The sequence below is a fragment of the Acidovorax sp. sic0104 genome (assembly GCF_019219095.1).
Taxonomy (GTDB): domain Bacteria; phylum Pseudomonadota; class Gammaproteobacteria; order Burkholderiales; family Burkholderiaceae_C; genus Acidovorax.
Genome location: NZ_JAHUWH010000011.1, coordinates 1 through 56,259, shown reverse-complemented (window position 1 = coordinate 56,259; position 56,259 = coordinate 1). Strand labels below are relative to the sequence as shown.

The 56,259-nt window shown below is 68.0% G+C and carries 48 protein-coding genes (1 of these 48 only partly in view); 13 read left to right on the top strand and 35 right to left on the bottom strand.

Annotation, left to right across the window (positions count from 1 at the left end; all coding sequences use genetic code 11):
- On the bottom strand, positions 1-1,367 hold the 5' portion of the coding sequence (locus KW835_RS17750) for a sensor domain-containing diguanylate cyclase (protein ID WP_255593627.1). It extends 10 nt beyond the left edge of the window; only the first 1,367 of its 1,377 coding nucleotides appear in the window; the start codon lies at positions 1,365-1,367; its stop codon lies off the left edge, out of view.
- 286 nt (positions 1,368-1,653) lie between these two features.
- Complete coding sequence (locus KW835_RS17745; protein WP_255593626.1) at positions 1,654-2,121, bottom strand: hypothetical protein; 468 nt, start codon at positions 2,119-2,121, stop codon at positions 1,654-1,656.
- 358 nt (positions 2,122-2,479) lie between these two features.
- On the opposite strand from KW835_RS17745, the gene KW835_RS17740 reads away from it, so the two are divergent.
- Entirely contained in the window at positions 2,480-2,938 is a 459-nt protein-coding gene (locus KW835_RS17740; protein WP_218384852.1) for a hypothetical protein, read from the top strand.
- Between the two features lie 9 nt (positions 2,939-2,947).
- Here KW835_RS17740 and KW835_RS17735 read toward each other — a convergent pair whose 3' ends face one another.
- A complete protein-coding gene (locus KW835_RS17735; RefSeq protein ID WP_255593625.1) occupies positions 2,948-3,823 on the bottom strand; it encodes a YiiX/YebB-like N1pC/P60 family cysteine hydrolase in 876 nt (291 codons plus the stop codon).
- Between the two features lie 27 nt (positions 3,824-3,850).
- Complete coding sequence (gene tgt, locus KW835_RS17730; protein ID WP_218384851.1) at positions 3,851-5,023, bottom strand: tRNA guanosine(34) transglycosylase Tgt; 1,173 nt, start codon at positions 5,021-5,023, stop codon at positions 3,851-3,853.
- Positions 5,024-5,174: 151 nt separating this feature from the next.
- Here tgt and KW835_RS17725 point away from each other — a divergent pair, with 151 nt between their 5' ends.
- Complete coding sequence (locus KW835_RS17725; protein ID WP_218384849.1) at positions 5,175-5,654, top strand: universal stress protein; 480 nt, start codon at positions 5,175-5,177, stop codon at positions 5,652-5,654.
- Positions 5,655-5,754: 100 nt separating this feature from the next.
- On the opposite strand, the gene KW835_RS17720 is transcribed toward KW835_RS17725, so the two are convergent.
- The 3 genes from KW835_RS17720 to KW835_RS17710 all read right to left on the bottom strand — a co-directional run bounded on the left by KW835_RS17720 (position 5,755) and on the right by KW835_RS17710 (position 10,267).
- On the bottom strand, positions 5,755-6,141 hold the full coding sequence (locus KW835_RS17720; RefSeq protein ID WP_056420206.1) for a hypothetical protein: 387 nt from the start codon (positions 6,139-6,141) through the stop codon (positions 5,755-5,757).
- A gap of 395 nt (positions 6,142-6,536) precedes the next feature.
- A complete protein-coding gene (locus KW835_RS17715) occupies positions 6,537-7,841 on the bottom strand; it encodes a phospholipase A (protein ID WP_218384848.1) in 1,305 nt (434 codons plus the stop codon).
- A gap of 350 nt (positions 7,842-8,191) precedes the next feature.
- Positions 8,192-10,267, bottom strand: coding sequence for an ATP-dependent helicase (locus KW835_RS17710; RefSeq protein WP_218384846.1), 2,076 nt, complete (start codon positions 10,265-10,267; stop codon positions 8,192-8,194).
- A 361-nt stretch (positions 10,268-10,628) separates the two neighbouring features.
- Between KW835_RS17710 and KW835_RS17705 the strand changes: the two genes are divergently transcribed.
- A complete protein-coding gene (locus tag KW835_RS17705; protein WP_218385051.1) occupies positions 10,629-11,822 on the top strand; it encodes an ABC transporter substrate-binding protein in 1,194 nt (397 codons plus the stop codon).
- A gap of 220 nt (positions 11,823-12,042) precedes the next feature.
- Positions 12,043-12,996: an AEC family transporter gene (locus KW835_RS17700; protein WP_218384843.1), complete on the top strand. Its 954-nt coding sequence runs from the start codon at positions 12,043-12,045 to the stop codon at positions 12,994-12,996.
- Positions 12,997-13,113: 117 nt separating this feature from the next.
- Here the strand turns inward: KW835_RS17700 and KW835_RS17695 are convergent, their stop codons facing one another.
- The 7 genes from KW835_RS17695 to KW835_RS17665 form a co-directional block, all read right to left on the bottom strand.
- The gene (locus KW835_RS17695) at positions 13,114-13,395 is read right to left on the bottom strand and encodes a cupin domain-containing protein (protein WP_218384841.1); all 282 of its coding nucleotides are present in this window, start codon (positions 13,393-13,395) and stop codon (positions 13,114-13,116) included.
- An 88-nt stretch (positions 13,396-13,483) separates the two neighbouring features.
- On the bottom strand, positions 13,484-14,374 hold the full coding sequence (locus KW835_RS17690; RefSeq protein ID WP_218384833.1) for a nucleotidyl transferase AbiEii/AbiGii toxin family protein: 891 nt from the start codon (positions 14,372-14,374) through the stop codon (positions 13,484-13,486).
- Positions 14,355-15,395, bottom strand: a complete 1,041-nt coding sequence (locus tag KW835_RS17685) for a type IV toxin-antitoxin system AbiEi family antitoxin (RefSeq protein ID WP_218384832.1) — start codon at positions 15,393-15,395, stop codon at positions 14,355-14,357. The genes KW835_RS17690 and KW835_RS17685 overlap by 20 nt, the downstream gene beginning before the upstream one ends.
- Before the next feature lie 108 nt (positions 15,396-15,503).
- Entirely contained in the window at positions 15,504-17,633 is a 2,130-nt protein-coding gene (gene priA / locus KW835_RS17680; RefSeq protein WP_218384830.1) for a primosomal protein N', read from the bottom strand.
- Positions 17,634-18,352: 719 nt separating this feature from the next.
- A complete protein-coding gene (gene hemE / locus KW835_RS17675; protein ID WP_218384828.1) occupies positions 18,353-19,465 on the bottom strand; it encodes a uroporphyrinogen decarboxylase in 1,113 nt (370 codons plus the stop codon).
- Between the two features lie 154 nt (positions 19,466-19,619).
- Complete coding sequence (locus KW835_RS17670) at positions 19,620-21,200, bottom strand: MFS transporter (RefSeq protein ID WP_218384826.1); 1,581 nt, start codon at positions 21,198-21,200, stop codon at positions 19,620-19,622.
- A gap of 169 nt (positions 21,201-21,369) precedes the next feature.
- Positions 21,370-21,897, bottom strand: coding sequence for a MarR family transcriptional regulator (locus KW835_RS17665; protein ID WP_218384824.1), 528 nt, complete (start codon positions 21,895-21,897; stop codon positions 21,370-21,372).
- A 129-nt stretch (positions 21,898-22,026) separates the two neighbouring features.
- On the opposite strand from KW835_RS17665, the gene KW835_RS17660 reads away from it, so the two are divergent.
- Together KW835_RS17660 and KW835_RS17655 are read left to right on the top strand one after the other, a co-directional pair.
- Entirely contained in the window at positions 22,027-22,980 is a 954-nt protein-coding gene (locus tag KW835_RS17660) for a tripartite tricarboxylate transporter substrate-binding protein (RefSeq protein ID WP_218384816.1), read from the top strand.
- A 189-nt stretch (positions 22,981-23,169) separates the two neighbouring features.
- Positions 23,170-24,498 (top strand): sulfatase, encoded by a 1,329-nt coding sequence (locus KW835_RS17655; RefSeq protein ID WP_218384814.1) that lies wholly within the window; start codon positions 23,170-23,172, stop codon positions 24,496-24,498.
- 306 nt (positions 24,499-24,804) lie between these two features.
- Here the strand turns inward: KW835_RS17655 and KW835_RS17650 are convergent, their stop codons facing one another.
- Complete coding sequence (locus KW835_RS17650; RefSeq protein WP_218384812.1) at positions 24,805-25,710, bottom strand: LysR family transcriptional regulator; 906 nt, start codon at positions 25,708-25,710, stop codon at positions 24,805-24,807.
- A 156-nt stretch (positions 25,711-25,866) separates the two neighbouring features.
- Here KW835_RS17650 and KW835_RS17645 point away from each other — a divergent pair, with 156 nt between their 5' ends.
- From KW835_RS17645 to KW835_RS17635, 3 genes are read left to right on the top strand one after another with little or no spacing between them, the layout of a single operon-like run.
- Positions 25,867-26,847, top strand: coding sequence for a TerC family protein (locus KW835_RS17645; protein ID WP_218384810.1), 981 nt, complete (start codon positions 25,867-25,869; stop codon positions 26,845-26,847).
- A gap of 19 nt (positions 26,848-26,866) precedes the next feature.
- A complete protein-coding gene (locus KW835_RS17640) occupies positions 26,867-27,028 on the top strand; it encodes a hypothetical protein (protein WP_200912460.1) in 162 nt (53 codons plus the stop codon).
- Between the two features lie 7 nt (positions 27,029-27,035).
- Positions 27,036-27,599: a DUF2062 domain-containing protein gene (locus KW835_RS17635; RefSeq protein ID WP_218384808.1), complete on the top strand. Its 564-nt coding sequence runs from the start codon at positions 27,036-27,038 to the stop codon at positions 27,597-27,599.
- A gap of 180 nt (positions 27,600-27,779) precedes the next feature.
- Here the strand turns inward: KW835_RS17635 and KW835_RS17630 are convergent, their stop codons facing one another.
- From KW835_RS17630 to KW835_RS17615, 4 genes are all read right to left on the bottom strand, one after another.
- Entirely contained in the window at positions 27,780-28,748 is a 969-nt protein-coding gene (locus KW835_RS17630; RefSeq protein WP_218384806.1) for a tripartite tricarboxylate transporter substrate binding protein, read from the bottom strand.
- Positions 28,749-28,841: 93 nt separating this feature from the next.
- Positions 28,842-29,090, bottom strand: a complete 249-nt coding sequence (locus KW835_RS17625; protein WP_218384804.1) for a DUF2783 domain-containing protein — start codon at positions 29,088-29,090, stop codon at positions 28,842-28,844.
- 19 nt (positions 29,091-29,109) lie between these two features.
- Positions 29,110-30,762, bottom strand: coding sequence for an FAD-dependent oxidoreductase (locus KW835_RS17620; RefSeq protein WP_218384802.1), 1,653 nt, complete (start codon positions 30,760-30,762; stop codon positions 29,110-29,112).
- A gap of 196 nt (positions 30,763-30,958) precedes the next feature.
- Positions 30,959-31,915, bottom strand: coding sequence for an MBL fold metallo-hydrolase (locus KW835_RS17615; protein WP_218384797.1), 957 nt, complete (start codon positions 31,913-31,915; stop codon positions 30,959-30,961).
- A gap of 146 nt (positions 31,916-32,061) precedes the next feature.
- Between KW835_RS17615 and KW835_RS17610 the strand changes: the two genes are divergently transcribed.
- Complete coding sequence (locus KW835_RS17610) at positions 32,062-32,865, top strand: IclR family transcriptional regulator (protein WP_218384796.1); 804 nt, start codon at positions 32,062-32,064, stop codon at positions 32,863-32,865.
- 70 nt (positions 32,866-32,935) lie between these two features.
- Here the strand turns inward: KW835_RS17610 and KW835_RS17605 are convergent, their stop codons facing one another.
- The 4 genes from KW835_RS17605 to KW835_RS17590 all read right to left on the bottom strand — a co-directional run bounded on the left by KW835_RS17605 (position 32,936) and on the right by KW835_RS17590 (position 40,771).
- Positions 32,936-33,550 (bottom strand): thioredoxin family protein, encoded by a 615-nt coding sequence (locus KW835_RS17605; protein WP_218384795.1) that lies wholly within the window; start codon positions 33,548-33,550, stop codon positions 32,936-32,938.
- A 98-nt stretch (positions 33,551-33,648) separates the two neighbouring features.
- Positions 33,649-35,913 carry a protein-disulfide reductase DsbD gene (locus tag KW835_RS17600; RefSeq protein WP_218384793.1) on the bottom strand — a complete coding sequence of 755 codons (2,265 nt, stop codon included), beginning with the start codon at positions 35,911-35,913 and terminating at the stop codon, positions 33,649-33,651.
- Between the two features lie 108 nt (positions 35,914-36,021).
- A complete protein-coding gene (locus KW835_RS17595; protein ID WP_218384792.1) occupies positions 36,022-39,876 on the bottom strand; it encodes a DUF748 domain-containing protein in 3,855 nt (1,284 codons plus the stop codon).
- A gap of 136 nt (positions 39,877-40,012) precedes the next feature.
- Complete coding sequence (locus tag KW835_RS17590; RefSeq protein WP_218384791.1) at positions 40,013-40,771, bottom strand: alanyl-tRNA editing protein; 759 nt, start codon at positions 40,769-40,771, stop codon at positions 40,013-40,015.
- A 55-nt stretch (positions 40,772-40,826) separates the two neighbouring features.
- On the opposite strand from KW835_RS17590, the gene KW835_RS17585 reads away from it, so the two are divergent.
- Positions 40,827-41,993, top strand: a complete 1,167-nt coding sequence (locus KW835_RS17585; RefSeq protein ID WP_218384789.1) for an AAA family ATPase — start codon at positions 40,827-40,829, stop codon at positions 41,991-41,993.
- A 591-nt stretch (positions 41,994-42,584) separates the two neighbouring features.
- The gene (locus tag KW835_RS17580) at positions 42,585-43,424 is read left to right on the top strand and encodes a creatininase family protein (RefSeq protein WP_218384788.1); all 840 of its coding nucleotides are present in this window, start codon (positions 42,585-42,587) and stop codon (positions 43,422-43,424) included.
- A 106-nt stretch (positions 43,425-43,530) separates the two neighbouring features.
- Here the strand turns inward: KW835_RS17580 and KW835_RS17575 are convergent, their stop codons facing one another.
- The 12 genes from KW835_RS17575 to KW835_RS17520 all read right to left on the bottom strand — a co-directional run bounded on the left by KW835_RS17575 (position 43,531) and on the right by KW835_RS17520 (position 54,221).
- On the bottom strand, positions 43,531-44,202 hold the full coding sequence (locus KW835_RS17575; RefSeq protein ID WP_218384786.1) for a histidine phosphatase family protein: 672 nt from the start codon (positions 44,200-44,202) through the stop codon (positions 43,531-43,533).
- A gap of 137 nt (positions 44,203-44,339) precedes the next feature.
- The gene (locus tag KW835_RS17570) at positions 44,340-46,085 is read right to left on the bottom strand and encodes a hypothetical protein (RefSeq protein WP_218384785.1); all 1,746 of its coding nucleotides are present in this window, start codon (positions 46,083-46,085) and stop codon (positions 44,340-44,342) included.
- A gap of 79 nt (positions 46,086-46,164) precedes the next feature.
- Complete coding sequence (locus KW835_RS17565) at positions 46,165-47,151, bottom strand: threonine dehydratase (protein ID WP_218384783.1); 987 nt, start codon at positions 47,149-47,151, stop codon at positions 46,165-46,167.
- Positions 47,148-47,789 (bottom strand): LysE family translocator, encoded by a 642-nt coding sequence (locus KW835_RS17560; protein ID WP_218384781.1) that lies wholly within the window; start codon positions 47,787-47,789, stop codon positions 47,148-47,150. The genes KW835_RS17565 and KW835_RS17560 overlap by 4 nt, the downstream gene beginning before the upstream one ends.
- A 5-nt stretch (positions 47,790-47,794) precedes the next feature.
- Positions 47,795-48,478 (bottom strand): VOC family protein, encoded by a 684-nt coding sequence (locus KW835_RS17555; protein WP_339385441.1) that lies wholly within the window; start codon positions 48,476-48,478, stop codon positions 47,795-47,797.
- A 32-nt stretch (positions 48,479-48,510) separates the two neighbouring features.
- Complete coding sequence (locus tag KW835_RS17550) at positions 48,511-49,386, bottom strand: PhzF family phenazine biosynthesis protein (protein ID WP_218384779.1); 876 nt, start codon at positions 49,384-49,386, stop codon at positions 48,511-48,513.
- A gap of 135 nt (positions 49,387-49,521) precedes the next feature.
- Positions 49,522-50,385, bottom strand: coding sequence for a PhzF family phenazine biosynthesis protein (locus KW835_RS17545; RefSeq protein ID WP_218384777.1), 864 nt, complete (start codon positions 50,383-50,385; stop codon positions 49,522-49,524).
- An 11-nt stretch (positions 50,386-50,396) separates the two neighbouring features.
- On the bottom strand, positions 50,397-51,026 hold the full coding sequence (locus tag KW835_RS17540) for a glutathione S-transferase (protein WP_218384775.1): 630 nt from the start codon (positions 51,024-51,026) through the stop codon (positions 50,397-50,399).
- A gap of 3 nt (positions 51,027-51,029) precedes the next feature.
- Complete coding sequence (locus tag KW835_RS17535; protein ID WP_218384773.1) at positions 51,030-52,250, bottom strand: PLP-dependent aminotransferase family protein; 1,221 nt, start codon at positions 52,248-52,250, stop codon at positions 51,030-51,032.
- A 67-nt stretch (positions 52,251-52,317) separates the two neighbouring features.
- Positions 52,318-52,647, bottom strand: a complete 330-nt coding sequence (locus tag KW835_RS17530) for a DHCW motif cupin fold protein (RefSeq protein ID WP_218384771.1) — start codon at positions 52,645-52,647, stop codon at positions 52,318-52,320.
- A 48-nt stretch (positions 52,648-52,695) separates the two neighbouring features.
- The gene (locus tag KW835_RS17525; protein ID WP_218384763.1) at positions 52,696-53,610 is read right to left on the bottom strand and encodes a DMT family transporter; all 915 of its coding nucleotides are present in this window, start codon (positions 53,608-53,610) and stop codon (positions 52,696-52,698) included.
- Positions 53,607-54,221 (bottom strand): LysE family translocator, encoded by a 615-nt coding sequence (locus tag KW835_RS17520; RefSeq protein WP_218384761.1) that lies wholly within the window; start codon positions 54,219-54,221, stop codon positions 53,607-53,609. Before KW835_RS17520 ends, KW835_RS17525 begins: the two co-directional genes overlap by 4 nt.
- 139 nt (positions 54,222-54,360) lie before the next feature.
- Here KW835_RS17520 and KW835_RS17515 point away from each other — a divergent pair, with 139 nt between their 5' ends.
- The gene (locus KW835_RS17515) at positions 54,361-55,830 is read left to right on the top strand and encodes a PLP-dependent aminotransferase family protein (protein ID WP_218384759.1); all 1,470 of its coding nucleotides are present in this window, start codon (positions 54,361-54,363) and stop codon (positions 55,828-55,830) included.
- The last annotated feature ends 429 nt before the right edge of the window (positions 55,831-56,259 follow it).

Here is a 56,259-nt window from a genome sequence, read left to right as displayed (position 1 = left end):
ACCACCCGGTTGCGCCCCTCGGCCTTGGCCCGGTACAGGGCGGTGTCGGCCGCCAGCAGCATCACTTCCATGTCCGCGTCGCCGCCGAGCGTGGCGCTGTGCACGAGCCCGATGCTCACAGTGGCGTTCTGCGGCCCGCCAGGCGTGTTTCCGTGGGGGCCGCGCGGGCCATCGTCGCCGACGCTGAAGGCCTGCTGCTCAACGGCCTTGCGCAGGTGCTCGGCCATGGCGTGGGCCTCGGCCGGCGAGACGCCGGGCAGAACCACCGCAAACTCTTCGCCGCCCATGCGCCCCAGCAGGTCCTCGCCGCGCAAGGTGCCGGCGATGGTCTGTGCAATGCCGATGAGAAGTCGGTCCCCTGCGCGGTGCCCGTGGCGGTCGTTGACCTGCTTGAAATGGTCCACGTCCACGACCATCACCGCTGCACCGGCGCACCCGCGCTGGTGCTGGGCCAGCACCCTCTCGCCTTGTTTGAGTAGCGCTCGGCGCGCGAGCACGCCGGTCAGGTCGTCGTGGCGCTTGGCGTGGGCCAGCCGGCGCAAGGCTTCGGCGCGCGCGGCGCTGGCGCAGGCCACGGCCAGCGGCCCCAGGGCCAGCAGTGTGACGCCCACGCGCAGCGAGAACACGTCGCCGGCATGCGCGGGCGTGAAGTTGAGCACCCCGGTGGCCACTCCGGCCATGGTCCACAGGCACACCACCAGCGACAGCAGGCAGGCGGTGAAGGTGCTGTAGCTGAGCGCGCACCACAGCAGCCCGGGCACGACGAATGCCAGCATCCCGGGCCCGCCGACGAAGGTGCGCACACCTTCTGCCAGCAGCAGAGAGCCCAGGGGCGCCGCGCGCCACAACAGCGACGCGCCCTGCGCACTGGGGTGGCCGGATGGCGGGTCGTCAGCACGCGGCAGGGCCAGCACCACGGGCACGATGAGCATGTAGTTCATGAGCTCGGTGCTGAACCACAGCGACAGCAGGTCGGACCACGGCGCATTGAAGTACACCGGCGCGGCGCCACAGCCCGCCAGTGCGCCCACCGCGCTCGCTGCCAGTGCCGCCAGCAGCAGGTACAGCGCCGATACCGTGCGCCGCAGGCGCAGGATGCTCTCGTCCAGGCGGCGCAGCACCAGCCAGCCCACGGTGGCACCCAGCAGGTTGGCCGCGTTGAGCCACAGCGCCATGCCCCAGTGGCTGCCGGTGACCAGGTCGGCCGCCACGTAGCCCAGCCCCGCAGCAATCCATGCCGGGGGGCGTGCCAGGGTGGGGTAGCGCACCAGAAGGCCCAGCACCAGTGCATTGGCCGGCCAGAACGCCGACAGAAAGCCGATGGGCCGCGCAAAGATACCCACCAGGCAGGCCGTGAAAACCAGCATCCCCAAGCCAGACCAGACTAGCGCCGGCGACAGGGGCCGGGTAGGTGCAAGGGTGCGGATCATGCGTGCAGGATTCGGGGCGCGGCAGGACAAGGGTGTCTGCTCGATTGTCCGTGCACAGGCTCTGCGCGCCGTGACGCACGCCTCCATTCAGATACTTTTGTTGACGTTTACCAACAATATGTAGCAATCAGAAATGGGGGTTGCCGGCACCCGGTGAGCGCGGTAGGGGGCCGGGTCAAGGCCGAGGCTGATCCTTCAGATGCAATGGTGCTGGCGCGTGGCATCAACGCCGGCTCCAGCGCTGCGACCATTGGCGCCGCAGCACACGCGCTACCCGCCAGGCCCAGGACGCGCGGGCGCGTTCCAGTATGCGGTGCTTCAAGCCCATCCAGTGCGTGTACGCCCAGGCGAACCAGCGCAGTTGCATCAGCGCGGGCTGGGTCAGCGTGAACAGCCGTGCCACCACGGCCGTGCCCACCACCTTGGCCAGCGCGATCACCAGCATGCCCAGCACGACGTGCCCGCGTCCCATGGCCCACAGTGCGAGCAGCTTCACGGGCAGCAGCAAAGCGGTGGGCAGCGCGAACAGCGCCACCGCCCCCCAGGGCGGCAGCGAGCGCACCCAGCCCTCTATCCAGCGCAGCCCTGGCCAGCGGCCGATGCGGGCCAGCAGCTGCTGCAGCGGCACCCAGCCCCATTCCTCGAACAGGATGACCAGCGCCAGCAGGCCGCTCCCGAGTCCGGCGAGCATGCGCCCCGGCCAGCGCAACAGCTGATGCAGCAGGTTATGAATGATCTGGCCCTCCAGTGCTTGCTGGGTCAGCGAAAGCAGCTATCGAATTAATAGTGATTGCGCAACGGTTGCAGGGCCATGCCCCCACCGGCTTGCAGCATACCGCCGGGCGCGACAGGGCAAGCCATCTGCACCTTCGGCGATTTGGGCCACGGAACATGCCCATACGGGCGCGCCGTGCTCGGGTCGCATGGAGTATCCGTCAGCGATACCCGAGGCTTCTTGAAACGCCACCGGTGCAGATATCCGCAGGATGCCGGATGCGCTGCCCGAACCATTGGCGCCACAAGCATGTGCTTGGGCCCCAAGGAACCCTATGGGTTTGCTGTCTTCGTCATCGATCCGCCGCCGCATTGTGGCGGGAGTGTTTGCGTCTGCTGCTGCAGCTCTTAGCGGATGTTATGTGGCGCCCATCCAGCCCGCGCCCGTCGTGGTGCATGCGCCGGCGGCCGCTTCGCCTGTGGCGCCAGCGCCGGTCACCCTCTCAGCCCGCCTGTACCCGGCCAATGACCAGGCGAGCGCGCTGGGGGTCGTGTATGCGGTGGTGACCAACGATCTGCATGGCCGAGGCACGTTCCAGGCCACGATCCAGGGCGAGAGCTTTGCAGGCGAAGCGACGCGCAAGGCGGGCTCGTCGCGCGAGGGACTGGCCAGCGGCGCAGGCACCCGCGGCGGCTATCTGAGCTGCCAGTATTCGATGAACTCGCCATCGATGGGCACCGGCTCGTGCCGCCTGTCCAGCGGCGCGGTGTTCACGATGCACGTGGGCGGCTGACGCGGTCCGTCAGGGGGCGGGCTGGCCGGTGGCCGCTACATCGGTGGACACGTGGCCGCCCTTGAGGTGCCCCACGTACTGCAGTGCCTGCTTGATCTGCACCGACGGCACATCGCCTTCGCGCATGTGCAGCAGGTCGGCAGGGCTGATCAGCAGTGCCGACGCATCGGTGAGCGGCAGGTCGGCCGCGCGGTAGGTTTCCAGCACCAGCTGGGAGCAGAAGAACCGGTCGTTGCGCGCGGCGCCGAGCTGGATGGCTGCGATGCCGCGGATGCAGGCATCGCGCACGCTGCCGGGCACCAGCGGCAGCTCGCAGTATTTGCGCTGCAGCGTGAACGGCGCCTGCAGCACGATGCCGGCGGTGTTGTACTTCTTGCCGTCCTGCGCCTGTGCGAAGGCGCGCATGGCCACGGCGTGATCGTCGGTCATGCCCGGGTGGCGAAAGGCGACGATGGTGGCCTCATCGGCCACGAATTCCGCCGTGCTGCGGGTGCGCACGCCCGAGCCCACCGCCTCGATGATCCTGTCATCGCCCAGGTAGAGCGCTGCATGGCTCACCGGAGACAGCGTGATGGCGCGGATGCCCAGCGAGTTGATGCCGTGGGTGGCCGACAGGATGATGTCCCCGGGGCGCAAGTCCTGGCTGCCGATGGACTGGCCCCCATTGGCCGGTGTGAGCAGACTGCTGCTTTGCACCTGCAGGGTGGGCAGGCCGTTGTCTGTGTCGCGGCCGATGCGCGTGGCGCAACCGCTGGTGGACGCCGCCGCTGCGATGAGCGCGCACAGCACCGCAGGCCCTGTGCGGCGGGGCCTGTGACTGCTGCCGCTACTGTTGCTGCTGCGCACCAGGCGCGAGAGCGCGGCCATCGGATGAAGCGTTGCCATGGGCGGATGACAGGGGTTCGGAGGCCGTCAGACGCCCCGCGCCCGTTCGGTCTTGAACCGTGCACGGAACTGCGCGAATGCCCCCGCATCCAGCGACTCGCGTACCTCGCGCATGAGGTTCAGGTAGTAGTGCAGGTTGTGAACGGTGGTGAGCATGGGGCCGAGCATTTCGCCGCAGCGGTCCAGGTGGTGCAGGTACGCGCGGCTGAAGCCCTCGCGCCCGCCCTGGTCCCATGACACGCCCGATGTGCCCGCGCAGGCATAGCAGGTACAGCTGGTATCGAGCGGCTGGTGGTCGGCCTTGTGGCGGGCGTTGCGGATCTTGAGGTCGCCGTACCGGGTGAAGATGGTGCCGTTGCGCGCATTGCGCGTGGGCATCACGCAGTCGAACATGTCCACGCCTTCGGCCACGCCCTGCACCAGGTCTTCGGGTGTGCCCACGCCCATCAGGTAGCGGGGCTTGTTCGCGGGCAGGCGGTGCGGCGTGTGGGCCATGATGTCGAGCATCTCGTCCTTGGGTTCGCCCACGCTCACGCCGCCCACGGCGTAGCCGGGGAAGTCCATCTCCACCAGGCGCTCGAGCGACTCCTGGCGCAGGTTCTTGTACATGCCGCCCTGCACGATGCCGAAGAGCGCGTTGGGGTTGGCGAGGCGGTGGAACTCGTCCTGGCTGCGTTTCGCCCAGCGCAGGCTCATCTCCATGCTCTTGCGGGCCTCGGCCTCGGTGGTGAGGTGCCCTTTGGTCTCGTAAGGGGTGCACTCGTCGAGCTGCATCACGATGTCGCTGTTGAGCGTGGTCTGGATCTGCATGCTCACCTCGGGCGACATGAAGAGCTTGTCGCCGTTCACGGGGCTGGCAAAGGTCACGCCCTCTTCGGTGATCTTGCGCATCGCGCCCAGGCTCCAGACCTGGAAGCCGCCCGAGTCGGTGAGGATGGGCTTGTCCCATTTTTCGAAGCCGTGCAGCCCGCCGAAGCTCTGCATGACATCCAGGCCGGGGCGCATCCACAAATGGAAGGTGTTGCCGAGGATGATCTGCGCGCCCATGTCGTGCAGGCTGCGCGGCATCACGCCCTTGACGGTGCCATAGGTGCCCACGGGCATGAAGATGGGGGTCTGCACCACGCCGTGGTTGAGCGTGAGCGTGCCGCGGCGTGCGTGGCTGGAGGGGTCGGTGGTGAGGAGGTCAAACTGCAGCATGATGGGCCGTATTGTCCCAGACGGTCCACCGCTCTCCCACCGGCATGCAGGGACAAGGGCTGGCAGCGATGCAGCGCGTGGCTACACTGAATGCGCAAGCTGCGGACAACCTCTGCGAGATCGTCAACATGTTCCAAGAAGGAGACCCCCCATGCTCAAGATCCTGATCGCCGTGGACGGCTCGGAACTCTCCCTGGACGGTGTTCACCACGCGCTGGCGCTGGTGGGGCAGGGGCTGAAGGCGAGCGTAGTGCTGGCCAATGTGCAGGAGCCCGCCACGCTGTATGAACTGGTGACCACCCGCGACCCCGACCTCATCGCCGCCGCGAGCCTGGAGGCAGGCGAGCACCTCATGGCCTCGGCGCGTGCACTGCTCGATGCGGCGGGCGTACCGTATGAAACCGATATCGGCGTGGGCGACGTGGCCCACACACTGGTGGACATGATCGAGCGCTCGGGCTGCGACATGGTCGTCATCGGCGCCAAGGGGCAGGGCGCGATCACCACCGCGCTGCTGGGGTCGGTGTCGCAGGAGGTGGCGCACGCGAGCCCCGTGCCGGTGACCATCGTCAAGCACGCCGAGATGATCGAGACGGTGGGCGGCGACTTGGTCGAGGACGCCGAGGCTTAATGGCATTGCAGGCCGGGCGGTAGCGCCTGCCAGAAACAACAAGGGCCGCGTGTTGCGGCCCTGGGGTGGCACACGGCAACGAAGGCCGCGCCGTGCCGGGTCAGGCCGCCTTGCGAAACGGCTCCGAAGGCCGCTGCAGCTTACCGTGCGGCAGCGTGGCCAGCCGGGTGAACATGCGGCGGCAGTAGCCGCTGATCCACAGGCATTTGTTGAGTTCGTCCACCGGCAGAGGGCCCGATACCACGACGATGTCGTTGGCAGCCTCTTGCGCGCCGGCTGCACGCAGGCGGCGGCGGGTGTTGTTGGCCCAGGACTGGATGCGTGTGGGGCTGCCGTGCTGGTGCACCTCGCCCGTGTGCACATCGAACGCAATGGCGACCGTGTCGGTCTTGAGCTTGAACCTGCGCTCACCCGTGACGGCGCTGGGCGCGTCGCGCATGTCGTACAGGTAGTAGCTGCCTGCCTTGAGCTGGTATTGCATGTCCATGGGGTGTTCCTCTCTGTCGGCATTTTCGAGGGCGCACACGCAGGGCATTGGCAAGTAAAACGGCAGAAAAGCCGCCCTTATCGAAGGCTGTGGCGGCCACCATGCCAGCGTCGGTGCGCGTGCGATTGTGGCGGCGCCCCGGCAGCATTGCGCAAAACTTGAGAAGGTTCTGGTAACGAGTTGTGATGGGCCGCCGCGGTCAGTGGGCGGACCCTATCGTTGCCAAGGGAAGAGCGGCCCGCACCGTGAGCGCGGCCGCCGATACTGGCGCAGCCCCAAGCCAGCGCCACCGTGGAACTGGCTTCGCCAGGCCACGGGCGGCGTCCCCCTTCCCGAATGGCGCAGCCATTCGAGAGAAGGGGTGAAGGCGCGTCAGCGCCTCAGGGGGATGCCCTCTAGAAATCCACCAGGCTCACACCCACGCTGAACACGGTGCGCTTGCGGTTGTAGTCGATCATGCTGTCGCCATAGCCGCTGAACAGCGCGGTGTGCAGGCGCAGGTTGCTCTTGCCGCCCAGGGTCGAGCCCACGGCCTGCAGCCATTCCAGGCGCACGGAGCCACGGTCGCTGCTGGACAGCGAATGGCGCACGGTGGCGGACAGGGTGTTGTCCTTGTTGATGTTCCAGAACGCCGACAGCTCGCCGCGGCCGATGTAGTCGGTGATGCCCGGGTTGTCATCGCTGCCCGAGCTTTCGGGAATGCGCTTCCAGATGCGGGCATTCACGCTCACGCTGTTGGACAGCTCCACGCCCGTCATCAGGTAGACGCGGTTCCAGCTGCGCGAGAGGGGCTTGCTCTGGCCATTGGACTGGTGCACGAGGCCGATGCCGCTGTAGCGCCACTTCCAGCCGAACGGCAGCTCGGCCGTGGTGGGGTAGACGTACATGACTTCGGGCTCGTGGTCGGTGGCGCGGAAGGGGCGCGAGATCTCGGGCGTGAACAGCTGCCAGTACGACTGCTGGGTGTAGCCGAACCATACCGAGTCCTTGAGCGTGGGGTGGCCCTGCGTGAGAAGGCCCTGCGCGACCTTGGTGCGCACCGACAGCTGGATGCGGTTCTCGGCGCGGCGGTAGGGCGTCGATTCAGAGGCCGAATGGTCCGGTGCGTCCGAGGTGGGCTGGCGGTTCACGTTGCTGCCGGCCACCACCGACAGGGTGATGGGCCGGTAGCCGCGGAAGCGGAAGGTGCCGCAGTCGCTGCCCGACTCCAGCTCCCAGAAGCGCGAGAGGTCGCTGTATTGCGCGTCGCGGCAGCCGTCGGTGCGGGCCACGTCGATGATGCGGGTGGCGGGCAGCGTGGTGTCCACGGGTGGGGGCACGGCAGCGGCGTCGGTGCTTGTTGCGCCCGAGGCGCCTGCCGACGCACCTGGTGCCTTCCAGGTCTGCTCTGCCGCGAGCTGGTCGAAACAGGCCAGGCGGGCCTGGTTGTCGGTGGACAGCGCTGCGCAGCGGCGCCATCCCGCGTCGGCTCCCGTGGATGCAGCAGGCGCTGCGGGCACGGCTTGCGCGAACGCAGCGCCTGCCGGGGCCAGCGTGGCCACCAACAGCGCTGCAGTGCGGTGCAATGCCCAGCGGCTGGGTGCTGCGGCGGTGAAGTTGCGTGAGGGCTGCCCCTCAGTCGCCTCTCCCCGTGGCGCGGCACTCAAAGCGCTGCGCAGAGGGCCGCCGAGGCCGGGGTGGTCATGTGGGCGTTGTTCCATGTTCCGCTGTTTCCTTGCCGCAACTTGCACCCGCCGCCTGGCCTGTCCAGGTGGCACGGATGGAGCTGCCGTTGATCGATTCCTGCCGTGTGAGAGAGGGTTGCCGGGCCGTCGCCGACCCGCGCCGCATTGCCCGTCGCGCTGTACGGTACCACGCATGCCTTGTGCCAGCCCCGTGCGGCACGGCAGGGCGCGCGCCAGCCGCGCTGGATTGTTGCGTGCCGGGCTGCTGGCGCTTGTAGGATAAGCGCTGATAGCTATCAAAACCAAAGCGCGATGCGCCCGGCGCCTGCATTGTTCGGCCGTTTCCGGGTGGTCGATTGTGAGGGCTCGCTTCGCGGCGATGCCGCTCAGGGAAAGGGGGCTGCGCCGGCGGCCTGCGCCTTCTTGGCGGCGAATTCGGCGCGCAGGGCCTTGAGCTTTTCGCGGGGGTCTTCGCGCACGGTGGCCTTGTCCAGGCCCATTTCGGCGATGAAGCGGCTGGGCTGGGCCGAGACCATCTCGCGGCCCTTCTTGCGCTTCTTGGTCCAGCTCACGGCCAGGGTGCGCTGGGCGCGGGTGATGCCCACGTACATCAGGCGGCGCTCTTCCTGCAGGCGCTGCAGCGTGTCGTCGCTCACCTTTTGCTGGCGGCCTTCGTCGTCGTCGAGCTTGAACGGCAGCATGCCTTCGGTCACGCCCACCAGCACCACGTGCGGCCACTCCAGTCCCTTGCTGGCGTGCAGGGTCGACAGCGTGACCATGTCCTGGTCCTTCTCGCGCTCGCTGATGGTGGACAGCAGCGCGATGGTCTGCGACACCTCCAGCAGGCTCTTGGTCTCCCTGGCCACCACGGCGCCCGCGGTGTCGTCGATCTGTCCGCCCGCGCGCTGGGCCATCCAGTCGCAGAACTCCATCACGTTGCTCCAGCGCGCGGCCGCCACCTTCTCGCTGTCTTCGTTGTCGTACAGGTGCTGCTCGTAGCCGATTTCCTTGAGCCAGTCATTCAGGAAGGTGCGCGATTCCTCGGCCCCGTGCACGCGCCGTGCGCTGTACTCCAGGTAGTTGATGTAGCGGCCGAACTCGTGCAGGCCGTCCATGGCGCGCTTGGGGACAGCGGCGGGCAGCATGCCGTTGAACAGCGCGCCGAACATGCTCTGCTTGTGCTGCGTGGCGAAAGCGCCCAGCGCCGCGAGCGTGGTGTGGCCGATGCCGCGTTTGGGGGTGGTGATGGCGCGCAGGAACGCGGGGTCATCGTCGTTGTTGATCCACAAACGGAACCAGGCGCACAGGTCCTTGATTTCCGCACGGTCGAAGAAGCTCGTTCCACCTGAGACTTTGTAGGGAATGTTGGCCTTGCGCAGCGCTTTCTCGAACGGCTTGGCCTGGTGGTTGGCGCGGTACAGCAGCGCGAAGTTCTTCCAGTCCGGCGGCGGGTTGCTGGCGGCACGCAGGCTCTGGATGCGGGCCACGGCGCGGTCGGCTTCGTGCTCCTCGTTGTCGGCGTCGATCACGCGCACGGGCTCGCCTTCGCCCAGCTCGCTGAACAGCGTCTTGGGGAACAGCTTGGGGTTGGGCCCGATCACGTTGTTGGCCGCGCGCAGGATGGCGCTGGTGGAGCGGTAGTTCTGCTCCAGCTTGATGACCTTGAGGTGGGGAAAGTCCACCGGCAGCTTCTTCAGGTTGTCGAGCGTGGCGCCGCGCCAGCCATAGATGGACTGGTCGTCGTCGCCCACGGCCGTGAAGTGGCCGTTCTCGCCCACCAGCAGCTTGAGCAGTTCGTACTGCGTGGCGTTGGTGTCCTGGTATTCGTCCACCAGCACGTGGCCGAGCGACGCCTGCCACTTGGCGCGCACTTCGGGGAAGTCGCGCAGCAGGCGCAGCGGCATGCCGATCAGGTCGTCGAAGTCCACGCTCTGGTAGGCGGCCAGGCGCTCTTCATAGCGTGCCATCAGCGTGGCGATGATGCGTTCGTTGTCGTCCGCCGCCTGGGCCAGCGCCTCGGCCGAGGTCAGGCCCATGTTCTTCCACTTGCTGATGACCCACTGCCATTGGCGGGCCGTGGCCATGTCGGTGGTGCCGCCCGAGGCTTCCTTCAGGATGCCGGTCACGTCGTCGGCATCCAGGATGCTGAACTGGGGCTTGAGGCCCAGCACATGGCCGTCCTCGCGCACCATGCGCACGCCCAGGGCGTGGAAGGTGCAGATCAGCACGTCCTTGGCACGCTTGCCGATCAGGTGCTGCGCACGTTCGCGCATTTCCGACGCCGCCTTGTTCGTGAAGGTGATGGCCGCGATGCGCTTGGGCTCCATGCCCTTTTCGATCATGTGGGCGATCTTCTGGGTGATCACCCGCGTCTTGCCGGAGCCCGCGCCGGCCAGCACCAGGCATGCGCCATCGGTGTAGTGAACAGCCTGGAGCTGGGCGAGATTGAGGCCGAACGACATGGAAAAAAGGGGGGAGGTGCAGAGAAAAAGTCAGGGGTGGGGCCACCGGCCGCCATGGGGCTCAGGCCTGGCCGCGCGTCGGCCAGGGGCGCAATGATACCGGCCGCCCCAGGGTTGCCGGGCCCTTGCTGCGGCTGACACGGCGCTGACGGTCTGCTGCGCCCAGGCCTGGCGGGTCCATGGGCTGCGGGAAACCCCGCTAGGGCTCGCCTGCACACACTTTGATACTGGCGCGGCAGTTCCTCACCACCGATCAGATCACGAGCCCCGCACCATGACCCCCTCTGCATCGACCCCTGCGCCCCTGCTCCTGTCTCCGTCCCCGGGCGCGCGCGCCAGTGCGCTCAGTAACCTGCACCTGATGACTGCGTGCGCCCTGCTGGCGGTGGCCTTCGTGGCGCAGCCCGCCCGGGCGCAGGCGCAGGGTGGCAACAACGCTGCCGTGCGCATCGGCGTGGTGGGGCCTTTCACGGGGCCGTCGGCTGATTTCGGCGTGCCCATGCTCAACGGCATCAAGCTCGCGGTGGACGAGATCAACGCGGTGGGTGGATACCTGGGCCGGCCGCTGGAGCTGGTCGTGAAGGACGACGCGGCCAACCCCGACCAGGGCCGCAAGGTGTCGCAGGAACTGCTGGCCGAGAAGGTCGTCGCCACCATCGGCTTTTGCAACACCGGCGTTGCGATGAAGGCCATCGACCTGTTCCAGGACGCCAAAAGCCCGCTCATCGTGCCGTGCGCCACGGGCACGGCGGTCACGGCCAAGTACCCGGCCGCCGACAGCTACATCTTCCGCGTGCAGGCCCGCGACGCGCTGCAGGCACCCTTCATGGTGGACGATATCGTCAAGCGCGGCTGGGACAAGGTGGCCATCTTCGCCGACAAGACCGGCTACGGCGAGGGCGGCTACAACGACGTGGTGGCGGCCCTGGCCGCCAAGAACCTCAAGCCGGTGCACGTGGCGCGGTTCGACCTGGGTGTGAAGGACCTCACCGCCGAGCTCACCGCAGCCCGCGCCGCGGGTGCCAACGTGGTCTACAGCTACACGGTGGGGCCGGAGAACGCGACCATTGCCAACGGCAAGAAAGCCATGGGCTGGAAGGTGCCGCAGGTGGGGGCCTGGCCGCTGTCGTTCCCGTTCTTCCTCGAAGGGGCCAAGGACGCCGCCGAGGGAGCGCTCATGGTGCAGACCTTCATCGCCGAGCCCAGCAACGAGCGCCGGGCCTCGTTCCTGTCGAGCTATACCCGCAAGTACCAGGGCAAGGTGGCGGTGCCCATGGCGGCGGCCAACGCCTACGATGCCACCTACCTGCTGATGTACTCCTTCCTGGGCATCCGCGACGGCAACCTTGTGGGCAAGGCCCTCAAGGAGTCGCTGGAGGGACGGATGAAGACCTACTACGGTGTGGTCGCCACCTACGACAAGCCGTTCAGCCTGCAGGACAAGGACGCCATCACCCGCAACATGCTGGTGATCGGCATGGTCAAGAACGGCGCCATCACCTTCGCCTACCCCGAGGACGCCAAACGCAACCTGATCATCCAGCGCAAGCAGTAAGAGCAGCTCACACAACTCTTCTGGCGCCGTTGCCGCGTCTTGTCGTACCACTCGTACTGCCTTCGACGCAGCGCCAGGCCAGAAATGCGTCGCTGGGCTGTGTGATCCGCTCCAAAGCTGCATTCGCATTCGCCGCGCGTGATGGCACCCGCCTGACTTTGCGCTGACCGCCGCGCGGGCGCCCTGCAAGGCCGGGCGGCGCAGCACGGACAATAGCCGCGTGCTCTCCGTCCTTCTCATCACCTTCCCCTTCTTCGCGCTGGTGCTGTGCGGCTACCTGGCCGCGCGGCGCGGCGTGCTGCCGCAGCCAGCCATTCCGGGGCTCAACGCCTTCGTGCTGTACTTTGCGCTGCCCTGCATGCTGTACCGCTTTGGCGCCAGCACGCCCATCGGCCAGCTGCTGGACCCCGCCGTGGCGGGCGTTTACATGCTGTGCGCGCTGGCGATGGTGTTCGCCACGGTGGCGCTCACGCGCAAGGGGCACATCGGCTGGAACGACGCGGCCTTCGGCGCGCTGGTGGCCGCCTTTCCGAACACCGGGTTCATGGGCGTGCCGCTCTTGGTGGCGCTGCTGGGCGCACAAAGCGCGGGGCCGGCCATCGTGACCATCGTGGTGGACATGGTCGTCACCAGCTCGCTGTGCATTGCGCTGTCGCGCCTGGACGGCGCTGGCACCCACGGCGTGGGCGTGGCGCTCAAGAGCGCGTTCAAGGGCATGGCGACCAACCCCATGCCCTGGTCCATCGCGCTGGGTGCGCTGGCCTCGGCCTTGCATTTCCAGCTGCCCGGCCCAGTGGACAAGACCATCGCCATGCTGGCCGACGCTGCGTCGCCCGTGGCGCTGTTCACCATCGGCGCGGTGCTGGCGCGCTCGCAGATGAACCAGCACGAGCAGGTGGCCGTGCGTGACTATGTGCCCGTGGCGCTGGCCAAGCTGCTGGTGCACCCGCTGCTGGTGTGGGGGGCGGGCACGGCGGCCATCGCGGTGGGCGTGCCGCTCACTCCGTTCGCGCTCACGGTGCTGGTGCTGCTGGCCGCGCTGCCGAGCGCCAGCAACGTTTCGCTGCTGGCCGAGAAGTTCGGCGCCAACAATGGGCGCGTGGCGCGGATCATCCTGGTGTCGACGGCGCTCGCGTTTCTCAGCTTTTCGGCTGCGGTGGCGCTGCTGACCTGACTGCTATTGTTTGTATAGCTGCTTGCGCAGCCGGGGTGGGCGGGAGAGGCGGTTTTTTTGCATGCCAGGCGGTCCCGGTGCTCGCCGTGGACTATCCAGCCCGGCGGTGCCGCGTGTTCAGGGCAGCGCCGGCTTGCGCCCCACCAGGTAGTTCACCCCGGCAGGGCCGTAGAACTCCGAATGCGGTTCGTGGGCTTGTAGATGGAACACATCGCCTACGCCGTACACCCGGTCCGAACCTTCGGTCACGATCCGGATCTCGCCCGCCAGGATGAGCGCCTTGGCTTCGAAGGGGTGCGTGTGGTCGTCCAGCTTGCCATGGGCTTCGCGCGTGACCGTGACGGGGGGCTCGAAGCCGTCACGGGCGAGGGCACGGGCAAATGTCTCGGTGCTGTCCATGGATTTTTCCTCCGTGTGGGGGGCTTCAGTGTAGGCAGTCGAGGGGCCATCGCACAACGCTGGCGGTGCGTGTTTGCCGGGGCGCTGGTCAATCCGGCGCCGGGTGCCTGCCCTGCAGAAATCCCTGCAGGAACGCATCGACATGCTGCAGCGGGTGTGGCCCGCGCTCGGGAATGGTGCCGGCCAGTTGCAGGGCTCTTTGCAGTTGGTCGTCCAGCTTTTGGCGCCAGCGTCCTCGTCGGTCCAGGATGTCGGCCACGGCCTGCGCGGTGATCGCTTGCGTGGTGGCCGCAGCGGCGTCCTGGCCCAGCAGCATGGCGCCTGCCAGGTCGGGGTCGTAGTCGCTGGCCAGCAGCAGGGCGGCGCCGGTCTCGTACAGGCGGTCCATGTTGCCTGCGTCTGCATAGCGGCGTGTGATCAGCAGAAAGTCGGTGGCGTCCTTGGAGGTGCCCAGATACCGGTCGCGCCATGCGATCAGCTTGAGGACCGCCAGCGACGGCAGCGATGCCACGCGCACCACCAAGGCTCCATCCAGTTCCACGTCGACGGCGGCCCGGTGGGCTTCGGCAAAGCCCGCGACGTTCATCACCACCGCATGCTCCGGCGGCCAGGCGATGGTGGCCTGCGAGCTTGCCACGGCGCCGAAGGGCAGCAGGTCGAGCGGAACGCCGTGGGGCATGTCTGCCGGGCGGTACATCAGCCGGTGGGCCACGCCAGGCTGTGGGTGGAAGCTGCCTTGTGCTAGCAACTGGTCCTTGATGGCGCTGAAGGCGGCCCAGTCGGTCAGGTGCAGGCCCAGGTCCACGTCGCGTGTGGCGCGGCCCGTGCTTTGGCCGTGCACATGCCACAGCATCAGGTCGCGGGCCAGCGCGCCGCCGACGAAGAAGTCGATGCCGAGGCTGTGCGCTGCCGTGCTGGCTTGCTGCAGGATGTCTCGCAGTAGCGGGTCTACGGGGCGCTCAGGCGCTATCTTGAGCATCGCGGCCGGTGTCCAGATACTGCGCGCGGATGCGCTGGGCGGTGTCGATGTTGCGCGGGTCGGCGCTGGCCATCAGGTCTGCGTAGACGAGCAGTGGCGGCACCGTGGCGCTCGCAGCGTTGGCCTCTTCGGCCAGGGGCCAGAAGGTGTCGAGCACTTCGATGGCGCCGGTGGGGTCAGGGCGCAACCGGTGTTTCAGGATCAGCACGTCGGGCTTGGCTGTGTAGATAGTCAATTGCTCGGGGTCGAGATACCCGGTCAGGTGGTAGGCCGCGACTTCGCCGCCCCACGCCGCGAGCAGAGGTTGCAGGTCCAGGCCTTTCCACCAGTCCCGGGCCGGGGTTGCGAAGCGCCGGGCGTGCAGCTGGGGCCGGAGTTTGATCGGGAAGTGGGTAGCCCATTCCTCCTGCAGCGCGCCGGGCGCCAGCAGGCGGCGCGGCTCGGTCGGCGCCAAGTGCCCGCGTGCCTGCAGGTCGGCCAGCACGTCCCCCACGGTGCCCAGCGCCACGCCGGCGGCGGTCGCGATGTCGCGGTAGGTTCCGGTGGCGAGGGCAGGCCTGGTCAGCAGCGCAAAGACGATGCGCAGCCCTGCTGGCGTGAGCGACTTGAACCGCCCCACAGGCCGCGCGCTCTCGGGGCGGGGCTTGCCGGTCACGTACACGAAGCACCCCGGTACGTCGAGGTAGGCGTTGCCTGCCACATCGATGAAGTTCAGTCCCAGGCTGCGGCATTGCCGGGCGGCCTCGGCGGTGACGAACGGCGCGACCAGCACCGTCGGCTCGCGCCGCTGGCGGGCCCTGGCCTGGAGCGTGCCCAGTGTGTGGAAACGGTCGACGGCCTTGATCTCGGCCGCAAAGCGGACGGGTTGAGCGTGGGGCGTGATCATGTCCAGCCAGGCATCGGGCGCTGCGTCGCCGGGAGCGTCTTCCCTGATCTGGTGGAGGGCAGCCCGCTCCATGCGCACCCCTGTTTCTGCTTGGAGTGCGGCGATGGCATCGCTCAGGGTCGTCTGGGTGTTCATGTTTTTAAAGTGTTCACGCAGGTTGAACATCGAGAATAACTGAACGCATTGTTTTGTTCAATATGTTTCTCCGTTCGTAAAACGTGAACAAAACATAAAAATGAACAATCAAATCACCAGCGGATCCACATCCACCAGCCATCGCACCAACCCCTTATGTTCCGGTGCGCTGCGCGTGACCTGAAGCACGGGTTGCCACGCGGCCAGAAACCGCTGCAGGGCGGCGCGGCTGCTGCTTTCCATGAGCATCTGGGCGCGCTCCACATTGGCCACGCGCTGGATGGTCAGAGGTACGGGCGGGAACAGCGTTACAGCCTCCAGCCCCGGCAGGGCGGCTGCGTGCGCCGCCGCCGTGGCGGCGGTGAGAAAGCCCTGTGCGACCTCTTGCGTGCGGGCGTCGGCGCGCACCAGGGCCTGGTAGGCGAAGGGGGGCATGGCGGCTTCTTCTCGCTCCTTGAGCTGCTGGGCGGCAAAGGCCGCATAGTCGTGGGTGCGCAGCGCCTCGTACACAGGGTGCTGCGGGTGAAAGCTTTGCACCCACATCTCGCACTGCGTGCCCTGGGCGGCCATGTAGGCCGCGTCGCGCCCCGCGCGGCCGGCGGCCTGCATGAGCAGGGCGAACAGGCGCTCGGGGGCCCGGAAGTCGCTGGAAAACAGCGCCCCGTCGGGCTGCACTGCGGCTACCAGCGTGATGCGCCGAAAGTCATGTCCCTTGGCGATCATCTGCGTGCCCACCAGCACATCCACCTCGCCCGAGTGCACCTGGGCCAACTGCGCCTCGAGCGAGCCCCTGGCCTTGGTGGTGTCCGCGTCGATGCGGGCGATGCGGGCGGGGGTGCGGTCGGGCCGCAGCACCTCGGACAGCAGGTCGCCGAGCTGTTCTTCGAGCTGCTCGGTGCCCCGGCCCATGGAATGGATGTCCGGGCTGCCGCAGGTGGGACAGGCGCGGGGCACGCGCACCGTGTAGCCGCAGTGGTGGCAGCGCAGGGTGCGGTCGGCCTTGTGGAAGACCTGGTGCGCGCTGCAGTGCGGGCAGTCGCTCTTCCAGCCGCAGTCGGCGCAGTGCAGCACGGGCGCGTAGCCCCGGCGGTTGAGCAGCACCATGCTCTGCTCGCCGCGCGCCACGCGCTCGGTGATGGCGGCCAGCAGCGGCGCGCTGAAGATCGCGCGGCGCGGCTGCTGGTTCATGTCCACGCGACGCACCCGGGCCAGGGCCCCGGCGCCGATCCGGCTGGGCATGGCCAGGCGCACGTAGCGTCCGCCTTCGGGGTCCTCCGCCGTGGGCGGGCGGCTGGCGTGCCAGGTCTCCAGCGACGGCGTGGCGGAGCCCAGCAGCACCTTGGCGCCTTGCTCGCGCCCGCGCCAGATGGCCAGGTCGCGCGCCGAGTAGCGGGCGCCCTCCTGCTGCTTGTAGCTGGGGTCGTGTTCTTCGTCCACGACGATGATCTTCAGGCCCGGCAGGCTGGCGAACACCGCCATGCGCGTGCCCAGCACGATGCGGGCGACGCCGCTGTGCGCGGCCAGCCAGCTCTTGAGGCGCTGCGGGTTGGTCATGCCGCTGTGCAGCGACACCACGGCCTGGCTGCCGAAGCGCGGCGCAAAGCGGGTGGTGAAGCGCTCTTCCAGCTGCGGGGTGAGGTTGATCTCGGGCACCATCACCAGCGCCTGCGCCGTGGGGTCGGCCTCCAGCGCCTCCTGCACGCAGCGCAGGTAGACCTCGGTCTTGCCGCTGCCGGTGCTGCCGAACAGCAGGAAGGGGCCGGATTCGGATGAAATTCGGGCTCTGACGCTTTCCTGTTCTACGGTAAGTGCTATTGCTTCAATAGCATTCGAGGCATTCCCGCCTGCCGTGCCCTGGGGCGGGCGCCGCAGCCGCCGCGCCAGTTGGTCGGGCTGCAGGTCGCGCAGTTGTGGCGGCAGGGCTGCGAGTGCCACCTCGCCCAGTGCGCGCTGGTAGTAGCGTGCCGCAAAGGCCACCAGCCGGCGCCAGGGCTGGCTGAGCGGATCCAGGCCCTCCAGCACCCCCGCGATGGGGCGCATGGCCGCGCCTTCCGGCAGCTCTCCCGTTGCCTCCTGCGCATCCCACACCACGCCCAGCACCTCGCGCTTGCCCAGCGGCACCCGCACCAGCGTGCCGGGCGCCAGCGGCCGGGGGCTGGCATAGCTGAGCAGGTCCCCCACGCCGCTGTGGGATGGCGTGTGCAGCGCAACATGAACGATGGTGGAAGGGGTGGTCACGGGCTTTGGACGGTTACACGTGCTTGTGCAGGCGATGTAGAGGTTTGGTCGCTAAGTGCTTGATTTGATGTGGGCGGGGAGTAATCCCGTCTTTCTGTGGATAACTTTGTTGACATCCTGCCTGGACGCCCCGCCAAGCCGCATGAATACTGGCCCGGAACAAAATGCCCACAAAATTGGCAGTCTGAAAAAATCGTTATGAATCAATCATCTGAAGAATTTTGAGCTCATTTTCTGTGCTATGGCCCTGCGACTCCGCGATGTTGCGCCGCATCAAGATTTGTGTGCATAAGTCGAACATCGGTGCGGCGTCAAGCCCCGGTACAGCCCCAGTTTTGTGCTAGCAGCGGTGGCGCATGCTCGACGTTTTATGCGGTTTGGGCTGCAAGTACTTGATTTGACTGGGGATTTGTAAGAAATCCAGAATTTCTGTGGATAACTTTGTTGATATCCCTTGCATTTGCCTCGCAAGCCCTTGAAAAGCCGTGCTTTCGGTGGATTGCCTGCAAAAAATGCAACGCAGTGCATTCCTTTGAAATCAATGGCTTACGCGGCGGTTGAGAATCTTTTCGCTTTTTCTCGCACGCCGGGCCGTTGTGTGCAGGGGGTGCGTGCGCTGCTCCAGTTTTGTGCATAAGTTGTGCCTGGGCCCGCTAGATGCCCGGCATGGGGGCAGAAGCGGCGCCCAGCGGACCGCCGCGGGGCCACCGCCGGGCGGGCTAGCCCTGGCGCTGTGCGCGCGAATGGCTGTGCACGGCCTCGACCAGGGCCGACACATGCTCGGGCGGCGTGAACTGACTGATGCCATGGCCCAGGTTGAAGATGTGCGTGGGGCCGGTGGTGCTGCGGTCAGTGTGGGGCTTGCCAAAGCTGTCCAGCACGTGGCGCACCTGGGCGGCGATCTGCGCGGGCGGCGCAAACAGCACATTGGGGTCGATGTTGCCCTGCAGCGCCTTGCCGGGGCCGCCCACCTGGCCACCCACGAGGGCGCGGGCATGGCCCAGGTTGGCCGTCCAGTCCAGGCCCAGCACCTCGCACTCGAGGTCCTTCATGTCCGGCAGCCAGATGCCGCCACCTTTGGTGAAGACGATGCGCGGCACGTCGGTACCGTCCACGCCGGTGCGCTTGAGCTGCGCCAGCACCCGTTTCGTATACGCCAGGCTGAACTCCTGGAAGGCGCCATCGGCCAGCACGCCGCCCCAGCTGTCAAAGATCATCACGGCCTGGGCGCCCGCGTCGATCTGGGCATTGAGGTAGGCCGCCACGCTGTCGGCATTGATCGCCAGGATGCGGTGCATCAGGTCGGGCCGTGCGTACATCAGGCTCTTGACCAAGCGGTAGTCGTCCGAGCCCTTGCCCTCGACCATGTAGCAGGCCAGCGTCCAGGGGCTGCCCGAGAAGCCGATCAGCGGCACGCGCCCGTTCAGGGCCTTGCGGATGCTGGTGACGGCGTCGAACACGTAGCGCAGCTTGTCCATGTCCGGCACGGCCAGTTCGGCCACGGCCGCCTCGTCGCGCACCTGCCTTGCAAAGCGCGGGCCTTCGCCCTCGGCGAACGACAGGCCCAGGCCCATGGCGTCGGGCACGGTGAGGATGTCGCTGAACAGGATGGCGGCGTCGAGAGGGAAGCGCTCCAGGGGTTGCAGGGTCACCTCTGTGGCGTAGTCCACGTTGGTGGCCAGCCCCATGAAGCTGCCCGCCCGGGCGCGCGTCGCCTTGTACTCCGGCAGATAGCGCCCCGCCTGGCGCATGAGCCACAAGGGCGTGTAGTCGGTGGCCTGGCGGCGGCAGGCACGCAGAAAGGTGTCGTTGGAGAGGGGGGCAAAGCTCATCGCCTGATTGTCGCAGGCTGGACGGAAAGGCCAGCACAGTGTGCTGCGGCCGATACCGGCGCGCCCCCGGCCAGCGCACCCGCGGAACCGGCTTTGCCGGGCCGCTGGGTGCGTCCCCCTCTGGGGGAAGCGGCGCAGCCGCTCAGGGGGGACTTCACCGTTCAGCGATGTAGTGGGACATGCGCACGACTTCGCCCGGCGCCAAAAACGTGCGCACTTCCGTCTCCAGCGCCTGGTCGGCCATGGTGGCGCGGGCGCGCTGGTGCAGGTAGTCGGCCCAGGACTCGACGATGAAGCGCTCCACGTAGCGCGAAGGCTCGCCCAGGTCTTTGTACACGCGCCAGAACGTGGCGCCGTCGCGGCGGCGCGGGGCCTTCATGCGGCTGATGGTGTCCAGGAACTCGGCGTCCGTGCCGGGCGCGATGCGGTAGCCCACCTCCACCGCCACGGGGCCGGCCTCGGGCAGGGGCTCGGCTTCGATGAAGAGCTCGTCCCAGGGCGTGGCCTGCGTCACCTCGTGCAGCGCCCCCATGCGCAGCGGCATGGGCTTGGCCAGCAGCAGGCCCACGCCCATCAGTGCAGCGGCGATGCACAGCGTGGGGGTCAGGCCCACGATGTCCGATGCCGCACCCCAGAACGCCGATCCCATCGCAAACGCGCCCAGCGCCGCCACCATGTGCATGGCCACCGCGCGCGAGCGCACCCACTGCGGCGCGCTGGCCTGCGTGGCGGTGTTGAAGGTGGACATGGCCGACATCCAGGCCGCGCCGGCGAACAGCATGGCGATGTAGACCACCCAGGCGATATGCGTCAGGGCGGCCACCAGCATGGCCGCGCCGAAGACGATGCCGCCCGCGCCCACGATGGCCTCCATGCCAAAGCGCGCCCGCAGCCGGCCCAGCACCAGGCCCACGCACACCGCACCGGTGCCCAGGCAGCCCATGAGCAGGCCGAACCCCGGCGCTCCAGTGCCCAGGCGCTGGGCAATCACGGGCAACAGAGCCCACAGGGCCGAGCCGGCAGCGCTGAACGCCATCACCCGCACCAGCTGCGCCAGGATCATGCGCGAGTGCCAGGCAAAGCGCAGGCCGCTCAGGGTGCCGCCCCATAGGCGCTCGGCCGGCAGCTTGGACGGCGGGTGCGCCTTGGGCGGCCAGCGGCGGATGGACTCCCACATCACCAACGTGGTGGTCACCGTGACGGCGAACACCCAGCCGGCGCCCAATTGGGCGAACACCAGCCCCGCCAGCGTGGGGCCCACGGCGCGCGCGGCGTTGTAGGCAATGCTCACGGCGGTGATGGCCTGGGGCCATTCGTCGCGGGGCACCGGGTCGATGACCGAGGAGTTCCAGGCCGGTGTCAGCACCGCCGTGCAGCAGCCGCAGACGAACACCAGGAGCAGCACGGAGGCCGGACCGCCTTTGCCCAGCAGCACCAGCAGTGCGAGCAGGCTGCAGGCTGCGATCTGCGCGATCAGCGCGCCCGAGACCAGGCGGCGCCGGTCCGTGGTGTCGGCCAGCACCCCTGCCGGCAGCGCCAGCAGGAACATCGGCATGAACACGGCCGTCTGTACCAGCGCGGCCAGGAACGACGAGCCCGAGAGCTCCACCATGAGCCAGGCGGCCGCCATGGTCTGCATGCCGTTGCCCACGAAGAACACGCCACCGCAGACCCACAGGCCCCGGAATGCTGGTTGGCGCAAGGGGCTCCACAAAGAGGTTGATGGCTGCGACATGGATGGTGGTGGGTGGGCGAGGGGTGTGGTGGTGGTCGGCCGGGCGTGTCGTTGGGGGCTGGTTCAACAGCTTGTGGCCGTGCGCCCCCGCTCCTGAGGATATCGCCGGATTCACGTTTCGGGGAATTGCCCGATGCGCGGGGCCCTGCAAAGGCGCAGCCTCATTCCATCAGTCCGTGTGCCGGCCACCGCGCAGCCGGTAGGTGCGCGGCACATCGGTGCGGGTGGCAACCAGCGCCTCGGCGCGTTGCTGCATGTCGGCCAGCGCCATGTCCAGGCCTCGCAGGGTGTCGGCATCCAGCCCGGCCAGCAGCTCCTGGTTCAGCGCCTTGACCTGTGGGAACAGCCCATCGTGCACCGCGCGGCCCTCGGGCGTAAGAGACAGCACGGCCTGGCGGCGGTCGCCCGGCATCGCGTCGCGGGTGAGCAGCTTCTTGGCCAGCAACGAGGTGATGGCGCGCGAGGTGCGCGCGCGGTCCAGCCCCAGGCGCTGCGCCAGTTCGGCGGGGGGCAGGCCAGGCTGCTGCGCCAGGACCATGAGCAGGCCCCACTCGCGCCGGGTGATGCCGTAGCCGCCCTCGCACAGCGGCACCACAAGACTGCCCGCCACCGCCAGCAGGCGGTTCACGCGGTACATCAGCAGGTCGTGGGCCACTTGTGGATCGGCCAGCCGGGAGGCCGGGGAGGGCGCGGGCATCAGGGTATCTCCGGGCATGAATTGATTAGATCAATCGATTGTGGGCCCAATACAGTCGGCCGCAGTGGCGCTCGTCCGTCCGCTGCCGACCCTTTTGCCACAGCCCCGCCATTGCCCGGAGATCCGACCATGCGCAAACCCCTCGCCCTCGTGCTGACCGCCACGCTTGCCCTGTGCGCCACCTTGGCACAGGCGCAGGAGACCCCCTTGCGCATCGTGGTGGGCTATGCACCCGGCGGCGCGACCGACCGCGTGGCCCGCATCGTGGCCGACAAGCTGGGCACCAGGCTCGGCACCCCCGTCATCGTGGAGAACAAGACCGGCGCAGGCGGCCGCCTCTCGGCCCAGGCGGTGAAGGCCGCACCCGCCAACCAGCCCACGCTGCTGCTGGCCAACCCCGCCGTCATGCTGGTGGCGCCCCTGGTGTTCCCCGATGCGGGCTACGACCCCGAGCGCGATTTCCGCCCGGTGAGCCACGTCAACAGCTACGAGTTCGGCGTGGCCGTGGGCAGCGCCGTGCCGGTCAAGGAGCTGCCGCATTTGATGGCCTGGCTGCGCGCCAACCCCGACAAGGCCAACTTCGGCGTGCCCGCCACGGGCAGCCTGCCGCACTTCTTCGGCTTGATGGTGGGCGACGCCGCCAAGGTGCGTGCCGAGGTGGTGGGCTACCGGGGCTCGGCACCGCTGCTCAACGACCTGCTGGGCGGCCAGGTGCCCGTGGCTTTCGACACCTTCGACACCCTGCTGCCGCAACACGAAGCCGGCAAGATCCGCATCCTGGCCGTGTCGAGCGCCAGGCGCAGCCCCCTGGACGGCAAGATCCCCACCTTCAAGGAAAGCGGCATGGACCTGGCCGCCACCGGCTGGAACACCTTCTTCGCCCCGATGAGCATGCCCAAGGCGCAGGCCGACCGCCTGGCCGGGCTGATCGTTGAGGTGATGAAGGACCCGGACACCCAGCGCAAGTTCGAGACGGCCAAGATGGAGCCAGTGGTGGCGACCATGGCACAGACGGAAGCGATGCTCAAGGCGTACCGCGCGCAATGGGCGCCGGTGGTGCAGCGCTCGGGCTTCAAGCCTTGATCTCACGCGCTTCTCAAGCGGTTTTTCAAGACGCAGAACGCCGAGCGCCAAAACACTTCGCGCCGCCCACCAACCGTTCACGCTGAGCCTGTCGAAGCGCCGCGCAAGGCTTCGACAAGCTCAGCCCGAACGGATTTGTTCGAGGTCAGTGCAAACCGATCAGATCACCCGACTCCCCAATACCTGCCCATGCCCCAGCGTCCCCACATCATCTTCATCGTCGCCGACGACCTCGGCTACGCCGACCTGGGCTGCTACGGCGGGCGCGAAGCCAGCTTCGGTCCGGTCTCGCCCGTGCTCGACGGCCTCGCCGCCCGCGGCCTGAAGCTCACGCAGGGTTACTCCAATTCACCCGTCTGCTCGCCCACGCGCTTTGCGCTGATGACCGCGCGCTACCAGTACCGCCTGCGCGGCGCGGCCGAGGAGCCCATCAACAGCAAGAGCCGGGGCAGCACCACGCTGGGCCTGCCGCCCGAGCACCCCACGCTGCCTTCGCTGCTGCGCGCAGCGGGTTACCGCACGGCGCTGATGGGCAAATGGCACCTGGGCTATCCACCTGCGTTCGGGCCGCTGCGCTCGGGCTACGAAGAGTTCTTCGGCCCCATGTCGGGCGGGGTGGACTACTTCACGCACTGCAGCTCGGGCGGCCAGCACGACCTGTACCTGGGCCACGACGAAAAGCAGCAGGACGGCTACCTCACCGACCTCATCACCGACCACGCGCTCGACTACGTGGAGCGCATGGCGCCAGGCGCGCAGGCCGGCACGCCGTTCTTCCTGAGCCTGCACTACACGGCGCCCCACTGGCCGTGGGAGACGCGTGACGACGAGGCGCTGGCGCAAGAGGTCAAGGGCAACCTGTTTCACCTGCACGGCGGCAACATCGACACCTACCGCCGCATGATCCACCACATGGACGAGGGCATAGGCCGCATCATGGCCGCGCTGCGCCGCCACGGCATCGACCGCGACACGCTGGTCGTGTTCACCAGCGACAACGGCGGCGAACGCTTCTCGGACAGCTGGCCCCTCGTCGGCGGCAAGATGGACCTGACCGAAGGCGGCATCCGCGTGCCATGGATCGCCCACTGGCCCGCAGTGATCGCGCCGGGCAGCGTGAGCCCGCAGACCTGCATGACCATGGACTGGTCCGCCACGATGCTCGATGCAGCCGGCGTGGCCGCTGCGCCCGACCACCCGCTCGACGGCCGCTCGCTGATGCCGCTGCTGCGCGACCCGTCGGTGCTGGACGAGCCCGCGCTGTTCTGGCGCATGAACCACCGGGGCCAGCGCGCCATGCGCCAGGGCGACTGGAAGTACCTGCGGGTGGATGGCAACGACTACCTCTTCAACCTGGCCCAGGACGAGCGCGAACGCGCCAACCGCGCGCCGGTGGAGCCCGCGCGCCTGCAGGCCATGCGCGCGGCGTGGGAGGCGTGGAATGCGTCGATGCCAGCGATTCCCGAAGACGCGACGGTGAGCCTGGGCTATTCGGTGAAGGACATGCCGGGGAGATAGGTTCCCCCTGAGTCGCTGCGCGCCTCGGTGGCGCGCGCCAGAGGCGCGGCACTGGTACAGGCCGCCCTGGTTTAGTTGACAGGGCGTCGCTCAACCCACACCCGTTCGGGCTGAGCCTGTCGAAGCCTCGCACTACCTGCGAAATCTACCAATCCCAGCCCCTGCCCTTTCGCGTTGGGTCCGTCGAAAAGCTGCCCTTTCACGCCATGGCTTCGACGGGCTCAGCCCGAACGGGTGGGACGATACGGGCGGGGCATTTTTACAAGCGTTTTTGGCCTCAATCGCTTGCCAGAAAATCGCCACCAGCTATTGATTCAATAGCGTCCCGCTGTTGCCGGCCTCCAGCAGCCGCGTGAGCAGCGGGTGCATCACCTTGCGGGCGCTGTAGATCAGGTGGAACTGCTCCTGCACGTCGGGGGTGGTGCCCACCTGCACCAGGCCGTGGGTGTGCGCCAGGTGCTCGCCCAGCGAGACGGGGGCGGGCATCACGCCCATGCCGGTGGCGGCGAAGGTGCTCAAGAGGGCGCTGTCCTCGAACTCGCCGGCGATGCGCGGTCGGATGCGTTCGCGCTCCAGCCAGTGGTCGATGCGCGCCCGCATGGCGGCGTGGTCGGTGGGCAGCAGCACGGGCACCACGGCCAGGCTGTGCGGGAAGTCCGTGGCGGCCGCATCGGCCCACAAGGGCGGCGCGTACCAGGCGATGGCGCTCGTGCCCAGCAGCTGGCTGGTGGTGCGCAGCGCGCGGTTGGGCGGCGCTGCGCGGTCGGCCAGCACCGCGTCGAGCTTGTGCAGCGCCAGCTCGCCCAGCAGCGGCTGGAACTCGCCCTCGTGGCACAGCAGGCGCAGGTGGGGCTCGTCCAGCACGGGGGTCAGCAGCCGGTGCACGGCCAGCTTGGCGATGCCGTCGGAGATGCCCAGGTTCAGCCGCAGCGTCTGGCCGGTGGCGGCCTCGCGCACGCGCACGGGCAGCAGCTCGCCCAGGGCAAAGATGTGGTCGGCCTCGTGCAGCGCGGCCACGCCGGCGTCGGTGAGCACCAGGTTGCGGCCCTCGGTGCGCAGCAGGCTCACGCCCAGGGCCTTTTCCAGCTCGCGCACCTGGGCGCTGATGGTCTGCACGGCCATGTCCAGCCGCTCGGCGGCGCGCGCGATGCCACCCTCCTTGGCCACTACCCAGAAGTAGAAAAGATGGCGGTAGTTGAAGCTCTGGCTCATGGGGGTCTTGAAGGGAAAAATGGGTTTGGTTCGTAAAAACCGAACCAATGGTATCAATATGACAGGTTTTTAAGAATCTCTTGCGTCCCTACAGTGCGGGCTGTTGCCGGTTGGAACGCCCGGCAGAAGAACCAATTCCCTTCGGAGCAAAGATTCATGGAAACAATAGGAACCTGGTGGATGTGGGCGGGATTCGCCGTCTTCGTGGTCGTCGCCATCGGCGTGGACCTTCTGGTGATGGAGCGCCAGGGCGCGCACAAGGTCACGATGAAAGAGGCGCTGCGCTGGAGCCTGCTGTGGTTCTCGCTGGCCTTCGTGTTCGTCGCCATCCTGTGGCGGTACCTCGACAGCAGCCAGGGCCGCGAGGTGGCCAACACGGTGTCGATGCAGTTCATCACCGGCTACCTGGTGGAAAAGAGCTTGTCGATCGACAACATCTTCGTCTTCCTGATGCTGTTCAGCTACTTCGCCGTGCCGCCGCAGTACCAAAAGCGTGCGCTCATCATCGGCATCATCGGCGCCATCGTGCTGCGCACGCTGCTGATCCTGGCGGGGGCCTGGCTGCTGGCCACCTTCCACTGGCTGCTCTACGTGTTCGGCGCGTTCCTCGTGGTCACGGGCGCCAAGATGTGGTTCGCCGCCGGGCAGGAGCCCGACATCGCCACCAACCCGGTGCTCAAGTTCCTGAAGAAGCGCATCCGCATCACCGACCAGTTCGACGGCGAAAAGCTTTCCACGCTGGTCAACGGGGTGAAGCACTACACCCCGCTGTTCGTGGTGCTGGTGCTCATCGGCACCACCGACATCATCTTCGCCGTGGACAGCATCCCTGCCATCTTCGCGATCACCAACGACCCGTTCATCGTGCTCACGGCCAACATCTTCGCCATCCTGGGCCTGCGCGCGCTGTACTTCCTGCTGGCTGACCTGGCGGACCGCTTCCACCTGCTGGCCTATGGCCTGGCGCTGGTGCTGATCTTCATCGGCGGCAAGATGCTGCTCATCGACCTGGTCAAGATCCCGATCGGCTACGCCCTGCTGGTGACAGCCGGCCTGATCGCAGGCTCCATCTTCCTGTCGCTGCGCAGTTCGGGGGGCAATCCCCAGCCGGCACAGGCCCTGCCACCCAAGGACTGACCGCAAGGGAGCACGCACCATGGAACTGCTGGACTCTGTACTGTTGTTTCTCCTGGGCGGCCTCGTCGCCGCCACCGTCATCGCCCACCGGGCGGGCAACGAGAAGCGCGATGTGCGTCTGCTGATGGGGCTGTCGGCCCTGTGCGGCGCGGGCACGGCAGCCGCCTTTGCCTGGAACTGACCGCGCGATGATGTCCATGCTGTGCTCCCTGCGCCGCTGGCTGCGCGGCCTGGAACCCCGGGCCCGCACGCACCTGGACCGCAGCTGGCTTTCCGGCCTGCGGCCATGGCTGGAGCGGCGCGCGCTGTTCCGCTTTCAGCGCGAGCCGCTGGCGCGCGGTGTGGCAGCGGGCATGTTCTGCGGACTCATCCCCGGGCCGCTGCAGATCCCGGGCACGCTGGTGGTGTGCGCCGGGATTCGCGGCAACGTGGTGGCCGGGTCTGTGGCCACGTTCTATACCAACCCGTTCACCACCGTGCCGCTGTATGCATTGGCGTTTTACCTGGGGTCGCTGGTGATGCCCGGCACGCAAACCCTGCCGCCGTGGAGCAGCGTCGCGCCGGGCGGCGATTTCTCGGTGCAGGCGATGGCGGCGTGGATCCAGGCCCTGGGCACGCCGCTGCTCGTCGGCCTGCCCACACTGGGACTGCTGCTCGCGGCGCTGGGTTATGCCGCGGTGCAACTGATGTGGCTGGCCCCTGCTTTGCAGCGCAAGCGCCGGCTGGCACGCTGCCGAGCTTCCGCTGCGTAGAGCACGGATCGGCGCTGCTCACTTTCCGAAGCGCTAAACCGCAGATCCTGAAGTCCACAAGCTGCGAAACTGGCGCCCGGCCATCGCCAGTGCCACCGCGGAACCGGCTTCGCCGGGCCGCTGGAGGCGTCCCCTTGAGGGGGAAGCGGCGCAGCCGCTCAGGGGGCTCAATCAATGGGGTTAGTCAAGCTTTACGCCGACCTTGGTGATGACGCGTCCCCACTTCTCCCGCTCGGCACGCGCAAAGCTGCCCATCTGCGCCGCAGTGCCGGGCATGGGCTCCACGCCCAGGGCCTGCAGGCGCGCCTTGGTGCGGGTGTCGGCCAGCGCGGCCTGCAGGGCCTTGCTGAAGTTCGCCACCACCTCGGGCGGCGTGCCGGTGGGTGCGACCACGCCCTGCCAGGCATAGCCTTCAAAACCCTGCAGGCCCTGCTCTGCGATGGTGGGTACATCGGGCATGGTGCCCACACGCTGCGGGCTGGCCACGCCGATGGCCCTGACCTTGCCGGTCGCGAGGAAAGGGTACACCGTGGCGCTGTCGATCCACATCGCGGGCACCTGGCCGCCGATCACGTCCTGGATGGCAGGGGCGGCGCCGCGGTAAGGCACATGCGTGAGCTTGAGACCGCTTTGCTCGCGGAACAACTCGCCCACCAGGTGGTGCGGGCTGCCCGGCCCGGCGGATGCCCAGTTCACGCCGTCAGGCAAGCCCTTGGCCCAGGCCATGAACTCCTTCAAATTCTTGGCCGGCACGTTGTTGGACACCACAAGGAACATGGGGAAGCGCACCAGCAGTCCCACGGGCTGGAAGTCCTTCTCGGAGTTGTAGCTGAGCTTGCTGAACAGGAACGGGTTGGCCGCCAGCGTGGCGAAGTCGGCCGAGAAGATGAGGTTGCCGTAGTCCTTGTGGCGTGCGCTGTATTCGGCCGCGATGTTGGTGCCCGCGCCGGGCTTGTTGTTGATGACGATGGGGCGGCCCAACGTGGCCGACATCGACTCGGCAATCGTGCGCGCCACGATGTCGGAGCCGCCGCCGGCCGCATAGCCCACCACCCATTCGAGCGGCTTGGGGTCTTGGGCTTTGGCGGGCAGGGCCAGCGTGGTGAGTGCCAGGGCGCCTAGGGTGGCGAGGAAGTGTTTGCGCAGCATGGTTTTGTCTCCGGGTTGTTGTGCGTGGTGGTCGGGTAAACGGCGGCGCGCTGTCTGTGCAGTGCTGTGGCCGCTGCGGGTGAAGCTCGGGGTTCAGGCCATGGTGTGTGCAGGCGCGACGGGGGTGATGGCCGGGTGCTCGGCGGGCGGGGGCGCGTTCCGCCCGCGTGCCAGCCGCAGCGCATCGCACAGCGTGGCGTGGTCGCCGATGTGGTTGGCCAGCAGCAGCACCAGGCGTGCGTTCATGGCGTGGCTCTCGGGGAGGGACAGGCCCTGATGGGCATTGATCAGCGCTTCGTAGAAGTCGTCGCAGGCCTGCAGGTGGGGCTGGGTGTTGAGCATGGTCTGGGGCTCCGTGGAGTCAGGCGTGGGCGGCCGTGGCGCGGGCCAGGGCAGCGCGCACGGCGGCTTCGGTGGGTATGCGCCAGCGCGCGCACACGTGCTGGTCGGGGCGCACCAGGTAGGCGGTGTGGGGCAGGGCGTCCAGGCGCTGCGCGGCCAGGCCATCGCTGTCCCGCACCTCCACGCCGATCTGCAGCACCTGCACCTGCGGCACTTCGAATGCCCAGCCAGGTGCCGCGCCAAAGACGATGAGCGTGAACTGCGGACCCAGTTCGCGCAGCAGCCAGGTGGGCTGGCCCTGGCGTGCCAGCGGTGCGTCCAGCAGCACGGCGCCCGGCACCTGCGTCCCTGCGAAGGTGTCCGTGTCAGGCGTGTTCAAGGGCGATGCGTGCAGCGTCGCCGGCACCGACAGGCGCCCGCTGTTGACGATGCGCCGCGCGAACGCATGGTCGCGCGCCAGGTGCAGTGCGGCATCGCGGAACAGCCGGCTGATCTCGCTCTTGGGCGTGATGAAGTCGGTGGCACGCGTGGAGTTGGCAATGTTCTCGTCGGCCGCGTACTCGCGCTCGGGGCCGTAGCTGGCCACCAGCGCAGCGCTGGCCCAACCCTGCAGCACCCCATCGAGCTTCCAGGCCAGGTTCTCCGCGTCCTGCACGCCGCTGTTGGCGCCGCGTGCGCCAAAGGGCGAGACACCGTGGGCGCTGTCGCCCACGAACACCACGCGGCCGTGCACGAAACGGTCCATGCGCAGGCAGGCAAACGTGTACACGCTGGCCCAGTCCAGCTCGAACTGCGCCTGGGGCCCCAGCAGCGCCTTCACGCGCGGCAGGATGTTCTCTGGCTTCTTTTCCTCTTCGGGGTCGGCGTCCCACCCCAACTGGAAGTCGATGCGCCACACGTTGTCGGGCTGGCGGTGCAGCAGCACGCTCTGGCCGGGGTGGAAAGGCGGGTCGAACCAGAACCACCGCTCGGTCGGAAAATCGGCACCACCCGCCAGCTTCACGTCGGCGATCAGAAAGCGGTCCTTGAAGATGCGGCCTTTGCTCTCCAGGCCCAGCATCTGCCGCAGGGGCGAGCGCGAGCCGTCGCACGCGGCCACCCACTGCGCGCCAATGCGGTAGTCGCCCTCGGGCGTGGCGACGGTCAGCAGGGCGTTGCCCTCGTGCTGCTCCACGGCGGTGACCCGGTTGTGCCAGCGGATGTCGATCCCCGGCAACTGCAGCGCCCGCTCCACCAGGTAGGCCTCGGCGTAGTACTGCTGCAGGTTGATGAAGGCCGGGCGTTCGTGACCCTGCTCGGGCAGCAGGTTGAACTCATACAGTTGCTCGTCCTGCAGGAAGACCTTGCCCACGTTCCACGACACGCCCTTGTCCACCATGCGCTGGCCCACGCCCAGGCGGTCCCAGATCTCCAGCGTGCGCTTGGCAAAACAGATGGCACGCGAGCCGGTGGAGAGCTTGTGGTCGTTGTCCAGCACCACCACGCGCTGCCCGCGCTGCGCCAGGTCGATGGCGAGCGACAGGCCCACGGGGCCCGCACCCACGATGACCACGGGGTGCTGCGCGGGCGTGGCGCTGTCCTGGTCGGGCGAGCGCACGTAGCCGAATTCAAGGGCCTGCACCTCGGCGCCGCTGGCGTGGAAGGCCTCGGGAGGCATGTCTCTGGGGTTCATGGCGTCATGACCTTTGTGTCTTGGATCGAGCCGGGCGCTGCTCCGGGAGCGGACCTTTGCAACTGGCGCAGCCCCCAGCGAGGGACGCCAAGCCAGGGCCGCCCCACAGCGAGGGCGTCGTCCCCCTTCCCGCAGCGCGCAGCGGTGCGAGAGAAGGGGGAAGGCACGCAGCGCCTCAGGGGAGGTGTTTCTCTATTCAACCTTCCAGTGCTTTCCACATCGCCACATCCCGCTCGGCCGTCCAGATGCGCGGGTCGGGGTACTGCGTGGCCTCGTCGTAGGCGCGGGTCACGTCGAACGGCATGCAGTGGTTGAAGATCACCCAGTGGCCGTACTTGGGCTGCAGTTGTGCGAACGTGGCCTCGTACACCTTGCGCAGGTCCTCGCCCTGGGCGGCACTGGCTTTCACGCTGTTGTACAGGTCGCTGATGAAGGCGCGCGTGCCGGCAAGGCCCGCCTGGACCTGCTCGGGCGTCTGCAGCGCGGCGCCCCGGCCCGGCACGAGCTTTTCGGGCTTCAGGGCCGCAATGTTGTCCAGCGTCTGCGGCCAGTCCTCGAAGTAGGCGTCGCCCGCATACGGCGTGGCGTCGAACTCCACCAGGTCGCCGCTGAAGAGGATCCTTTCCTGCGGCAGCCAGGCCACGGTGTCGCCCTTGGTGTGGCCACGGCCCAGCTGCAGGATCTGCACTTCCAGCTGGCCCAGCCACAGCGTCATCTTGCCGGTGAAGGTCATCGTGGGCCAGGTGAGGCCCTCGGGCACGCTCTCCACGTTCTGGAACAGGCGCGGGAAGCGGCCGATCTCGCTGTCCTTATCGAACTGGCCGCGCTCGACGATCAAATCGCGCGTGTCCTCGCTGGCAATGATGTGCTCGGCGCCGTAGGCGCTGGCCCCCAGCACGCGCACCGCGTGGTAGTGCGAGAGCAGCACGTACTTGATGGGCTTGTCCGTCACCTCGCGGATGCGGCGGATCACGTCCTGCGCCATCACGGGCGTGGCCTGGGTGTCGATGACCATCACCGCATCGTCGCCAATGATGATGCCGGTGTTGGGATCGCCCTCGGCGGTGTAGGCATAGGCATGGTCGGAGAGCTTGTCGAAGCTCACCTTCTTGACGTCCAGGTCGGCGGCGGAGGCGAAGGTCTTGGTGGTCATGGGCGGTGCAATTCGTTATGGATGAATGCATTTATCTAAACAGAATGTTTTGATGTTAGGCAATAAATTCGCCAATGTCTAATGCATTTGTTTAGGTGAAAACCCGAACGCATTGGCGCCGGCCCTTGCCGTGGACAATCGCACCCATGGCCTCCTTCGCACCCGACATGCCCCGCCCCGACGATGAAGACGACAGCCCGCGCGCGCCGCGCGGCATCCAGAGCGTGGAGGTGGGCGGGCAACTGCTCAAGGTGCTGGCGCGCACCGGCCGCCGCATGGCGCTCAAGGACCTGGCGCGCGCCGCCGAAATGACGCCCGCCAAGGCGCACCCGTACCTCGTGAGCTTCGGCAAGCTGGGCCTCATCGAACAGGACACCGTGAGCGGCCACTACGGCCTGGGCCCGCTGGCGATGCAGCTGGGCCTGATCAGCCTGCAGCAGGTGGACCCGGTGCGTCTGGCGATCGCCGAGCTGCCCGCGCTGGCCCAGCGCATCGGCTACACCGTCTCGGCCTCGGTCTGGGGCGACAACGGCCCCACCATCATCCGCGTGGAAGAAGGCCCCACGGCCGTGTACGTGGCCATGCGCCATGGCACGACCGCGTCGGTGCGCCACACGGCCACGGGCAAGGTGTTCGCGGCCTTCGGCCCGCGCGAGCGCGCTGCCGCCGCGCTGGCGGCCGAGGGGTTTGCGGGGGCTTTGGACGAACCCGCGTTTGCGGCCGAGCTGGACGCTGTGCGCACGCACCAGGTGGCACAGGTGACCGACCAGCTGCTGCCCGGCATCAGCGCACTGGCCACCCCGGTGTTTGATGGGTTTGGGCAGCTGGTGCTGTGCCTGGCGGTGATCGGGCCAAGTGCGACGCTGCAGACAGGGCCGGACAGCGCGTCAGCGCAGCATCTGCGGGAGGCGGCCAGCAGTTTGTCGCAGCGGCTGGGAGCGGGTGCCTGAACGGAGCGAGCGCCCGGTGAGCGGCTTGCGGGCGTGATGCCTCACTCTCGGTGCCGGAACGCGATGTGCGTCAGGACTTGTACTTGATGCTGCACCCATATGGCTGCGTCGTCGCCGCCGAGATGGGCTTGCCCGCCAGTGCTTCCGACAGCCCCACCTTCACATAGTTGGTGGCCTTCTCGATGTCGGCCGGGCGGGCCGAGGGAATGCTGTCGATGCCGCCCGCGTACACCAGCACGCCCTGCGGGTTGACGATGTACATGTGCGGCGTGGTGCGTGCGCCGTAGCTCTTGCCCACGGTGCCTTCCTCGTCCATGAGCACGGCGGTGGGCTGGGCCTTGCGCTCGGTGAGCCAGGCCGTGAGCTTGGCGGGCTCCAGGTAGTCGCTACTGGCCTTCTCGGTGGAGTTGACCGCGAGCCAGACCACGTTCTTGCTGGCGGCGTCCTTCTGGGTGGCGGGCATGTTGCCGCTGTCGTAGTGCTTGCGCACGAAGGGGCAGCCGGGGTTGGTCCATTCCAGCACCACATGCTTGCCCTTGAAGTCGGACAGGCGCACGGTCTTGCCGGTGGCGTCCTTGAGCGTGAAGTCGGGGGCCGGCTGGCCCACGGTGGTGGCGGCCTGGGCGGCGCCGCTGGCGAACAGCGCGGCGGCAGAAGCAATCAGCGTACGGCGAAGCAACTTCATGGCGGGATCTCCCTGGGTTGATGGCGACGGTGAACAACGACAACCAACGGACAACGCTCTGCATGGATGGCATGCAGCGCGGCCACTGGTTGATGCATCTACAGCCGGGCGATGGTGGCGCGCACCTCCTGCACGCTGAGCACCTCGGTCAGTACCACGGGCGGCTTGCCGGCCTGGTAGAACACATACACGGGCACGCCGTTGCGGCCCAGCTGCGCGAGGGCGGCGGTGATGGCCGGGTCGCGGCGCGTCCAGTCGGCGCGCAGCAGCGCCACGTTCTTGGCGGCGAGGTCGGCCAGCACGTCGGCATCGGCCAGCGTGGTCTTCTTGTTGTACTGACAGGTCACGCACCAGGCGGCGGTGAAGTCGACGAACACGGGGCGGCCACCAGCCGTGATCTGCTCGGCCGCGCCGGGGGTCCAGGCCTGCCACTGCGCGCCGCCTGCGCTGGCGGGCTGTGCCGTGTGCAGGGCTGGCACGTTGGTGATGTGCGGTCCGAACGACCAGGCCAGCAGTGCGAACGCGGCCACCGATACCGTGGCCATCCAGCGGCGCGCGCGGCCCGCCAGCGACAGCGACCAGGCGACCAGCCCCACGCCCACCAGCAGGATCAGCAGCGCGCCCGCGCCGTCGATGCCGCTTTGCTGCCCCAGCACCCACACCAGCCACACCACGGTGGCGAACATCGGGAAGGCCATGAACTTGCGGAAGGTGTCCATCCATGCACCGGGGCGTGGCAGGGCGCGCGCCACGGCAGGGATGAAGCTCGCGGCCAGGTAAGGCAGCGCCAGGCCCAGGCCCAGCACCGCGAACACGGCCAGCGCCTGGGGCACCGGCAGCGTGGCCGTGAGGCCCATGGACGCGCCCATGAACGGCGCGGTGCAGGGCGATGCGACGGCCACGGCCAGAACGCCGGTCAGAAAGCTGTCGGCCACCGGGTGGCGCGCCTGCAGGCTGGCCACGGACGACGGCAGAAAGTGCCCGAACTCGAAGACGCCCGCCAGGTTCAGCCCGATCACCGTGAACAGCGCGGCAAGTGCGGCCACCACCGCGGGCGACTGCAGCTGAAAGCCCCAGCCCACGGCCTCGCCCGCGGCGCGCAGGCCCAGCATGAGCGCGCCCAGCAGCATGAAGGACAGCACGACCCCCGCCGTGTACGCCAGGCCGCTCAGGCGGTGCGCGCGGCGGTCCTGCGCGTGCTGGGTGAAGCCCACGACCTTGATCGCCAGCACCGGAAATACGCAGGGCATGAGGTTGAGGATGAGGCCGCCCAGCAGGGCGCCGAGCAGCGCCGCCGAGAGCGTGAGGCTGGATGCGCCCGAACCCGCGCCCGAGCCGCCCGCAGCCGCGCTTGCGTTGGCAGCATTGGCCTTGAGCGCTGCCTCCAGCGCGGGCGACACGGCGGCCACGGAGGCCGCCTGCGGCCAGGTGCCCAGCACCTTGAGCTCCGCCCGGTAGCCCGTGCGGGTGTCGGGGCCGGTGGCGTGGGCGCCCGCGCCCCGCGGGGCCGACCGCTCGGCCAGCACCACCGGCATCAGGCTGGGACTGTGGCTGCGCTGGTCCGCCAGCGGGATCCTGGCGGTCCACACGCTGCCGTTCCAGGCCTGCGTCCACTGCGCGGCGTTGTCGATGACTTCACTGGTCTCCGGGAACACATCAAGCGTCTTGCCCCTGAGCGCAACGGGCAGCCCGTGCACGCTGACCTGCAGGGCATTGCCGTCGGCAATCTGCGCCTGGCTGTCCGGCACGATGCCGTTCGTGCCTGCCAGCACCGGTTGCGGCTGCGCCTTGGCCGCCGCCTCGAACGCGGCGCCGTTCAAGGCCGTGGTGCTGCGGATGGGCAGTTGCAGGGTGAACTCGCCCTCTTCGGGAATGCACTCCTTGCGGCAGACCAGCCAGGAGGCGCGCAGCTTGATGGTGGCGTCCCTGGCCAGCGGCCCGGCGGCGAAGGTGCTGGCCACGGTGACCGGCACGGGCAGAAGCACCGTGCCTTCGTAGCCGTAGTTCGCCAGCGTGCCGATGGGAATCTTTTTGGGCAGGGGCCAGGCGATCTCTCCGGCGTCCAGTCCGGCGGGCAGCGTCCAGGCCAGGTCGGTGGGCAAACCCGAGTCGCCGGGGTTCTTCCAGTAGGTATGCCACTCTGGCTGGTGGGTGATCTGCAGGCCCAGCCACAGCGGCTGCCCCGGCGCCACGCCCTGCGGCGCGTGGGCCATCAGCTCGGCCCGCACGTACGGCGTGGTGACCACGCTCGTGCCCTGGCCGCTGGTTTTGGTGCTGAGTTGGGCGCTGGCGCTTGTCCATGAAGCGCAGGCTGCTATCAAAAGCAGAGTATTCGCGAGGCGGTGGAGCAGGCGTGAGGACATGGTTGCAGTGTGGGAGCAGGCGCGGCGCCGTTGGTTCCGATGCCGCACCCCTGATTCCGGTCAATCCTCCATTGTGCGCGGCGCTGCCCGCAGGCGCCGGGAAGTGCGCTACTGCGTCCCCAGATTCAGTTCGGCCCGGGGCGTCCACTTGTCCGCCTGGCTGCCCGACTTGGGCGCCGCCACGAAGAGCCGCTCCGTGGGCAGCTTCTGCGCCACCAGATAGCTGCGGACCGCTTGGCCGCGCTCCTGGGCCAGGTCGGCCGCCATGGCCTCGGTGGCGCTCTGGTTGGCCAGCAGCAGGGCTTCCATCTCGGGCACCGTGAGTTCCTTGGCCAGGCCGACGAGGTTGCGCGGCTTGGCCATGTCGGCGCGGCGGTACACCTCCTTGAGCAGGGCGGGGTACTCCGCGGCCGAGACGGGTGCGGTGTCAGCGGGGCTGGCGCGGCGCTTTTCGGCCAGCACCTGCTGCTGCAGGCGCTCGCGCTGCAGGCCTTCGCGCTCGTCCTTCAGGCTGGCCATGCCGGTCACGGTGATCTTGAGCGCAGGCCGGTCGGCCAGGGCCTTCACCACCTTGTCCAGGTTCTGCTTCGCGTCCGCCGTGAGCGTCGCGCTGCCGGGCGCAAAAGCGACGTGGCTCATCTCGCTGCCGCCGCCGAAGGCGCTGGCCAGCAGGCTGAACGGGGCGGTGATCGCCTTGCCGATGAGGTTGACGATGATCCTGCCGATCACGGGCCCCAGGCGGAACTGCGGGTCGTTCAGCGAGCCGCTGATGGGCAGGTCCAGATCGATCACGCCGTCGCGGTCGGCCAGCAGGGCCACCGCCAGCTTCACCGGCAGGCTGTTGGGCGCACCCTCCACCGGTTCGCCGAACGTCAGCTGGTTGAGCACCAGCCGGTTGCTGGCCGTGAGCTGGCCGCTGGGCAGCACCTTGTAGTTCACGTCCATGCTGAGCTTGCCGCGCTCGATGCCGTGGCCAGCGTACTTCACCGCATAGGGCGTGAGCGGCGGCAGCTCCAGGTCGCGCACCTTGCCCACGATGTCGAGCGCCAGCGGCTTGGCCAGCGGGTTGAGCTTCCCGGTGACTTCAAGCGAAGCCGTTCCCTCGGCGCGGCCGCGCAGCTCCAGGTCGGCCAGCAGGGGCTCGCCGCCGGGCGCCTCGGACGAGAAAGCGCTCAGCTTGCCGGTCAGCTCGGACAGGTCGGCAGAGTAGTTGGGTTTGATGAAGAAGTCCGAGAACAGTACCTTGCCGTTGACCAGGCTCACGGGACCGAACTGGACGACGGGGGCCAGCGGGTCCACCTTGGCCAGGGCGGTGCTGGCGGGGGCACTGGCGGCTGCGATTGGGGCGGCAGCGCTGGCGGATGCGCCAGCGGGGGCGCTGGCCGCTGCGTTGGCGGCGCTGGCCGCGTTCGCAGCCTGCGCCTCGGCCGGCGTCTTGGCGATATCGCTCAGGTTGATGCGCCCGGCCTCGTTCACGGTGATGCGCGCGAAGAAGTCCACCAGGCTGGTCTCCTTCACATCCACCCGTGGCGCGGTGCCGGGGGCTGTGGCCACGGACAGGCCGCGCAGGGTCAGGCTCTTCCAGGCCAGCAGTTCCTCGCCCACCTGGGCCTCGGTCTTGGGGGTCGATGCGGCGGTGCTGTTGGCCGTGAGTTCATCGATGGCCGCATCGCCCGCCAGGCGCAGGCTGGTGCCCTTGTCATTCAGGGCCAGCGCGACCTGGCCCTTGAAGCCGATGTCGGCGCGCAGCAGCTCCACCGAGAGCTGGCTGGCCAGGTAGCCGTCCAGCGCATGCAGCGGCAGCCGCGCCAGGTCGAGCTTGCCCTGTGCCGCCAGGGGCTGCAGGGCCAGCGTGCCCTGGTAGTCGATCTTGCCGGCCTCGGGTTTGCTGCCGCCTTTGCCGCCACCCCTGCCGGGCGCGGCGGCGCGGGCCGACAGCTGGAACGCCTCGGGCTTGCTGCCGTCGCTGGCCAGGTTCTTCGCGGAGAGATTCAGCGCCGACAAGTCCAGCGCCACAGGGCGGGGCTGGGCGTTGTCGGCGAAAGACACCGTGCCGCCTTCCACGGCCAGGTCGGCCACGCGCAGCTTCCAGGGTGCGGCCGTGGCGTTGCCGGAGGGAGCGGCCGTACCGCTGTCGGGGGCCGGTGCCTGTGCGGAGCCGGCAGCCTTCATCCAGCGCTCGAACATCCAGCGCCCGTCCGCGCTGCGCTCGATCGCGGCCAGGGGCTGCGACAGCGTCAGCCTGGCCAGCGTGGCCGTGCGCGCATCGAGCGGCACCTGCACGCCTTCCACCGCCAGCTTGCCCAGTCCGACCACGGTGGTGCGCCCCTGCTTCACCGCCAATTGCTCCAGCGCCAGCGGGCCTGCGGTCAGCGTCACGCCGGTAGCGCCAGCCTGCGCGGCCTTGGCCGTGGGTGCCTCCCACAGCACGCCCAGGTCGCCCGTGACCTGGCCTGCCACGGTGGGCTCCAGCAGCTGCGCCAGGTACGGGGCGGCCAGCTGCAGCGACAGCGCCTGTGCCGATGCATTGACCTGCGCCTTCTGGTCGGTTGCTTCGCCACTGAACTGCAAGCCGCCCTCCTGCAGCTGGAGCCCGCCCTTGAAGCGGGCGGGCTTGACCAGCGGCAGCGCCATGTCCGCCACATCCAGCGTGACTTCCGTGGCCTGCAGCGTGGCGGCGGGCCGGGTCGTCTGGTCGGACCACCGCACGGTGCCGCCGCGCACTGCGGCGCTGTCCACCCGCACGGCCCAGGCAGGGGCGGCGGGTGGCTTGGTGCCGGCCTTGCTGGCACTGGTACGGGGCGCGGAGGCCGCCATGCTGGCGGTGGCCTCGGGCGCAGAAGCTGGCGGTGGGGATGGCTGTGCTGCCGACGCGGCCGCACTGGTCGTCGATGCTGCCTGTGCGCCGGAGGGTGCCGGGCTGGGCGCGAGTTGTGCCAGATTGATCCGGCCCGACGCATCGCGCGCTGCGGTGACCACGGGCGCGGTCAGCTCCACCTGGCTCAGGTGCACCACCTGCTCCAGCGGGCGCACATCGGCCATCTCGATTTTCAGGCGTTCGTACGACAGCAGGTCGCCCCCCTGGCGGTCGGTCAGCCGCACATCGCGCGCCTGCACGGTGCCGGTCAGCTTGACCGACATGCGTGGCGCCTGCTCGAAGGCCACCTTCACGTCCACGTCGAGCGTGGCGTCCTGGACCTTGACGGGGACACTGGCGGGCAGGTAGCCCAGGTAGGGGCTCAGATGCAGGCCATTCCATCGGATGCTCGCCTCCCCCTGGCCCGTCTGCGCGAACGGGGTGCCCGCGGCGGACGAGTCGAAGTGGCTGCCGTTGATCGCGAAGGAAAGGTGGGGCTCGACCTTGACGTCGTGCTTGGAGGGAAGGGTGCTGATGAAGGGCACCGTGAGCGCCAGGTCGCGCACCTCGTGGGTCTTGCCCACGGCCTGGTCCGTGAAGTCGATGCTGCCGCCGCTGAGCGACAGGTTGTAGAGAGCCAGGCGTGCGGGACCGCTATTGGGCTCGCCGGTGGGCGCGGTGACCTTGGCGATGATGTCGTCCACGTCGTAGTGGCCATCACCCCGGTGCGTGAGGCGCAGCACAGGGTTTTCAATGCTGAAGGCGTCCACCACCGGGGCCAGGCGCAGCAGCGACTGCAGCTCGCCATCGGCATACACCCGGCCGATGGTCAGCTGCGGCGGTGCGCCCTCGGCACCGGCCACAGCCACATCGCTCAGGGCCAGCTCCAGCGTCCAGGGTTTGAAATCGATGGCGCCTACCGTCACCTGGCGGCCGAGCTGCTCGCTGGCCGCGCGCTCCAGCGGCCCCTTGATGAGTGCGGGAACTGCCAGCCAGGCCACCAGCCACAGGCCGATCAGGCCTGCCAGGGCACCCAGTGCGGGTCGGAACCAGCGGTGCTGGCGGAGGGCGGCAAGGGACAGGGCAGGGCGCAGGGCAGGCGGCATGGTGGCGGCGGACGGATGGGCGCCGCGGCCACAGGCACCGAAGGCCTGGGGCTACACAAGGAGAACGACCGCGCGCGCGGGCCACATTGTCCCAGTTGTCGGGCACCGCGCGTAAGCCATTGCAACGGGGGGGGCCCTAGGCGAAGCCCAGCACCACCCTGCGGGTGGTGGCGCTCTTCTTCTCGATCTTGGTCACCACGATGGCACCGATCTCCACCGTGTTGGCCACATGCGTGCCGCCGCAGGGCTGAAGATCGATCAGCGGCATGCCGCCATCGCCGCCATCACCCCCGATGCGGATGGTGCGGATGCGCCCCGTGCCGCGCGGTGGCTGCACGCTCATGCTCTTGACCAGCGTGGGGTTGGCGTCCAGCTCCTCGTCGCTGATCGATGCCACGGTGAGCGGGTGCGCGGCGGCCACCAGCGTGGCGATGGCGGCGGTCAGCTGGTCCTTGTCCAGCGGGTCGGTCATCGCAAAGTCCAGCCGCGCATAGTCGGGCGTGATGGAGCAGCCGTTGACCAGCTGCGGCACCACATGGCACAGCAGGTGCGACGTGGTGTGCAGCCGCATCATGCGGTGGCGGCGCTCCCAGTCGATGCGGGCGGTGACGGCCGTGCCGGCGGCCAGCTGCGCCAGGCGGTCTTCCTGGCCGGGGGCCGGAACGTGCACGATGTCGCTGGTGGGCTTGCCGTCGGCATCCTTGCCCTTGCGGGTGTCGGCGATGGCGATTTCGGTGCCATCGGCCAGCGCCAGCACGCCGCTGTCCCCGGCCTGGCCGCCGCCCAGCGGGTAGAACACCGTCTGGTCCAGAACGATGCCCGCGTCGGTCACGGCGGTGATGTGGGCGCTGCACTCGCGCAGGTAGGCGTCTTGTCGAAAGAGGTCGTGGGTCATAAATCAGGTCGTGCCATAAGATCGCAGCTTGACCGAGTTGTGGTGGGAGATTGCTATGCAGATTACACGCCTGAAGTTAAAGAATTGGCGCAACTTTCGTGAAGCGGACATACCGCTGGCCATCCGCACACACGTTCTCGGAGCGAATGCTTCAGGAAAGTCCAATCTCCTGGATGTGTTTCGTTTCCTTCGAACCGTAGCGCAAACGGAGGGTGGCGGGGTGCAAAAAGCGCTGAAGGATCGCGGCGGGTTGACCAAACTGCGGAGTTTGCATGCCCGTCGTGATCCGGAGGTGCGCATTGAACTGGATCTGATGGATGACAGCGGACCTACTACGACCCGTTGGAGATACGTTCTAGGATTGAAATCAGAAGGAAAAGGCCAACAACGTGTGTTGGTTTCCGAGGAGCGCGTTGAGAAGGACGGAGAGCTATTGCTGGATAGGCCCAATAATTCGAAAGATCGGAGTGATCCGGAGCGCCTGACGCAAACTCATCTGGAGCAGATCGGAAGCAATTTGACGTTCCGCGCACTTGCGGAGTTTTTTGCCTCTACAACTTACCTGCACCTTGTGCCGCAGCTGTTAAAGCACGGGGAAGAAATCGGCGCTAGGATTCCTGAAAGTGATCCTTTTGGACAAGGATTGATGCAGCGCATTGCCAAGACACCAAAGAAGACCCGCGATGCTCGTCTGACACGAATCCAAAAGGCATTGGCGAGTGCTGTACCGCTGTTTTCCGAGTTGCGCTTCGAGCAGGATCAGCTGTCTGGCCTTTGGCATCTGGAGGCTAACTTCACTCATTGGCGTGTTCATGGCTCTTGGCAACGAGAGAATCAGTTGTCTGATGGAACACTTCGTTTGATTGGGTTGCTTTGGGCGCTTCAAGAGGCTGGGGGGCTTCTACTTCTGGAAGAGCCAGAACAATCTCTCAACGATGCGATCGTTGCCCACATACCGTTGCTTATCGATCGTGTGCTGCGTGATCGCAAAAGGCGAATCTCTTCCCGGCAAGTGGTGATCAGTACGCACAGCGACATATTGCTCCAGAACGTAGATGGCGATAGCCAGTCTTTGCTGATTGAGCCCGGGGAGAATGGATCAACAGTGCGTGAGCCCAACGAGAGCGAACTGGAGCAACTGCAACACGGGCTCACGCCTGCGGAAGTCTTGCTCCCGAAAACACGGCCACAGGGGGTCAACCAACTAGGGTTGTGGATGTGAAGCGCATTCTGGTTGTCGGGGAGGATGCTTTGTGCTGCGCCTTGGGAGAACAACTCGTGGCAGCTGCGTTGCCAGAGTGGTCACTGGCTGGGCCGTCGATTGACACCAAAGGCGTGACCAAGTTGATCCCAGCATTGCCGCGCTATGTCGAGCAGGCTCAGTTTGTACAACCCGTGTTGTGCATAGCGGACACTGACGGGAAGTGTGTAAAAGAGTGGCTTCGTAAGCATGCGCCTGAGCGTAGCCATAAGCACTTGCTTTTGCGTTTGGCGGTTTGCGAGGCGGAAAGTTGGCTTCTAGCGGATCACGAGGGCTTCGCGAAGGGCCTGCACGTGGAGAAACGACAACTGCCACGTTTGCCGGACGAAATGGTTGACGCAAAAGGGGTTGTTTTGCGTGTGCTTGCGAAGTCCAAGCAAAGGTACATCAGAGAGGAGGCCGTGTCGCGGACCGATCGCGCTAGACAAGGCCCAGGCTACAACATACATCTGTGTAACTTCGTAAAGTCATTGTGGAGTGCCGAACGCGCGAAATTGATTTCGCCTAGCTTGGAGCGGGCGTTTAGGCATCTGCAGAGGATGGGAAACGACTATGTTTGAGCCAGCTTCTGCTCTTCCGCGCTTCTGGTCCGACCTATCGACGCGCGACTTCGCGCAGCTGAAAGCCTCCGGCCAGGCCGCGCGCACCGTGGCCGTGCTGCCTGTGGCCGCCATCGAGCAGCACGGTCCGCACCTGCCGCTGTCGGTGGACGCCACCCTGCTGCAGGGCGTGATCGACGCTGCGCTGCCGCAGCTGGCCGCCGACCTGCCCGTGCTTTTCCTGCCCGCACAGAATGTGGGCCTGAGCCCGGAGCACATCCGCTACCCTGGCACGCTCACGCTCTCGCCCGCCACGGTGATCGCGCTGTGGACGGAGATCGGTGAATGCGTGGCGCGTGCGGGGATCCAGAAGCTGTTGCTCTTCAACGGCCACGGCGGCCAGGTCAGCGTGATGGACATCGTGGCGCGCGAGCTGCGCACCCGCTGCGACCTCATCGTCTACAGCGCCAGCTGGTTCAGCCTGCCGCTGCCCGATGCGGTGGCCGGCCAGTTCAGTGCGCAGGAGCACCGCTTCGGCATCCATGCGGGCGAGATCGAGACATCCATGATGCTGCACCTGGCGCCGGGCACCGTGCACATGGAGCATGCCAGGGACTTTCGCTCCACGTCGCAGGACCGGTCGGAGCGCTACGCCATCCTGGGCAACGGCAGAAGTGCCAAGCTGGGCTGGCAGATGCAGGACTACCACCCCGCCGGCGCTGTCGGCAACGCTGCCGCCGCCTCGGCAGGCAAGGGCCGGGCTGTGGTGGAGGCTGCGGCGCAGCAACTGGTGGCGCTGTTGCAGGAGCTGGCGCAATTGCCTCTGCAGACGGTACGCCCCGATACGGAATGATCCCGGAGTGATCCGACCGGAATCTGCCCGCTGACTCTGCGGGCAGCAGCCCTGGCGCGCTTCCATCCGACGGCTGGAACGCCATCCGGGCGCCGGGCCGGGTTCGCTACGCGTGCGTGATCCAGTCCAGGTGCGGGCCTTCGTTCAAGTGGGGCAAGGTGTTGAAGGTCTGCATCATCAGCCGCTTGGGCGCTATCGAGAATTCCGTCACCGCGCTGTTGCGGATGCGCATGTTCAGCGCAATCGTCACCTCGGGGGCGGTGCCCAGCACCTCGCCCACTGCAGCCGAAATAGGCCCGCCGCTGCTGACCACGAGCACGTTGTGGCCCACATGGTGGTGGCGCACATGGTCCAGCGTCGCGCGGATGCCGGCGGAAAAATCGGTCCAGCTGGGCATGCCCTGAGGGCTGATGACCCCGGCCATCCACTGCGCGAGCGCATCGCACAGGATGCGAAAGTGCTGGCGGTACTTCTCGGGCGTGTCGGCCGGCCCCAGCGGTTGCGGGTGAATGGCTGCGATCAGCGCGTGGCTGTCGTATTCGTTGAGAGCCGGCAGTTGCAACACCTCGGGCGTGATCTGCAGGCCTTCGGAAATGCCCTCCAGGGTCTGCGTGTGTCGGCGCAGCGTGCCTGTGATGACGGCATCGAACCGCATGCCGCGCGCACGCCAGTATTCGCCCAGCCGTACCGCCTGCTCGCGGCCACGCGCGCTCAGCTGGTCGTAGTCATCAGCGCCAAACGAGGCCTGGCCGTGGCGCACGAGGTAGAGGGTTCCCATGCGGCGGATTGTGATGACGGCGGCGCATGGCGCTTGTCGCTAGTGCGACGGGTGCTATCAATTCAGGAGTTTTGATGCTGCGGTGCAGCAGCCTGACGATGAGTTCGTGGATGCATGGGTGGCTGGGCGGCGCCCTGCTAGCGCAGCATCAGCCAGACCCACAGACCGCACAGAGCCAACATGCCGACCACGATGGCGCGCCCTTGCCAGCCGCTGCGCTTCCAGTAGTGGCCCAGCGACCCCTGGCTCCAGACGCTGTCGCTCATGTGCATCTGCGGAAGGCGGTCGAAAAAGTCGCGGCGCAGGGCCTCTTCGTCGAACAGCGCCTCGCCATTGAGCCGCAGCGGCACGGAGCCCAGGCCGATCAGCAACTGCTGGCGTGTGCAGGTGACTTGGTCGGCGGGGGCCTGGTAGCGCTTCTTGCCCACCCGGGCCTGGACCTGCTCGCCATCGGTGCCAATGCGGATGGCCTCCAGCACCTTGAGACGACGCCGCGCCTGTATGGACAGCGCCATCGGTATCAGGCCCAGCGCAGCCAGCGCATAGGGCATCCAGGGCGCGCAGGCTTGGTCTGGGGCGCAGTCGCGCTGGTAGAACTGGGGCCAGGCCCAGTAGACCAGCGCGCCTATGGCCACCAGCATGATGGCATCCACGATGAGCGTCAGGCGGCGGCGTGTGCGGGTGCTGCCGGGCAGCGCCTTGACCATGGTCACGCGGCCACGCTCGATGGGCGGTGCCATTCTCTGCGTAGCCTCCATGGTGTCGGTGGCGCCAGGGCTGCCAGCGTCCGGCCTTGCCTTGGCGGCATCAGGCCGCCACGCCGTGCCGCGCAACTGCCGCAGTTCGCCCGCCTTCCAGGCGAGCCATACCGCAAGCAGCATCAACGCTCCGATGGCGGATATCAACAAGGTGGGCAGCCGGCGCATCCACTGTGCCTGGCTGCGCGCGGCGTCCAGCTCTGCCTGGAATGCAGCGTCTCCAAACGGGCTCAGCACGCGGCCGTAGAGGTCCAGCCTGCGCACCAGGAACTGGGTCATGTCAGGCAGCAGCATGTGCTGATCGAACAGCACGATCGCGTTCGGGTCTTGCTTGGGCGAGAGTGGAATCACCCGGTTCGGTTGCAGCCGCTCATTCATGATGAGCAGGTCGGCCTGCTGCATGTCCGGACGCGCCACCAGCACCCACAGCTGTCCGCGCGGGTCCAGCGCCATAGCGAAGGGAAACGTGCGTCCCGGTCGGAGGTCGGCGTGGGCGATGGCGTGCTCCTGCCGCGCCGCGGCACTGCCCTGGCCGGCATGCCACTGCACGATCTGGTGGCGATTGGTGTTGGCCACCCACATGGCGTCGCCCACCTGCAGCGTCTGGTTGGGAAAGCGCATGCCCTCGGCGTCGGTGCGGACCAGGGTGTAGCGGCCGGTGACGGCATCGCGGCGGTAGGTCAGTACGCGATGCCGGGAGGCGTCGGAGACGGTGATCTCCGACTCATCGCTGCTCACCCGCACCCAGCGGTTGCTGCGGCGGGTGTCCAGGTCCGCCAGTTCCACGGGCAGGCACCGGCGCTGCTTCAGCTCGCAGCGGTGAACGTGGCTGTCATGGTGTGCCCAGAACACATCGGCGCTGGTGAACTGCAGGCTGCTAATGCTGCCGGACAGGTTCAGGTCGCCCAGCGGAACGTGCTGGAGCCGTTGGCCCTGCGCGTTGAACTGGTGAAGCTCCCCATGGCTTTGCAGCCACAGCGTATCACCCTGCACCGCAGGCACACGGGGGCCGAAGGGCCCTGGTGCCGACAGCCCGTGATAGACGAACGCAAGAACCAGCAGGCACTGCAAAGCGATGAGCACCTGCAGCGCGCGGCGATAGCCGGGCGGCGATTGACTGGCCATGGACGTTCCCTCCGCGTTTTTGTAGCGCCACCGCAGCCGTGTGGCGGCTGTGGCGCGAAGGGCATTGTCCAACAGGCGGTCAAGGCCGGGTCAGAGTTTCGGCAAACACCGTGGCGTCCACATTGCCGCCTGTGAGCGCCAGGCCGACCTGCAGTCCCTTGAGTTGGTCGCGCTCCTGCAGCGCCGCCGCCAGCGCCGCTGCACCCGCGCCCTCGGCCACGTTGTGCGTGTCGGTGAAGATCGCGCGCATGGCTGCGGCCACCTCGTCGTCGCTGACCTGCACGATGTGGTCGATGTGCGGGGCGATGATGGCCAGCGCGTCGGCGTCGGCCACGCGGCAGGCCATGCCGTCGGCCAGGCGGGTGGTCACGGGGGCCTCGACCACGCGGCCTGCCGCGATGGAGTCGGCATACGTGGTGGCGTGGCTGCTGACCACGCCCACCACGCGCACGCCGTGGCCCAGCGCCAGCTTGGCCGCGATGGCCGAGCACGCGCCCGAGCCCTGGCCGATGGGAACGTAGGCCACGTCCATCTGCGGCACGGCGCGCAAGAATTCCCACCAGTAGGTGGTCACGCCGCGCAGCAGGTCGGGGTGGAAGCTGGGCACCATGTGCGCGCCGCGCTCGGCCGCCAGCTGGATGGCGAATTCGCGCGCCTCCTGGAAGTCGCTGCCGTGCTCGATGAGCCTGACGCCCAGGGCGCGCATGGCGGCGTTCTTCTCGACCGAGTTGCCCTCGGGCACGACGATGGTGCAGGCCACGCCGTGGCTGCGCGCGGCCCAGCCCATGCTCTGGCCGTGGTTGCCGCGCGTGGCGCTGATCACCTCGCGGGGCATGGCGCCGCGCTTTGCGAGCTGGTCGAAATACGTCAGGCCGCCGCGGATCTTGAACGCGCCCACGGGCGTGTGGTTCTCGTGCTTGAGCCAGCAGTCGGTGCCCAGACGTTCGCTCAGCAGGCCCCAGCGGTACTGGGGCGTGGGCGGGAAGTCGCGGTACACGACCTGGGCAGCGGCTTCGATGTCGGCCAGGGTCGGCAAAAGGGAGGTGGGCTCGATGCGGGCGTTCATGCGGCGGCTTTCTTTTCGGTGAGAAGACGCAGGGCGAGAAGACCGAGCACCGTGCCCATGAAGTAGCGCTGTGCCCGCATCCACGCGGCGTTGCGGTTGAGGAACAGCGCCACGCGCGCGGCGCACAGGATGAGCAGCGCGTTGACGGCGGCGCTGGTGGCGATCTGCACGCTGCCCAGCGTCAGGCTCTGCAGCAGCAGCTGTCCGCGCTCAGGGTGCAGGAACTGCGGGAAGAACGACAGGTAGAACATGGCCACCTTGGGGTTCAGGAGGTTGGTCATGAAGCCCATGAGGAAGAGCGTGCGGGGGCCGTCGTGCGGCAGGTTGCGGGCCTCGAAGGGCGCCGCGCCGCCGGGCCTGACCGCTTGCCAGGCCATCCACAGCAGGTAGGCGGCGCCTGCGTACCGGATGGCGTCGAAGGCCAGCGGCACGGCGGCCAGCAGCGCCGTGAGGCCCAGCGCCGCCGCCAGCAGGTGCACGAGGAAACCCAGCACCACGCCCGCGAGCGAGATCAGCCCCGCGCGCGGCCCCTGGGTGAGGCTGCGCGAGACGCAATAGACCATGTTGGGGCCGGGCGTGAGCACCAGCACCAGCGCTGCGAGCGTAAAGATCAGCAGTTCCTGTGCAGAAAAAAGCATGGGGGTCATTCCGGTGTGAACGAAGACAAGGTGACCGTGCCGCGCGGCGTGGCCAGCTGCGCCGCCAGGCGGGGCGCACCGCCCGCCGCGACCGCTACCTGGGCCGCGACGCCGATGGCCTCGCAGGCCGCCTGCAGCGTGGCCGCCTGCGGGTGCTGCAGCGCCAGCGACTGCAGCTGCACGCCCGAGGCCGGCAGGCTGTCGCAGGGGTGCACGGGGCCCCACTGGATCAGCGTGGGCAGGCAGCCGTCCATCAGGCGCAGGCCGTCTTCGCGCACCGTGATCTGCCACTGCAGCAGGCCCTGCGCCGTGGGACGGCTGGCCGCGACGATGGCGCCGCGATCGATGTCCTGGGTGGACAGGGCGGCGCACCGGGCCTCGACATCGGGCACCGACGCCACCCAGTGGATGAGCCGTGGCCCGTGGGCCGCCACCTGCAGCTGCAACACCGGGTCATCCATGTCGAACCACCTTCTGGCGCTTTCAGGTATTGCGCGAGGCGCTCCTGGTTTGATAGCAATGACTTCCAGGTAGGCACGCGGGTGCGCAGCGCTGGAGACATTGAGGATGCGGTTGTGCGTGCCCATCAGCGGGTGCTCGCCGCCGGCCGTGGGCGTGACGCCCAGCGTGCGCTCGCACCAGGCCACGCCCGAGGCGAGGTCGGCCGCCAGCACGACCAGGTGGTCCACGCACGGCGGCCATGTGCTGTCTGCCGCGGCCGTCACAGCAGCACCTCGCCCGACACGCAGGTGACCGAGCTGCCGCCGACCCAGATGGTGTCGCCGTCCTGCTGCACGAATACCCGGCCCGCGCGGGCCAGGCACGTTCCCTGGCTGGCCACGTAATGCGTGGGGGCCAGCCCCGCACCGATGAGCCACTGGGCCAGCGCGGCGTTCAGGCTGCCGGTGACGGGGTCTTCGGCCAGGCCGTTGTTGCCGGGGAAGAAGGCGCGTACCTCGAAGGCGATGCCCTCAGCATCGGTGCTGCCGATCACACCCACCTTGCCGCGCGGCCCGACGACGCCCACATCGAGCTTGCCCAGGATGCTTGAATCGGGCTTGAGCGCCAGCACTTGCGCCGCCGAGCGCAGCATCACGCCGCGCCAGTTGGGGCCGTTGTCGCACCAGGCGTGATGCAGGATGTCGCTGCGCGCCACGCCCAGGCCGCGCGCGATCAGGGCCACGTCGTCTTCCGCCAGCGGGCCGCTCTTGATGAGCGCAGGCGCAGCGAACGCCAGGCGCGCGCCGTCCTGGCGCAGCGTGACCAGGCCCACACCGCATTCCTGCACCACCTTGCCGGCCACCTGCGGCTGGCCGCCCGCTTCCAGCCAGGCATGGCAGCTGCCCAGCGTGGGGTGGCCGGCAAACGGCAGCTCGCGCCCGGGGCAGAAGATGCGCACCCGGTAGTCCGCACCGGCCGCGCGGCCCTCGGGCGTGGGCGGCAGCAGGAAGGTGGCTTCGGACAGGTTGGTCCAGTTGGTGAACTCCTGCATGGCCTCCGTGCTGAGGCCCGCGCCGTCGAGCACCACGGCCAGGGGGTTGCCGCGGTAGGGCTGGTCGGTGAAGACGTCGACTTGCTTGAAAGGGCGTTGGTGCATGGGCGGTTTCATCGTTCGCAAGGGCCGCATGTCGAAAACTGGCGCGGCCCACACCAGTGCACCCGTGGAACTGGCTCTGCCAGGCCCCCGGGTGCGTCCCCCTTGGGGGGAAGCCGCGCAGCGGCTCAAGGGGGATCAAATCAATACCTGTCCTTCGATACAGGTCACGGCCTCGCCGCCGACCCAGATCTGGTGCGCGTCGTCCTGGCGGATGTGCACGCGTCCGGCGCGGCCCAGGCATTCGCCCTGTGCGACCAGGTAGCTTCTGGGCGCCAGGCCGTCGGCGATCAGCCATTCGGCCAGGCTGGCGTTCAGCGTGCCGGTGACCGGGTCTTCCGGGTTGCCCATGGGCGCTGCAAAGGCGCGCACCACGGCGCCGGGCTGGCGCGTGTCGCTGGCCGTGGGGCCGATGTGGATCACGCCCACGTCCTGCCCCAGGTCCTTCAGGCGCGCATGGTCGGGCTGGAGACCCAGCACCGTCTCGGCGCTGTCCAGCAGCAGGCCCAGCCACACGGGGCCGTTGTCCAGCAGCTGCGCGCCCTGGATCTGCTGCGGGCGCAAGCCCAGCGCGCTGGCGATCAGCGGCACCAGCGCCGGGCTGGGAGCGCTGCGGGTGAGCGGCGGCGCGGCAAAGGCCAGCGTGCTGCCGCTGTGCTGCACGCGCACCAGGCCCAGGGCCGATTCCTGGATCACCATGCCGGCTACGCGGGGCGCATGTCCCGCCTGCAGCCAGGCGTGGCAGGTGCCCAGCGTGGGGTGGCCGGCAAACGGCAACTCGCCGTTGGGGCTGAAGATGCGCACCCGGTAGTCCGCACCGGCCGCGCGGCCCTCGGGCGTGGGCGGCAGCAGGAAGGTGGTCTCCGACAGGTTGGTCCAGGCCGCAAAACGGCGCATGTCGGTCTCGCTCAGGTCCTGCGCATCAAGCACCACCGCGACCGGATTGCCGTAGCCCGGCCGGTCGCTGAACACGTCGATCTGCTTGAAGGGGCGCTGGCGCATGGGAGGCTCGCTCAGGACAGGGGTTGGTCGAGAACGCCGATGGCACCTGTGCGGCTGCTCACCGCCTGGTACCAGCGCTCCAGATGCGGCCGCGCGGGGCGTTCCTGGGGCAGGCCCCACCAGCGGTGGATCTCGCAGCCCACGGGGATGTCGGCCATGGTGAAGCGCTCGCCCGCCATGAAGGCGTGGCGAGCCAGGTGGGTGTCCAGCATCGCCATCAGCGGCTCGGTCACGGCCACGGAGGCGGCAATGAGTGCGTCGTTGCGCTGCGCGGCGGGCGTGCGGATCCACTGCAGGAATGCATCGCGCCCTGCGGGGTTCAGCGTAGTCTGCTGCCAGTCCATCCACTGCTCGGCCACGAAGCGCGCGGTCAGGTCCTCGGGGTACAGGTTGCCCGGCGAATGCCGTGCGCACAGGTAGCGCACGATGGTGTTGGACTCCCACAGCACCGCGCCCGTATCCTCGTCCTCGATCAGCGGGACCAGGCCGTTCGGGTTCAAGGCCAGGTAGCGCGGCTCGCGCACGATGCCGAACTGCCCGCCCGCATCGGTGCGCTGCACCGACGGCAGTCCCAGCTCCTGCACGGCCCACACGACCTTGCGCACATTGATGGACGACATCCGTCCCCACAAGCGCAGCATGCGTCAGCCCTTGGCCTGCGCGGCCAGCTGGTCGCGAACGGCTGCGGCCAGCGCCGCGATGCCGGTAGCGATCTGCTCCACCGTGGAGGTCACGAACGACAGGCGCAGCGTGCGCTGGTCGGCGTTGTCGGCATAGAAGGCGGCTCCCGGCACGAAGGCCACGTTGCGCTCCACGGCCTTGGGCAGCAGCTCGACCGCGCTCATTCCTTCGGGCAGGCGCAGCCACAGGAACATGCCGCCGTCCGGGCGGTTCCAGTGCACATCCAGGCCCTGCATCTCCTTGGCCAATGCGGCCAGCATGGCTTCGCACTGCTGCTTGTACAGCGCCCGGATGGTGGGCACGTGGCGGTCCAGGAAGTTGCCCTTCATCACCTCGGCCACCAGGCGCTGGTTGTAGCCGGGGGTGTGCAGGTCGGCGGCCTGCTTGGCCTGCAGCAGCTTGGGGTACACGGCCTTGGGGGCCACGACGAAACCCAGGCGCAGGCCGGGGGCCAGCACCTTGGAGAACGAGCCCATGTAGATGCAGCCTTCGGGGTTGCGGGCGGTGAGCGGCGCGGGTGGCGGGTTGTCGAACCACAGGTCGCCGTAGGGGTTGTCTTCCACCAGCGGCAGATTCAACTCGGCAGCGGCCTTGACCAGCTCGGCGCGGCGCGCGTTGCTCATGGTGCGGCCGGTGGGGTTCTGGAAGTTGGGCAGCACGTACAGGAAGCGTGCCTTGTCGGCGCCGGTGCCCACCTTGGCCTTGAGGTCGTCCACCAGCACGCCTTCATCGTCGCTGGCCACGGACACCACGGTGGGCTCCATGGGCGTGAAGGCCTGCAGGGCGCCCAGGTAGGTCGGCGTTTCCACCAGCACGCGGCTGCCCTCGTCGATGAGCACCTTGGCGATCAGATCCAGCGCCTGCTGCGATCCGGTGGTGATCAGCACCTGGTCGGCATCCACGTCCCAGGGCAGGAAGTCGGCGATGGCCTGGCGCAGCGGGGCATAACCTTCGCTGGCTGCGTACTGCAGTGCGCCGGGGCCGTCGTTGGCCAGCACGGCGGCCGAGGCTTCGGCGAACGCCGAGACGGGGAAGGTCTTGGGCGAGGGCAGGCCGCCCGCCAGGCTGATGATGCCGGGCTTCTCGGTGACCTTGAGGATCTCGCGGATGACCGAAGGGTTCATGCGCTCGGCGCGGCGCGCCAGGGTCCAGGTGCTGGTCTGTGGGAGGTCGTTCAGTTTCACTTTTGCTCTCCTGCGGGCTGCTGCCAAATATGAGCGCCCATGTTGCTAAGTCGTTGCCAGAAAAAAATCAATCCACGATGAACAGCGTGGCTCCGTTCGGCGCGGTGGAACGGTGGGGTTCTGCATTGTCCGCCACCTGATAGCTCATGCCCGGCGTCAGCGTGAACGTGCGGCCGTCGGCCAGCTCGGTGTGCAATTCTCCGCCCAGGCACAGCAGCACGTGGCCCTTGACGCACCAGTGGTCCGACACGTAGCCCGGCGTGTATTCGACCATGCGCACGCGCATGTCGCCGAACTGCAGCGTGCGCCAGAACGCCTGGCCGGCCTGCGCGCTTTTTTCCTCGCGGGGCAGGGCCGACCAGTCGGTGGTGGCAAAGGGGATGTTGTGCATCTGCATGGTCTTGATTCCTTCTCGGGCACGATGGGGGCGATGGCGTGGCGTCTGTCATGCGGCGGCTCCCTGGTGAACCGGCATCTTCTTGCCCACGAACACGGTGGCGATCACGGCCAGCGCGAAAGCCGCGGTGACCAGGTCCAGCCGTTCGCCCAGCAGCGGCACGGCGAACAGCAGGCTCAAAAAGGGCTGCACCAGCTGGATCTGGCTGACCCGCACGGCGCCCAGGGCCAGCGCGCGGTACCAGGCGAAGAAGCCGATCCACATCGAGAACAGCGCCACGTAGGCAAAGCCCATCCAGGCCATCGCGCTGATGGCGCCGGGCGTGGAAGGTGCAAACCACCAGGCCACGGGCAGGGTGAGCGGCAGGCAGCAGGCCAGCACCCAGCAGATCACCTGCTCGGCGCCCAGGCTGGGTGTGAGGCGCGCGCCGCCGATGTAGCCGAAGGCGCCCGTGGTCATGGCGATCAACAGATAGATGTTGGCCGCGCCCAGGTAGAAGCCGCCCGCGCGCCAGGCCATGAAGCCCAGCACCAGGCCGCTGCCCAGAACCGCGCAGGCCCAGAAGCCCGTGGAAGGCCGCTGGCGGTACCACAGCGCGCCCAGCACCGCCGTGGACAGGGGCAGCAGCGCCGTGACCACCGCGCCATGCGTGCTCGGCACATACCGCAGCGCCAGCGCCAGGAACAGCGGAAACCCGACGATCACGCCGAACGCCGTGACGCCCAGCAGCGGCCACTGCGTGCGGCCGGGCACGTTCAACCGACCCCGGCCGCGCTGCCACGCGAGATAGACGACGGACAGCAGCCCCGCCACCGCCGCGCGGCCGAAGGTGACGAACCAGGGCGAGAGCTGCGGTGCCTCCACCGGGCCCACCGCCAGCCGCGTCATCGGCAGAGTGGCGGCGAACAGTGCCACGCCCACCAGGCCCCAGACCAGGGCTTCACGTTCCTGTGCGCGGTTCATAGCGTGAGCATCCACACGGCCGTCACCACCAGCACCAGGGCCAGTGCGCGGTTGAACCACAGCAGGCGGCTTCCTTGGGCCAGCCACTGGCGCAACAGCGAACCCAACACGGCATACACGAAATTGCTCGTGAACGCGAACAGCATCATCACCGCGCAGATGATGGCCAGGCGCTCGCCTGGGTTGGCGGCCGGCTGTCCGGCCGCGTTGACCACCCAGCCCGCGCTGAGCGTGAGCGCCAGCATCCAGGCCTTGATGTTCACGAACTGCAGGCCCACGCCCTGCCAGAAGGTCACGTTCAGGCGGGCGCTGTCCACTTCGGCCAGCTGGCCGGCGCGGCTGAGCTTCCAGGCGAGCCACAGCATGTAGGCCACGCCCAGTAGCGTCACACCCCAGCGCAGCGCGGGCACCCCGGTGATCAGCGCGCCCAGGCCCAGGCCGCTGGCGAGCATCAGAAGCGTCCAGCCCGTGGGCACCGCAAAACAAAACCTCAGCGCACGTCTGAGACCGAGGTTGGCCGCCAGCGCGGTGGACAGCGTGGTGTTGGGCCCCGGCGAGAAGCTCATCGCGGTGCAGAACAGCAGCAGGGCAGTCAGTTCGGGGACGCTCATGGTGGGGCGGAAAAAAGGGGTGGTCTTGTGTGTTCCTGCACTTCAATGTAATCTTGGTCGCCAGTACACAACCAATACAGTTGGGCAGAGCAGTTACGCATCTGTATTGGTCGCGATGGCAGTACACCGGGATCTCCGCATGTTGATGAAAACCTCCTCCCTGTCGCTCACCGAGCAGTTGTCGGCCCGCTTTGCCGAGCGCATCCGCAACCGCCTGCTGGCCCCGGGTGCGCGGCTGCCTTCGGTGCGGCAGTGCGCGCTGCAGCATGACGTGAGCCCGTCCACCGTCGTGGCGGCCTACGACCAGTTGTTGGCGCAGGGCCTGGTGGAGGCGCGCAAGAACCGCGGCTTCTTCGTGCGCGAGGCCGCGCTGCCTGGTGCCCCCGTGCCCGACACGGTGGATGTGGCTGCCATGGAAGCGGCGGGCACCCACTGGAGCACGGCCCACTGGTTTGCCGCCCGTCGCGCGGCGCGCGGCGCCCCGCCGGTGAATGCCACCGCGCTCATCCGCGGCATGTTCCACAAGATCAGCGACAAGCCCCAGCCTGGCATGGGGGTGTTCCCGCCCGACTGGCTGGAGTCCACCTTCATGCCTGCGGCCGTGCGCAAGGTGACCAGCACGCGGGCGCTGCAGGATTTCTCGCTGCAGTACGGCGAGCCGCTGGGTGATGCCGGCCTGCGCCGCACCCTGTCCAAGAAGCTGTCCACGCTCAATGTCCATGCTGCGCCCGAACAGATCATCACCACCGTGGGAGCCACGCACGCGCTCGACATCGTGAGCCGCACCCTGTTGCGCCCGGGCGACCCGGTGATGGTGGAGGAGCCCGGCTGGGCCGTGGAGTTCGCACGGCTATCGGCCCTGGGCATGCATATCCTGCCCGTGCCACGCCGTGCGGACGGGCCCGACCTGGAGGTGATGGCCCGGTACTGCGAAGTGCACCAGCCCAAGCTTTACGTGAGCGTGAGTGTGTTCCACAACCCCACGGGCTATTGCCTGTCGCCCGGCAGCGCGCACCGCATCCTGCAACTGGCCAACCAGCACAACTTCCACATCGTCGAGGACGACACCTACAGCCACATCGCGCCCGAACACGCCACGCGCCTGACCGCGCTCGACGGCCTGCAGCGCACCATCTACGTGAGCGGCTTCGCCAAGATCCTCGCGCCCAACTGGCGCATCGGCTATCTGGCCGCCCATCCCACGCTCATCGAGCAACTTCTGGACACCAAGCTGCTGGCCACGCTGACCACGCCCGCGCTGCTGGAGAAGGCGCTGGCGCTGTGCATCGAGCAGGGCCAGCTGCGCCGCCACGCCGAGCGCATCCGCACCCGCCTGGACGCGGCGCGCGCGCGCAGCGTGAAACTGGCGCTGGGTGCGGGCTGCACCTTCGCGGCCGAGCCCGTGGGGCTGTTCGGATGGGTGGAGACGGGTGTGGACACCGACGCGCTGGCGCAGCGCATGCTGGACGAGGGCTATCTGCTGGCACCCGGTGCGCTGTTCCACGCCGAACGCAAGCCCAGCACCCTCATGCGCATCAACTTCGCGACCACGCAGGAGGCGGCGTTCTGGAAGACGTTTGCGCGTGTGCGCGACGAGCAGGGGCGGTAAGCCAAACCCCGCACCAAGCCGGGGTGCTCGGTCTCCCGCCGCCCGCAAATACGGGCGTGCCCTTGCGCCAGTGCCACCGTGGATCCGGCTTTGCCGGGCCACCGGTGGCGTCCCCCTCAGGGGGAAGACGCGCAGCGGCTCAGGGGGGCGGCAAGCCAACCCCGCACCAAGCCCGGTGCTCCGTTTCCCGCCGCCCGCAAATACGGGCGTGCCCTTGCGCCAGTGCCACCGTGGATCCGGCTTTGCCGGGCCACCGGTGGCGTCCCCCTCAGGGGGAAGACGCGCAGCGGCTCAGGGGGGCAGCAAGCCAACCCCGCACCAAGCCCGGTGCTCCGTTTCCCGCCGCCCGCAAATACGGGCGTGCCCTTGCGCCAGTGCCACCGTGGATCCGGCTTTGCCGGGCCACCGGTGGCGTCCCCCTCAGGGGGA

What these genes read in the sequence shown, in the direction of transcription:
- KW835_RS17670 (WP_218384826.1), bottom strand. Translation starts at nt 21,200, where the DNA reads ATGTCGCAGCCATCAACCTCTTTGTGGAGCCCCTTGCGCCAACCAGCA.
- KW835_RS17580 (WP_218384788.1), top strand. Translation starts at nt 42,585, where the DNA reads ATGTTTGAGCCAGCTTCTGCTCTTCCGCGCTTCTGGTCCGACCTATCG.
- KW835_RS17725 (WP_218384849.1), top strand. Translation starts at nt 5,175, where the DNA reads ATGCTCAAGATCCTGATCGCCGTGGACGGCTCGGAACTCTCCCTGGAC.
- KW835_RS17520 (WP_218384761.1), bottom strand. Translation starts at nt 54,221, where the DNA reads ATGAGCGTCCCCGAACTGACTGCCCTGCTGCTGTTCTGCACCGCGATG.
- KW835_RS17605 (WP_218384795.1), bottom strand. Translation starts at nt 33,550, where the DNA reads ATGAAGTTGCTTCGCCGTACGCTGATTGCTTCTGCCGCCGCGCTGTTC.
- KW835_RS17525 (WP_218384763.1), bottom strand. Translation starts at nt 53,610, where the DNA reads ATGAACCGCGCACAGGAACGTGAAGCCCTGGTCTGGGGCCTGGTGGGC.
- KW835_RS17650 (WP_218384812.1), bottom strand. Translation starts at nt 25,710, where the DNA reads ATGAGCCAGAGCTTCAACTACCGCCATCTTTTCTACTTCTGGGTAGTG.
- KW835_RS17705 (WP_218385051.1), top strand. Translation starts at nt 10,629, where the DNA reads ATGACTGCGTGCGCCCTGCTGGCGGTGGCCTTCGTGGCGCAGCCCGCC.
- KW835_RS17550 (WP_218384779.1), bottom strand. Translation starts at nt 49,386, where the DNA reads ATGCACCAACGCCCTTTCAAGCAAGTCGACGTCTTCACCGACCAGCCC.
- KW835_RS17740 (WP_218384852.1), top strand. Translation starts at nt 2,480, where the DNA reads ATGGGTTTGCTGTCTTCGTCATCGATCCGCCGCCGCATTGTGGCGGGA.
- KW835_RS17590 (WP_218384791.1), bottom strand. Translation starts at nt 40,771, where the DNA reads ATGACCCACGACCTCTTTCGACAAGACGCCTACCTGCGCGAGTGCAGC.
- KW835_RS17695 (WP_218384841.1), bottom strand. Translation starts at nt 13,395, where the DNA reads ATGGACAGCACCGAGACATTTGCCCGTGCCCTCGCCCGTGACGGCTTC.
- hemE (WP_218384828.1), bottom strand. Translation starts at nt 19,465, where the DNA reads ATGAGCTTTGCCCCCCTCTCCAACGACACCTTTCTGCGTGCCTGCCGC.
- KW835_RS17600 (WP_218384793.1), bottom strand. Translation starts at nt 35,913, where the DNA reads ATGTCCTCACGCCTGCTCCACCGCCTCGCGAATACTCTGCTTTTGATA.
- KW835_RS17565 (WP_218384783.1), bottom strand. Translation starts at nt 47,151, where the DNA reads ATGAACGCCCGCATCGAGCCCACCTCCCTTTTGCCGACCCTGGCCGAC.
- KW835_RS17545 (WP_218384777.1), bottom strand. Translation starts at nt 50,385, where the DNA reads ATGCGCCAGCGCCCCTTCAAGCAGATCGACGTGTTCAGCGACCGGCCG.
- KW835_RS17665 (WP_218384824.1), bottom strand. Translation starts at nt 21,897, where the DNA reads ATGCCCGCGCCCTCCCCGGCCTCCCGGCTGGCCGATCCACAAGTGGCC.
- KW835_RS17570 (WP_218384785.1), bottom strand. Translation starts at nt 46,085, where the DNA reads ATGGCCAGTCAATCGCCGCCCGGCTATCGCCGCGCGCTGCAGGTGCTC.
- KW835_RS17515 (WP_218384759.1), top strand. Translation starts at nt 54,361, where the DNA reads ATGTTGATGAAAACCTCCTCCCTGTCGCTCACCGAGCAGTTGTCGGCC.
- KW835_RS17640 (WP_200912460.1), top strand. Translation starts at nt 26,867, where the DNA reads ATGGAACTGCTGGACTCTGTACTGTTGTTTCTCCTGGGCGGCCTCGTC.
- KW835_RS17720 (WP_056420206.1), bottom strand. Translation starts at nt 6,141, where the DNA reads ATGGACATGCAATACCAGCTCAAGGCAGGCAGCTACTACCTGTACGAC.
- KW835_RS17595 (WP_218384792.1), bottom strand. Translation starts at nt 39,876, where the DNA reads ATGCCGCCTGCCCTGCGCCCTGCCCTGTCCCTTGCCGCCCTCCGCCAG.
- KW835_RS17655 (WP_218384814.1), top strand. Translation starts at nt 23,170, where the DNA reads ATGCCCCAGCGTCCCCACATCATCTTCATCGTCGCCGACGACCTCGGC.
- KW835_RS17710 (WP_218384846.1), bottom strand. Translation starts at nt 10,267, where the DNA reads ATGTCGTTCGGCCTCAATCTCGCCCAGCTCCAGGCTGTTCACTACACC.
- KW835_RS17645 (WP_218384810.1), top strand. Translation starts at nt 25,867, where the DNA reads ATGGAAACAATAGGAACCTGGTGGATGTGGGCGGGATTCGCCGTCTTC.
- KW835_RS17575 (WP_218384786.1), bottom strand. Translation starts at nt 44,202, where the DNA reads ATGGGAACCCTCTACCTCGTGCGCCACGGCCAGGCCTCGTTTGGCGCT.
- KW835_RS17625 (WP_218384804.1), bottom strand. Translation starts at nt 29,090, where the DNA reads ATGCTCAACACCCAGCCCCACCTGCAGGCCTGCGACGACTTCTACGAA.
- KW835_RS17610 (WP_218384796.1), top strand. Translation starts at nt 32,062, where the DNA reads ATGGCCTCCTTCGCACCCGACATGCCCCGCCCCGACGATGAAGACGAC.
- KW835_RS17685 (WP_218384832.1), bottom strand. Translation starts at nt 15,395, where the DNA reads ATGAACACCCAGACGACCCTGAGCGATGCCATCGCCGCACTCCAAGCA.
- KW835_RS17615 (WP_218384797.1), bottom strand. Translation starts at nt 31,915, where the DNA reads ATGACCACCAAGACCTTCGCCTCCGCCGCCGACCTGGACGTCAAGAAG.
- KW835_RS17630 (WP_218384806.1), bottom strand. Translation starts at nt 28,748, where the DNA reads ATGCTGCGCAAACACTTCCTCGCCACCCTAGGCGCCCTGGCACTCACC.
- KW835_RS17530 (WP_218384771.1), bottom strand. Translation starts at nt 52,647, where the DNA reads ATGCAGATGCACAACATCCCCTTTGCCACCACCGACTGGTCGGCCCTG.
- tgt (WP_218384851.1), bottom strand. Translation starts at nt 5,023, where the DNA reads ATGCTGCAGTTTGACCTCCTCACCACCGACCCCTCCAGCCACGCACGC.
- KW835_RS17635 (WP_218384808.1), top strand. Translation starts at nt 27,036, where the DNA reads ATGATGTCCATGCTGTGCTCCCTGCGCCGCTGGCTGCGCGGCCTGGAA.
- KW835_RS17690 (WP_218384833.1), bottom strand. Translation starts at nt 14,374, where the DNA reads ATGCTCAAGATAGCGCCTGAGCGCCCCGTAGACCCGCTACTGCGAGAC.
- KW835_RS17540 (WP_218384775.1), bottom strand. Translation starts at nt 51,026, where the DNA reads ATGCTGCGCTTGTGGGGACGGATGTCGTCCATCAATGTGCGCAAGGTC.
- KW835_RS17585 (WP_218384789.1), top strand. Translation starts at nt 40,827, where the DNA reads ATGCAGATTACACGCCTGAAGTTAAAGAATTGGCGCAACTTTCGTGAA.
- KW835_RS17660 (WP_218384816.1), top strand. Translation starts at nt 22,027, where the DNA reads ATGCGCAAACCCCTCGCCCTCGTGCTGACCGCCACGCTTGCCCTGTGC.
- KW835_RS17745 (WP_255593626.1), bottom strand. Translation starts at nt 2,121, where the DNA reads ATGCTCGCCGGACTCGGGAGCGGCCTGCTGGCGCTGGTCATCCTGTTC.
- KW835_RS17735 (WP_255593625.1), bottom strand. Translation starts at nt 3,823, where the DNA reads ATGGCAACGCTTCATCCGATGGCCGCGCTCTCGCGCCTGGTGCGCAGC.
- KW835_RS17620 (WP_218384802.1), bottom strand. Translation starts at nt 30,762, where the DNA reads ATGAACCCCAGAGACATGCCTCCCGAGGCCTTCCACGCCAGCGGCGCC.
- KW835_RS17560 (WP_218384781.1), bottom strand. Translation starts at nt 47,789, where the DNA reads ATGCTTTTTTCTGCACAGGAACTGCTGATCTTTACGCTCGCAGCGCTG.
- KW835_RS17715 (WP_218384848.1), bottom strand. Translation starts at nt 7,841, where the DNA reads ATGGAACAACGCCCACATGACCACCCCGGCCTCGGCGGCCCTCTGCGC.